A 54,828-nucleotide genomic window follows, 5' to 3' on the forward strand; every position below is an offset into this window, starting at 1 on the left:
CGTGACGGTGGCGTCCTCGACGGTGGAGCGGCCCAGATCGGTCAGCCGGACCAGGGTGGTCCGCCCGTCGGTCGGATGCGGGATCCGCTCGACCAGCCCGTCGGACTCCAGTCGCCGGATCGCGTGGGTGACGCTGGTGACGTGCACCTGCAGCCGGTCGGAGGCCTTCGTGATCGGCAGCGCGCCGGTGCGGCTGAACGCCAGCAGCCGCAGCAGTTCGAACCGCGAGAAGCTGAGGTCGTAGGGCCGCAACGCATTCTCGACGCGGGCCAGCAGGATCTGGTGCGCGCGCATCACCGATGTCACCGCGACCATGCCGTCGGCCACGTCGCCCCAACCGGACTTCTCCCAGTTGGCGCGCGCCGCCGCGATCGGATCCCGTCGCTCCGACTCGCTGGCCACGCCTCTTCTTACCGCATCGCCGCTGCGACGGTGCGGATCACCGCCCGCGTCGAGGCCCGCGAGCCGACGGTGATGCGAACGCCGCCGTCGTCGTACCGGCGTACCAGCAGCCCCGAGCCGTCGAAGGCGTCGCTCCAGCGCACCCGGTCACCGGGCAGGTACACGAAGTTCGCCTGCGCGTCGGTGGTGTACACGCCCATCGCCCGCAGCCGCATCTGCAGCCGCCTGCGTTCGGCCGTGATCGTCCTGATCCGATGCAGCAGTTGGCTTTCCGCCTCATAGGAAGCGACGACGGCTACCAACGCGGGCAGCGACACCCCGAAGGGCAGCTGCATCGCCCACAGCGCGCGGCCCAGCGCAGGTGCGCAGAAGCCGTACCCGACCCGCAGCCCCGCCAGCCCATAAGCTTTCGAGAAGGTGCGCACCACCACGACGTTGCCGAAGCGGCGCACCAGCTCGACCGCGTCGACGCGGTGTTCAGGGGCGAGGAATTCCACGTAGGCCTCGTCGAGCAGCACCACGGTGTCGGCGGGCACCCGCTGCAGAAACCGCTCGAGGGCGCTCACCTGCTCCACCGTGCCCGTCGGATTGTGCGGCCGGCACACCGCCACCACGCGCGCGCCGACCGCGGCGTCGGCCATCGCGTCGAGGTCGTGGTGGCCGTGCCTGTCGAGCGGAACCGTCACCGGCCGCAGCCGCGCCATCCGCGCGAGAATCGGGTAGCCGTCGAACGTCGGCGTCGACGTCACCAGTGTGTCGCCGGGACTGGTCAGCGCATGCAGCACCTGCATCAGCACGCCCGTCGCCCCCTCCCCGATCACCACCTGGTCCGCAGCCACTCCGAGGCGTCCCGCGATGACCGACCGCAGCCGGTGCGGCAGGAAATCGGGATAGCGGTTCAGCGAGTCCACTGACGCGCGTACGGCGGCGCGCACCGCAGGCAGCGGCGGGAACGGATTCTCGTTGAGCGACAACGCACACGGATTCACCGCGTCGGGCAGCACGGTCACGGCCGCGGCGTCGCGCGCGGCCATCAGGGTCGTCCGCCCCACCGCACGGCGGCCGCACCCGCGAAATCACCGGCGTGGGCGAAGGCCCCCATCAGCACGGTGTCCCCGGGCCGCACCTTGCCGTCGGCGACGGCACGGTCGAGGTTCACCGGGATTCCCGCGGCGAACAGGTTGCCGCACTCATCAAAAGTATCGACGTGTCTCGACTCGGGCACCTCGAGCGCCTCCCGCCAGTTGCGCAGGAACACCCGGTTGGGCTGGTTGCTGACGAACAGGTCGATGTCGGAGGGCGCCAGGCCGAGGCGGTCGCAGACGGCGTAGCTCACCTCGGGCACCTGGCGGTTGCCGCGGGCCAGCACCTTGGTGATCTTGGCCTCGGTGAAGCCGATGCACCCCTCACCCGGGCCGGCCTGCCACCACAGCCGCGGCGGGTCGACCGCGATGGTCATGTCGCCGGCGTACTCGCCGTAGGTGCGGCATTCGACGGCGAGGATCGGCGCGGCGTCCGACCGGGCGACCAGGCCGACGGCAGCGCCGTCACCGGGCACGGCGGCCTGCGCCTTGGTCCGGATGGTGGGCTGGTCGAAGATCTGCCCGGCCGCGTTCTGCACGACGGCGATCAGCGCGGTGCGACCCTCCCCGGCGGCCAGCAGTGTGCGGGCCAGACTCATCCCGAGCACGAACGCCGCGCACCCGCCGTTGTGCAGGTCGATCACGTGCCGCGGTTTCATGCCGAGCCGGTGTGCGATCGCACCGCCCGCACCGTAGAACGGCATGTCCGGTAGCTGGGTGTGGGTGATCAGCACGTCCGCGCCGCGGACCATGTCCTCGCCGTGGCGCTCGAGCAGGCCGGCGGCGGCCCGCTCGACCATGTCGGCCGCGGTGGTGCCGGGCGTGACGTGATGGCGGTGCCGCGGCGCGCGGAACATCCGGTTCTCCCGCAGTTCGTCGCTTTCTGCGAACTGCGCGTAGTACTCGGCCCCGATCGGGGCACCCGGCAGATGCACCGACACGTCGAGCAGGCTCACGGGTTCGGTTGTGCTCACGGCGTTCTCATCTCATCCATGCCGGCGTGACCGGCAGCCCGTTGCGGTGCCGGTGCTCGGCGATCGCCTTGAGGTTCGCGAGCTCGAGTTGGTGGCCGGGCCCGAACATGTCCCAGAAGTCACCCACCCACACCGGCCGGCCCGCCGGCGCGGTCTCCGGATAGGGGTTGTGGTCGTAGAACGGGTGGTGACAATTCGTCCACAGCACAACCGAACCGGGCTTGTCGAAGACGACCTGTGCGTCGACGACGCGCATCAGGTAGATCATCCACAGGTGCTTGCCCTGGTCCCATGCGCAGTGGTAGTCGACGGTCATCGCCTCGGGGTGCGCGACGGTGCGGGTGTAGATCGCGCTACCCGGACCGTCGGGGCCCGCGCCCAGCCGGTCGTGGGCGAGCCACAGGCCCGGCTCGTCGGTCGGGGTGAAGCCGCGCAGGCTGTACGTCCACTCCTCCAGACAGCGGGTGTCGGTGAGGTATTCGAACAGTTCGTCGGGCGGACAGTCGATGTAGTCGTTGACCGTGCAGTAGGTGCCGAACACCTGGTCGTGCGGATACACCGACCGCATCCGCTCCATGATCATCGGCGTGGCCTGTTCCTTCGGGGACGTCTCGATGCGGATCAGACCGTCGATCTCGTCAAGCGTGCGCAGCGACATGCGGGGACTCCTTCTGGGTGAGAAACGCCGCGAACGGCGGGATTTCGTCGGGTGAGCATTCGACGGCGACCACCGACGGGCCGTCGCAGGCCAGGGCGGTGCGCAGTGCGGCGGGCAGGTGCTGCGCCGCGTCGACGTCGACGGCGGGCAGCCCGGGGAACATCGCGGCCAGACCGGCGCCCAGCCGGCTCGGCCCGAAGCGGTTCCGGCCGTCGCCGCCCCCGTAGAACAGCTGCTCGCGGGTCACGCACATCGCGTGCGCGTGATTGTCGAAGAGCAGGAAGGTGATCGGCAGCCGGTAGCGCAGCGCGGTGTGGATCTCCATGCCGTGCATGTAGAAGGAACCGTCGCCGGCGATCACGACGGTGCGGCGGCCGCGGTGCGCCACGCTGCCGACGGCCGCACCGAAGCTGTACCCCATGCCGCCCATGCCGAGCGCGACGAGGAACCTGCCGTCGGCCCGCGCGGGCAGGTGGTGGATGGCCGCCGCGCCGATGTTGCCGGCGTCGACGACGATGTCGGCACCGGCAGGCAGGGCGGCGTCGATCGCGTGCAGCGCGGTGCGGTACCGCACTCCGGGACCGCAGGCCGCAGGGGTCGACAACTCGCTGGGCGACAACACCTTTCGCGCATAGTCCGACCTCCGGCCGACGGCGGCGGTGAGCGCAGGCAGTGCGGCGCGCAGGTCGTCGGCGCGGCAGTGCATGGCCGCCACGTACGGCACGGCCGATCCGATCGACAGGGTGGGCACGGCGGCCAGTGCGCCGTCGAGGCCGGCCCGGGCGGTGACGTCCATGCGGGTGCCGATCAGCAGGCAGGCCGTGCTGCGTTCGAGCGCGGCGACCACAGCGGGGTGCCCCATCACCCCTGTGACGGGGGCGCCGGGGGCGACGTCCTTGGCGTCGGGCACCGTGGCCGGCTGCGCACCGAGCGCGTCGCAGAGCAGCCGCAGTTCGGCGCGGGCGTCGTCGCGGGCGACCTGCTCACCGGCGATGACGGCAACCGGCCCCGTGGCGGCCCGCAATGCCCCGACGATGTCGTCCAGGTCGGGGAGCGGTGCGCGCGGGGGGCGGTGCGCGGACAGCCCGACGGTCGGCGACATGACTGCCTGCTGAATGTCCTTGGGCAGCAGGAGCACTGCGGGTCCGCCGGCCGACGCCGCGGTGAACGCGTCGGCCAGCGCGCGCGCGATGTCCTCGGGCCGGGTCACGCGGCGGCAGTACAGCGACACCGCGGAGAACAGCGCCTCGGCGTCGAGGGTGTCGTCGGCGCCGCTGGTGTCCTGGAAGGCGCCGCGGCCGTCGAGCCGGGTCGGGGCCTGCCCGACGAGCGCCAGCACCGGCACCCGGCGGGCCAACGATTCGCCGAGCCCGGGGACGAGGTTCAGGCAGCCGCCGCCCGACGTGGCGGCGACCACGCCGAGCCGGGCTCCGCTGCGGCTGTAGCCGTCCGCCATTGCGGCAGCGCCGAATTCGTGTTTGGCCAGGACGGTGGCGACGTCCTCGCGGCCGGCCGCGGCATCGAAGAGGTCTTCGATGTTGGCGCCGTCGACGCCGAAGAGGTGCCGAACGCCGCGGGCGGCCAGCCGGTCGACGATGTGATCGACCACCCGATACTCCTCGGCCATGCCGCACCACCTTCCTTCACCGGTGACACGACGGCAGAGGAGGTTTGGTTCAGAGCTGCTTTTCCAGCAGCACCTTTCCGTCGGAGACGGACACCATCTGCACCGCGGTGATGTCGTCGCGCTGGATCGGGGTGGTGCCGCTGGGCAGTGCGGTCGCGCCCGGCACGCCGAGCCAGGTCGCGATCTGCGACCGGCTGCCGTCGCGGGTGAGCACCACCATGCCCAGATCCTTCGGCGGGGCGTCGTTGTTGCCCCACTGGCCGTAGGTGCAGACCATGTCGACGCGGGTGCCCCAGCCGAAGTCGGTCAGCGCGATGCTGGCGTTGATGGGCGTGGGCGCCACCTTCGTCATCTCGATCATCTGGGCGGTGTTCTGGGTGTCGGGCCGGTTCTGCAGCCCCATGATCTGCGGTCGCGCCACCAGGAGTACGCCGACGGCCAGCACCGCGGCGGCCAGCCCTATCACCGCCGAGTTCACCCATCGGCTGCGACGCCTGCGCCAGCGCACCTTGGCCAGCACGGCGTCGCGCACCTCGAGCCGCAGCGGCGGGTCCGTTTGCTCGTCGTCGAGCGCGATCACGTCGTCGAGGTCGAGCAGGCCCAGCAGGCCCGGCATGCCGCCGAGTTCGGCGACGGCGGTGCGGCACCGCGTGCAGCCTTCGAGATGGCGCTCGTACTCGAGGCGTTCGTCGTTGCTCAACGCTCCCAGCACGTACGCGCCGTCCCAGGTCAGGTAGCGGTCGTCGACGTTCATCGGGTCACCCCCATCTCCTGAAGGCCCAGTCTCAGGGCGCGCATGGCGTAGTGCAGTCGCGATTTCACGGTTCCCTCCGGGATGCCGAGGTCCGCGGAGATCTGTGCGGTCGACCACCCCTGGTAGTACGCCCGCCGGACGACCGCGCGGTGCTCCTCGGACAACTGCGCGAGCGCGGTGCCCACCAGGATGCGGTTCAGCGCGGCGTCCACCTCGTCCGAGGAGGCGCGGTCGGCGACGTCGTCGGGTACCGGGTCCGACGCCTCGTTGCGGAAGCGGGCGCTGCGGCGCTCGTCGATGATCATGTTGCGGGCCACGGTGAACAGCCAGGCCCGCGCCGAGCGGTCCGGGTCGGCGGTGACCTCGGGGTGGCGCCACGCGCGCAGCAGGGTCTCCTGGACGACGTCCTCGGCGCGGGCGCGGTCGCCGGTCAGCCGCAGCGCGTAGCGCCACAGCGCGGCGGCGTGTTCGTCGTAGAGCACGCGCATCATGGCGGCCTCCGGATCGTCCATTCCCCAACCTCCGTCTACTACACGGCGTCGGCGGCGGTCCGGTTCACTCAGAGGGTCAGAATTCTCGGTCCGTCATCGGTGACCGCAACAGTGTGTTCCCAGTGTGCGGCCCGCGAGCCGTCCGTGGTGACCACAGTCCAATCGTCGTCCAGAACACGCGTCCTGGTGGTGCCCAGCGTGAGCATCGGTTCGATCGCGAGCACCGAACCGGGCGCCAGGTGCGGGCCGCGCCCCGGCGCGCCCTCGTTGGGCAGGAACGGGTCCATGTGCATCTCACGGCCGATGCCGTGCCCGCCGTAGCCGGCGACGATGCCGAACGCGCGGTCGTGACGCTTCTCGGCGGCGCGGGTGCCGGTCTCGATGGCGTGGGAGACGTCGGTGAGCCGGTTGCCCGGCACCATCGCGGCGATGCCCGCCTCCATGGATTCCCGGGTCGCGGCCGACAGCTTTTCGTCGGCCGGGATCATCGCGCCGACACCGAACGTGAACGCCGAGTCGCCGTGCCAGCCGTCCAGGATGGCGCCGCAGTCGATCGACACCAGGTCGCCGGAGGCCAGGACTTCCTCGGCCGACGGGATGCCGTGCACGACGCGGTCGTTGACCGACGAGCAGATGGTGGCAGGGAAGCCGTGATAGCCCAGGAACGACGGGATGCCGCCACCGTCGCGGATCACCGCCTCGGCGACGGCGTCGAGTTCGAGCGTCGACACCCCCGGCGCGGCGGCCTCGCGCACCGCCCGCAGCGCCGCGGCGACCAACGCGCCCGCAGCGGCCATCGCGTCGAGCTCCCCGGCGGTGCGCTGGGGAACGACCTTGCGGCTCCGCAAGCCGGGCAGAGAGACCATCTAGCGGCCGAGCGCCTTGACGGCCCGGGTGAAGACCTCGTCGAGGTCGCCGACGGCGTCGACGGTCATGAGCGTCTCGCGGTAGTAGTCGAGCAGCGGCGCGGTCTCGTCGCGGTAGACCTTGAACCGGTTGCGGATGACGTCTTCGGTGTCGTCGGCGCGACCGCGGCCCTTGAGCCGGGACACCAGCTCCTCCTCGGGCACCCGGAACTCGAGCACTGCGTCGAGCGACAAGTTGCGCTTGGCGAGCATCTGGTCCAGCGCCTCGGCCTGCTCGACCGAGCGCGGGAACCCGTCGAGGATGAACCCGGCCTTGGCGTCCTCGTCGTCGAGCCGGTCGTCCACCAGGGCGTTGGTCAGCGAGGCCGGGACCAGATCCCCGGCGTCGAGGTACTTCTTGGCTTCCACACCCAGCTCGGTGTTGTTGCTGATGTTGTAGCGGAAGAGGTCACCGGTCGAGACGTGCGGCACCCCGAGCTTGTCGGCCAGCTTCTGCGCCTGCGTCCCCTTGCCCGCACCGGGCGGTCCCAACAACACGATTCTCAACTTAAGAACCCTCTCTCACTTCAAAAAACCCTCGTAGTTGCGCTGCATGAGCTGGCTTTCGATCTGCTTGATGGTGTCGAGCGCGACGCCGATCGCGATCAGCACGGCGGTACCGCCGAACGGCAGGTTCTGCACCGAACCGGTGTTGCCGATCTCCAGGAACAGGTTCGGCAGGACCGCGATGATGCCCAGGTAGATCGAGCCCGGCAGCGTGATGCGGGACAGCACGAAGCGCAGATAGTCCGCGGTGGGTTTGCCCGGCCGGATGCCCGGGATGAACCCGCCGTACTTCTTCATCTCGTCGGCGCGTTCGTCGGGGTTGAACGTGACCGAGACGTAGAAGTACGTGAAGAACACGATCAGGCCGAAGTACAGCGCGATGTAGACCGGGTCGGCCGGGTTGGTCAGGTAGTCGGCGACGAACGTCTGCCACCACCCGGTGCCGGGGTTGTCGCTGGCGCTCTGGATCAGCTGGGTGATCAGGTGCGGGATGTAGATCAGCGACGACGCGAAGATCACCGGGATGACGCCGGCCTGGTTGACCTTCAACGGCAGGTACGTGGACGTGCCGCCGTACATGCGCCGGCCGACCATCCGCTTGGCGTACTGCACCGGGATACGGCGCTGCCCCTGCTCGACGAACACGACGCCGACGATGATGATCAGCGCCGCGATGCAGACCAGCGTGAACACCATGCCGCCGCGGCCGTCGAGGATGGTCTTGCCCTCACTGGGGATGCGGGCCGCGATGCCTGCGAAGATCAGCAGCGACATGCCGTTGCCGACACCGCGCTCGGTGACCAGCTCGCCCATCCACATCACCAGCGCCGAGCCCGCGGTCATCACCAGCACGATGATGATCAGGCGGAAGAGGTTCATGCCCTCGCTCTGGCCCTCGATGATGTCGAGCGTGCAGCCCTGCAGCAGCCCGCCGTTGGCGGCGAGCGCCACGATCGAGGTGGACTGCAGGATCGCCAGCGCGATCGCCAGGTAGCGGGTGTACTGCGTCAACTTGGCCTGGCCGGCTTGTCCTTCTTTGCGCAGCTGCTCGAAGCGCGGAATCACCACGCCGAGCAACTGCACGATGATGCTGGCCGTGATGTAGGGCATCACGCCGACGGCGAAGACGGACAGCTGCAACAGCGCGCCGCCGGAGAACAGGTTGATCAGCGAGTAGATCTGCGCGGAGTCGCCGCCACTGACCTGGGCGATGCACTGTTGCACGTTGGGGTAGTTGACCCCGGGCGACGGGACCGTGGCACCGACCCGGTAGAGGATCACGATGCCCAGCGTGAACAGGATCTTTCGCCTCAGGTCGACTGTCCGCAGTGATGAGATGAAAGCCGAGAGCACTCTTTCCTCCTGCACGGCCGGGCTGTCGTTCACGGCGTGCTCTTTGGCTGGCGTGACCAGCGTCGGTTAAGTCTTGTGCGCGACAGCCCCGGCAGGCAACAGGCCTGCGCAGGTCACGCGTTTGGAACAGTCTACGAGACTAACAGTTGCATGGTGGTTGCCCTGCATCCGCGGGAGCGCAGCAGCGGGAAACCTCGCGGTCAGGTTCGAGGAGTACAGTCGCCACCGAGCTTGGTTAACCCAGCTAATTAATTTGTCGTATCGATTGAGGAGTTGACGATGGCACGCAGCGACAACGACACCTGGGACCTCGCGTCGAGCGTCGGCGCGACGGCGACGATGGTCGCCGCGGCGCGCGCAGTGGCGTCGCGGGCCGACGAGCCCGTGATCAGCGACCCCTTCGCCGAGCCCCTGGTCCGCGCGGTGGGCGTCGACTTCTTCACCAAGCTGGCCTCCGGCGAGCTCACCCCCGCGGACCTCGACGCGGGCGACAGGAATTCCGGGGGCCAGTCCCCCGTCGGCATCAGCCGCTTCGCCGACGGGATGGCCGCACGCACCCGCTTCTTCGACGACTTCTTCGCCGAGGCGATGGCCGCCGGTGTGCGCCAGGCCGTCATCCTGGCCTCCGGCCTCGACGCCCGCGCCTACCGACTGGATTGGCCGGCCGACATGGTGCTCTACGAGATCGACCAGCCCGAGGTGATCGCGTTCAAGAAGCAGACCCTGGCCGGGCTCGGCGCCCAGCCGACCACGGAGCTGCGCACGGTCCCCATCGACCTGCGCCAGGACTGGCCGACCGCACTGGCCGACGCCGGCTTCGACGTGAGCCGCCCGAGCGCGTGGATCGCCGAAGGCCTGTTCGGTTACCTGCCTCCCGACGCGCAGGACCGGCTGCTGGACCAGATCGACGAGCTGAGCGCCCCGGGCAGCCGGCTGGCCGCCGAGGGGGTGCCCTCCCACCAGGAAGGGGACTCCGAGGAACTGCGGGAGAAGATGAAGGAGTCGACGGATCTGTGGCGCAGCCACGGTTTCGACCTCGACTTCTCCGAGCTGGTGTTCCTCGGTGAGCGCGCGGAGGTCACCGAGTACCTGCGCGGCCACGGCTGGACCGTCGACGGCGTGCCCACCAACGACCTACTGGTCCGCTGTGGCCTGCCGCCGATGAATCCGGACGAGGGCTTCGCCGACGTCGTCTACGTCAGCGCGGCGAAGTAGACCCCGCCGTGGCGCGCGCCGAGGGAGACCGGTGGGATCTGGCGTCGAGTGTCGGGTCGACGGCGACGATGGTCGCCGCGGCGCGGGCCGTCGCCAGCCGGGAACCCGACCCCCTGATCGACGATCCGTACGCCGCCCCACTGGTGCGCGCGGTCGGCATCGATTTCTTCACCAAGGTGGTCGACGGGACGCTCTCGTTCGCCGACTCCGACGAATCCGGGGTCGCTCGGCTGATGACGGACGTGTTGGCCGTGCGGACCCGGTTCTTCGACGACTTCTTCCTCGACGCAGGGGCGGCCGGTATCCGGCAGGCGGTGATCCTGGCCTCGGGCCTGGACTCGCGGCCCTACCGGCTGCCCTGGCCCGACGGCACCACGGTGTTCGAGATCGACCAGCCGCAGGTCCTGGAGTTCAAGGCCGCCGCACTGGCCGAGATCGGCGCCACGCCTTCGGCACACCATCGGGCTGTGGCCGTCGACCTGCGCGACGACTGGCCGGCCGCCCTGCGCGCCCACGGATTCGACGAGACCGTCCCGACCGCGTGGAGCGCAGAGGGTCTGCTTGTCTACCTGCCGCCCGACGCGCAGGACCGCCTCTTCGACCACATCACCGCGCTGTCGGCACCCGGCAGCCGGCTGGCCACCGAATTCCATCCCGATGCCGGCGCCTCCATCGGTGAGCGGACCCGGGCGCTGAGGGCGCAGTGGTCCGATCACGGATTCGATGTCGACGTCGCGGACCTGTTCTACCCGGGCGAGCGCACTCCCCCGGCCGACTACCTGTCCGGCCAGAGCTGGCATGTGAGCACGCGGACCCGCCCCGAGGTCTTCGCCGGTTACGGTCGCACGTTCGGCGCCGGTGAGGCGCTGGCGTCGCTGCGGGACTCGCTGGCGCTCACGGCGGTGAAGTCATGAGCCGCAGCGGCGATGATTCGTGGGACCTGGCGTCGAGCGTCGGCACGACGGCGACGATGGTCGCCGCGGGCCGGGCGATGGCGAGCGCGGTTCCCGGGGCCCTGATCGACGATCCGGTCGCCGCGCCGCTGGTGCGGGCGGTCGGCATCGACTTCTTCACGAAGATGATCGACGGCGAACTCGACATGTCGGCGTTCGGCGACGCCTCCCCCGAGCGGGCCGAGGCGATGATCAACGGAATGGCGTTGCGCACCAAGTTCTTCGACGACTGCGCATTGGCGTCGACGGCCGCCGGCGCACGGCAGGTGGTGATCCTGGCCTCGGGGCTGGACGCCCGCGCCTATCGCCTGCCGTGGCCCGACGGCACATGCGTGTTCGAACTCGACCAACCCGAGGTGATCGCGTTCAAGACCTCGACGCTGGCCACACTCGGTGCGCAACCCACCGCGACGCACCGCGCCATCCCGATCGAACTGCGGTACGACTGGCCGGCAGCGTTGCGCGACAACGGCTTCGACCCGGAGGTCCGCACCGCGTGGCTGGCCGAGGGCCTGCTGATCTATCTGCCGCCCGAGGCGCAGGACCAGTTGTTCGACCGGATCACCGCGCTCTCGGCACCGGGGTCCACGATCGCCACCGAGTACGTGCCCGGCATCGTCGACCTGGATGCCGAGAAGGCGCGGACGGCGTCGGCGCCGCTGCGCGACCACGGCCTCGACATCGACATGCCGTCGCTCGTCTACACCGGACCCCGTACCCCGGTGCCCGACTACCTGCGCGACGTGGGCTGGCAGGTCACCGGCGCGCCGCGCGACGAATTGTTCGCCCGCTACCGGCTGCCGGGCGTCGAGCGGGCCGGAGACGTCGACCCCCTCGGCGAGATCGTCTACGTGAGCGCCGAACTCAGTACCGGGAAGTCCCCAGCCACAGCACGTTGACGCCGGTCAGCGACCGCTGAGACTGATCGACCACCTCGGTCAGTGAGCGAACGGCCAACGCGCTCACCATCTCCGAGACCGACGCGGCGGCCGGCTGGGAAGAAGCCTTGGGCCGCAGCATGTCCCGCAGCGACGACCCGGGCAGGTGGGCGATGTTCACCTTGGTGTCCTCGTCGATCCCGGCGAGCGCCTTGGCCCGGGTGATCGCGGTGCGCAGCCCACCGAGCTCGTCGACCAGGCCACGCTCGAGCGCGTCGGCACCCGTCCACACCCGGCCGCGGGCCACTTGGTCGACCGCCTCTGCGCTCATCCGGCGGCCGTCGGCGACCCGGTTGACGAAATCGGTGTAGAACAGGTCGGCCTCGGCCTCCACGTGCGCCTGCTGCTCCTCGGTGAACGGTGCGTTGACCGACCACGCATCGGCATTGGCGTTGGTGCGCACGGCGCCCGAACCGACCCCGAGCCGGTCCTTGAGGTCGCGGGCGACGAGCTTGCCCGTCACGACGCCGATCGACCCGGTGATGGTGGCCGCGTTGGCCACGATGGCGTCGGCCGCCATCGACACGTAGTAGCCGCCCGAGGCCGCGACCGCGCCCATCGACGCCACCACCGGCGTGCCTTGCTCACGCAGCCGCACCACCTCCCGCCAGATCGTCTCCGATCCGGTGACCGAGCCGCCGGGACTGTCGACGCGCAGTACGACCGCGGCCACGTCGTCGTCGGCGCCGGCCTGCCGCAACGCCGCGGCGATCGTGTCACCGCCGGCGCTGGCGCCGCCGAACGGGGACACCGGCCTGCCACGGCCGCTGACGATGGGCCCGGCCAGCGTGACGACGGCGATCGTCTGGCGGCCCTTGCGTCCCGGCAGCGCGGGGGTCGGCATCGAGGGCCTGCTGGTGCGCGCGTACCGGGACAGGAAGAGCCGCGGCGGCGCATCGTCGCCGTCGGCGTCCCCGTCCCCCGCGGCGCCCGTCATGTCCGCGATGCGCGCATAGGCCTCGTCGCGGAACCCGATGCGGTCCACCAGCCCCGCGGTCACCGCGTCCTCGCGCAGAAGGGGGGCGCGGTCGGCCAGTCCGTCCAGCGCGGCGGGGTCGACGTTCCGCGACGCCGCCACCGCCTGCCACACCTGGGCACGCAGGCTGTTCACCAGCGCCGTGTCGGCCTCACGGTGCGCCTCGGTGTAGCCGCCCTGGGTGAAGAGGTTCGCCGCGGACTTGTACTCGCCGCGGGCGGTGAACTGCGCCTCGACGCCGAGCTTGTCGAGGGCGTCGCGCAGGAACAGGGCGCTGGTGGCGAACCCGACCAGCCCGACCGTGCCCGACGGCTGCATCCATACCTCACCGAACGCCGAGGCAAGGTAGTACGACAGCGTGCCGGGGTAGGTCTCGGCCCAGGCCAGAGACGGCTTGCGTTCGGTGAACGCCGCGATGGCCGCGCGCAGTTCCTGCACCGGTCCCGGTGGCGCCGCGTCGAGCTGGACCCGCGCGATCAACCCCGCGACCCGCGGATCCTCGGCGGCCCGGTGGATGGCGGCGACGGTTTCGCGCAGCAGCAGCGGGCGGCTGGCCCCGAGGATCCCCGACACCATGGCGACCGGGTCGAAGCCGGCGGTCTCCGAGGGCGTCTGCTGCAGATCGATCTCCAGGATGCAGCCGGCGGGCACCCCCTGGTGACGGGCGGTGTCGACCTTTCGGGCCAGCTCGCGGAAGTCATCCGGGCCGGGCAAGAATCCGGGCACGCCGGAGAGCACAGAGATCATGGCACCGAGCGTACCGACGCCCGGGTCGAGGTCAGCGCCCGACGAAGCGGGCGTGCTGCGGGCAGTAGGCCTGCACCGATGCCTTGAGCAGCCCACCGGCCTGGGCGCGATCAAGCCCCCGGCTCGTCAGAGTGGTGACCACTCCGCGCACGGCGGGCACCGGGTTGACGGAGTTGGCCGCCAGCGATGTGGTCAGCATCTCGCAGACCTGCTTGCCGACGTCGGGAAGATCGGTGTTCGGCGCGAACGGGATATTCATCTTGCCCACCGCGTCGGTGAACCACTGATCGGCCGTCTGGGCCTGCGCCGGTGCTGCCATTCCGAGGGCGATCCCGGCGGCGAGGATCGCCGTGACAACTGTGCGCCGGTGGCTCATCAAGACTGCTCCTTCTTCTCCCCCGTCGGTGGCTCATCGCCCAGGACGGCTCCGACGTTACCGGCCGCCAACCAAAAACCCCCGCCGGAGCGGGGGTCTTCAGCTGTGGAACGACTTACAGTTCGGTGGCGCTACCGCCGGCGGCGGTGATCGCCTCCCGGGCGCTGCCGCTGAACTTGTGCGCGGTGATGTCGACCTTGGCCGACAGCTTGCCGTCGCCGAGAACCTTCACCAGAACGTTCTTGCGCACCAGGCCCTTGGCCACCAGTTCGTCGACGCCGATGGTGCCGCCCTCGGGGAACGCCTTGCCGATGTCGCCGATGTTGACGACGCCGTACTCGGTGCGGAACCGGTTGCGGAAGCCCTTGAGCTTGGGCAGCCGCATGTGGATCGGCATCTGGCCGCCCTCGAAGCCCACCGGGACGTTCTTGCGGGCGCCGGTGCCCTTGGTGCCGCGGCCCGCGGTCTTGCCCTTGGAGCCCTCACCGCGACCCACGCGGGTCTTCTTCGTCTTCTCGCCGGGAGCCGGTTTGAGGTCGTGCAGTTTGATCGTCATGTCGCTATACCTCCTCGACCGTGACGAGGTGGTGCACGGTCTTGATCAATCCGCGGGTCTGCGGGTTGTCCTCGCGCACCACGGACTGGCGGATCTTGCGCAAGCCGAGCGTGCGCAGGGTCTCGCGCTGCTTCCACCGGGAGCCGATGGTGCTGCGCACCTGGGTGATCTTGAGCTCTGCCATGTTCCTAAGCCGTTCCCTCACGCGCGGCGCCGGCGGCCAGGGCGTCAGCCTCACGACGGGCCCTGAGCATGCCGGCGGGCGCTACATCTTCGATCGGCAGACCGCGGCGGGCCGCGACCTCCTCGGGGCGCTGCAACAGCTTCAGCGCGGCGACGGTTGCGTGCACCACGTTGATCGCGTTGTCACTGCCCAGCGACTTGGCCAGCACGTCGTGCACGCCGGCGCACTCCAGCACCGCGCGGCACGCGCCACCGGCGATGACGCCGGTACCGGGGCTGGCCGGGCGCAGCATGACCACACCGGCCGCGGCCTCACCCTGGACCGGGTGGGTCACGGTGCCGCCGATCAGCGGAACCCGGAAGAAGTTCTTGCGCGCTTCCTCGACACCCTTGGCGATCGCGGCAGGCACCTCTTTGGCCTTGCCGTAGCCGACGCCGACCATGCCCTTACCGTCGCCGACGATCACCAGCGCGGTGAAGCTGAACCGGCGACCACCCTTGACGACCTTGGAGACGCGGTTGATCGCGACGACGCGCTCGAGGTAGTTGCTCTTCTCGCGGTCGTCACGTCCGCCCCGGCCGCCGCGATCGTCACGGCGGCCACGGCCGCCGCGGTCGTCGCGGCCACCGCGATTGTCCTGCGCCGAACCGGCGCCAGCCTGGTCGGCCATCATGCAGTCCTCTCGTTGAAAGTCATCAGAACTTCAGCCCACTCTCGCGCGCCGCGTCGGCCAGGGCCGCGATCCTTCCGCCGTAGGTGTACCCACCGCGGTCGAACACGACCTCGTCGATGCCGGCGGCCTTCGCGCGCTCGGCGATCAGCTGGCCCACCCGCGAGCTGGCGGCCTTCTTGTCGCCCTCCACGGCCCGCACGTCGGCCTCGATCGAGGACGCCGCGGCCAGCGTGACGCCCTCGAGGTCGTCGACGAGCTGGACGTGGATGTGCCGCGAGGAGCGGTTGACCACCAGGCGCGGACGCTCGGCGGTGCCGGCGACCTTCTTGCGCAGGCGGGCATGCCTGCGCAGCCGCGACGTGCGCCGCGTCTCGGAGATGTTCTTGCCCACCGGGGTGTGCCCGGTGCTCACTGTGCTTTTGCTGTTGGTCGCCATCTGCTACTTACCCGTCTTTCCGACCTTGCGACGGATCTGCTCGCCTTCGTAGCGGATTCCCTTGCCCTTGTAGGGGTCGCTCTTCCGCAGGCGGCGGATGTTGGCCGCAATCTGGCCGACCTTCTGCTTGTCGATACCGGAGATCGAGAACTTGGTGGGCGTCTCGACCGCGAACGTGACGCCTTCCGGTGCGGTGATCAGCACCGGGTGGCTGTAGCCGAGCGCGAACTCGAGGTCGTTGCCCTTCGCCACCACGCGGTAGCCGACACCGAAGATCTCCATCTTGGTGGTGTAGCCCTGGGTCACACCGTCGACCAGGTTGGCGATCAGTGTGCGGGACAGCCCGTGCAGCGAACGGTTACGCCGCTCGTCGTTGGGACGGGTGACCACGATGGCGCCGTCGTCGTCGCGCGAGACCTCGATCGGCTCGGCGACATCGAGGGTCAGCGTCCCCTTGGGGCCTTTGACGGCGACATTGCGGCCGTCGATCGTGACATCGACCCCGGCGGGAACCGGGACCGGCTGCTTTCCAATGCGAGACATGTCTTATCTACCCCTCACCACACGTACGCGAGGACTTCGCCGCCGACACCCTCACGGGAAGCCTGCCGGTCGGTCCTCAAGCCGGACGACGTGGAAATGATGGCCACACCCAGCCCGCCGAGAACGCGGGGCAGGTTGGTGGACTTGGCGTACACCCGCAGACCGGGCTTGCTCACACGGCGCAGGCCGGCGATGCTTCGCTCCCGGCTCGGGCCGTACTTGAGCTGCACGACCAGGGACTTGCCCACCCGGGCGTCCTCGGTACGGTAGTCGCTGATGTAACCCTCCGACTTGAGGATCTCGGCGATGTTGGCCTTGATCTTGCTGTGCGGCAGGGTCACTTCGTCGTGGTACGCCGAATTGGCGTTGCGCAGACGTGTCAAGAAGTCTGCGATCGGATCCGTCATGGTCATGACAGCCGGTTCACCTTTCTCGCGGCGGTTCCCCCGGAAAGGGGCCTGCCGCAACTGTTTTAGTAGTGGTTGGCTGGCTTACCAGCTGGACTTCTGCACACCGGGCAGTTCGCCGGCGTGCGCCATTTCGCGAAGGCAGATGCGGCACAGGCCGAACTTGCGGAACACCGCGTGCGGGCGGCCGCAGCGGTTGCAGCGCGTGTAGCCCCGCACCTTGAACTTCGGCTTCTTGTTGGCCTTGTTGACCAGAGCCTTCTTTGCCATTGCTCAGTTCTCCTTGAACGGAAAGCCCAGCGCCCGCAGCAGCGCTCGTCCTTCGTCGTCGTTGGTCGCCGTGGTGACGACGGTGATGTCCATGCCGCGGGGGCGGTCGATGCTGTCAACGTCGATCTCGTGGAACACCGACTGCTCGGTCAGCCCGAAGGTGTAGTTGCCGGTGCCGTCGAACTGCTTGCCGTTCAGGCCGCGGAAGTCGCGGATACGGGGCAGGGAGATCGAGATCAGGCGATCGAGGAACTCCCACATCCGGTCGCCGCGCAGCGTCACGCGGGCGCCGATCGGCATGCCCTCGCGCAACTTGAACTGGGCGATCGACTTGCGGGCCCGGCGGATCTCGGGCTTCTGGCCGGTGATCAGCGCGAGGTCGTTGACCGCACCGTTGATCAGCTTGGCGTCACGGGCGGCGTCGCCGACACCCATGTTGACGACGACCTTGACCACACCCGGGATCTGCATCACGTTGGCGTAGCCGAATTCCTTCTGCAGGGCGTCGCGGATCTCTTCGCGGTAGCGCTGCTTCAGGCGGGGAAGAGTCTTCACGCTGCTTTCGGTGGTAGTCATCGTCAGACGTCCTTGCCGTTGGTCTTGGCGATACGGACCTTCTTGCCGGTCTCGTCATCGGTGCGGTATGCGACGCGGGTCGGCTTGCCGTCGGAATCGAGCAGCATCACGTTGGACACCGCGATCGGTGCCTCCTGCGTGACGATGCCGCCGGAGGACGCGCCGCGCTCGGTGCGGGACTCGGGGGTGTGCTTCTTGATCCGGTTCACGCCCTCGACGAGGACCTTGTTGCGCTCGGGGTAGGCCACCAGGACCTTGCCTTTGGCGCCCTTGTCCTTGCCGGAGATGACGAGCACCGTGTCGCCCTTGCGGACCTTCATCTACAACACCTCCGGGGCGAGCGAGACGATCTTCATGAAGCGCTTCTCGCGCAGTTCGCGACCGACCGGCCCGAAGATGCGCGTGCCGCGCGGGTCGTTGTCGGCCTTGATGATGACGGCGGCGTTCTCGTCGAACTTGATGTAGCTGCCGTCGGCGCGGCGGCGCTCTTTGACGGTGCGCACGACGACGGCCTTGACGACGTCGCCGCGCTTGACGTTGCCGCCGGGGATGGCGTCTTTGACGGTGGCCACGATGACATCACCGATGCCCGCGTAGCGCCGCGACGAGCCACCGAGAACGCGGATGCACAAGATCTCCTTGGCGCCCGTGTTGTCGGCGACCTTGAGCCGCGATTCCTGCTGAATCACTCGATCTCCTCGACCTGGGTTTTCGTATGCACGCAGGATTACCGACCCTGACGTGCGCGGTCTTTGTTCCCTAAGAGCACGCAGGGTTTTCTCTGACGTAGACGACCAGAGATAACCGAGGTCTGCCCTAGGCAACCCCTACATACTAGGTGAGCTCGGCGAATGGACCAAATCGCTGGTCAGAGCACGCTCAGAGCGCGCAGCGGAAACCGATGTGCGTCGTCGCGCTGTCCTGTGACTGGGGTGACCGGGCGGCCGGGCGGTAGCGGTGGCAGTACTCCGGTGCGCAAAGGTGCGATCCGCCTTTGAGCGCCTGACTCACCGCGGGGTCGGGCCCGGCAGGCCCGCAGCACGACTCGGTGTCGCCGGCCGGCGCATGGTGGCCGGTGAACCGGGTGGTCGTCCATTCCCACACGTTGCCGATCATGTCGACCAGGCCGTAGCCGTTGGGCGGGAACGTCCCGACCGGCGAGGTGCCGGCCCAGCCGGCGTTGCGGTACGGAAAGGCGCCCTGCCAGGTGTTGGCCATCACCTGCCCGCCCGGGGCGGCGTCGTCGCCCCACGGATAGACGGTGGCGGCGCCGCCGCGGGCGGCGAACTCCCACTCCGCCTCGGTGGGTAGCCGCCGGCCCGCCCACCGGGCGTAGGCCAGCGCGTCGGCGTAACAGACCTGCACCACGGGGTGATCGGCCTTGTCGTCGATCGAGCTGTCCGGCCCGCAGGGGTGCCGCCAGTCCGCGCCCGGCACCCATTCCCACCACTGCCGCCAGTCGCGTAGGTCGACGGGTCCGCGGGTGGGCCGGAACACCAGCGCGCCGGCGACCAGGTCGGCCGGCGCGGCCCCGGGATACAGCGCGGGATCCGGGGGGATCTCGGCGACGGTGCGGTACCCGGTGTCGGCGACGAACTCGGCGAACTGCGCGTTGGTGACAGGGTGGCGTTCGATCGCGAAGGGCGCGACGGTGACCGTGTGCACCGGCGCCTCCTCGGGATAGAACTGCGTCGATCCCATCCGGTACCGCCCGCCGTCGAGGTCGACGAGGTCGGTCAGCATGCTGCTCAGGGTAGGCCGATCTGCAGTCCCTGCGTCAGCACCGGCGCTTCGGCGTCGAAGTCCGTGGTGCCGGTCGGCGCCTCGACGTACACCGCGATCAGGTAGCCGGGCACGTGCACGATCCGGGCCTGGTACAGCACGGTGTCCGGGACCGTCCCGCCCAATTGACCCATCAGCTTCTGGCCGCTGAATCCGCAGGTCTCGGCGGGCAGCAGGCTCATCGTGCTCATCGTGGTGGAAGCGGTCAGGTCGTCGGCGTAGCCGCGGAACGCGGCGGCGGGATCGAGCGCTGTCTCGGCGATCGTGACGGTGCCCGACATGCCATCGGGCCCGGTCAGCGTCACGCCGTCCGGAGTCGGCGTCGTGGTCCATCCCTCGGGCGCACCCACCACCACGGTGGGCGCCTTCGGATCGTCGATGCGTACGTCCACCGGGACGGCAGGCGGAGCCGCCGGTGCGCAGTCCTCGTCGGCGGCCGACGTGCCGGGCGTGGGCACCACACCCGGCGTATCGTCGGTCGTGACGACCGGCGGTGCGACGGACGTCGCTGTGGCCGAACTCGTTGTCGGCGTTGCCGATTCGGCGCTCTGCGCGGTGGCCGCGCCGCCGCTGCTACGGGTGCAGGCCGGTGTGAGCAACACCGCGCACACCAGCAAGGCGGGCAGTACACCGCGCGTCACGTCAGTCCCTGGCGAAGGCGCGGGCGAAGTCGCGTTCGAGATCGGCGTACGGCGCACCGGAGACGTCGATCGTCACCTGTGAGATGGTGCCGCCGCTGAACGGGAACGGCGCCGCGAACGCCCGCGACACCGGTGAGCCGTTGTTGACCCCGACGCTCAGGCTCGCACTGGCCAGGCCGAAGGTGCCGGGATGCACGCGCATTCCGCCGTAGTCGGCGACCTGGGCGTCGTCGACGTAGAGCGCGGCGTCGCCGATCGGGGTGTGGCTGCCCTCGGCGGTGCCGGTGAGGGTGAACGCGAAGCCGAGCGTGTGCAGGCCGGCGGCGAGCGGCTCCGACGCCGACAGCGTCTGCTCCTCCTCGCCGAGGAAGTTGTAGCAGAAGTGCAGCCGGTGACCTTGCACGTACATCACGTAACCACCATGCGCACCACCGTGTTTGACGATCACGCCGTCGGCGCCGCCTCCGTCGACGGCGACCTCGGCCAGCACGGCGAACGACCGGCCGCGCAGTTCCACCACGGCGCCCATGCCCACGTCTGCGGTGCCGGGATAGTAGACGTAGGACTGTCGTTCCCCGGCGAGGTAGGGCCGCCACCGCGACATCGTCTCGATGATGTTCAGATCGCCCAGCGGAAGTCCGTTGTACCTGCCCGCTTCCGTGAACCACAGGTCGATCAGTTCGGCCAGCTTCTCGGGCTGCTCGCCGGCCAGGTCGTGACACTGACTGCGGTCGGATTCGATGTGGAACAGCTCCCAGCGGTCGGCGTCGAAATGCGACCAGCCCGCCGGGGACGCGGCGTGCACCGCACTGGCGAACCAGCCCTTGTGCCAGATGCCCCGGGTGCCCAGCATCGTGTAGAACTGCGTCTCCTTGCCGGTTGGCGCGTGCGGATTCTCCAGCGCCACCTTGAAACTCACGCCGTCCAACGGCTTCTGCGCCACCCCGCGCACGGTCGCGGGCGGGGTGATGTCCAGCAGGTCGTACACCGTCGGCGTGATGTCGGCGACGTTGACGTAGTTGTCGCGCAACTCGCCGTGCGCGCTGATCCCGTTGGGCCAGGAGATGATCGCGGTGTCGGCGATGCCGCCTTCGTGTGAGGCGTAGCGCTTGAACAGCTTGTAGGGGGTGTTGAACGCCATCGCCCAGCCGATCGGGTAATGGTTGTAGGTCTGCGGGCCACCGAGATCGTCGAAGTGCTTCAGGCTCTCCTCGACGGAATCGATGTAGCCGTTGAAGAACTTGACCTCGTTGACCGATCCGTTGGGTCCGCCCTCACCGCTGGCCCCGTTGTCGGAGATCACCACGATGATCGTGTTGTCGAGCTGACCGGATTCCTCGAGATAGTCGAGCACACGGCCGATCTGGTCGTCGGTGTAGGACAGGAACCCGGCGAACACCTCGGCCATCCGGCTGAACAGTCGCTTCTCGTCGTCGTCGAGCGAATCCCATGGGCGCACGGTGTCCTGCGGCGGCCACGGCTCCCCGTTGGGGCCGGAGACGTCGGAATACGGGTTCACCGGCGAGAGTTCGGTGTCGGGCGGCACGATACCGAGCCTCTTCTGGTTCTCCAGAACGATCTCGCGGTAACGCTCGTAGCCCATGTCGAAGACACCGGCGTAGCGGTCGGCCCATTCGGCGAACACGTGGTGCGGCGCATGTCCGGCACCCGGGCACAGGTAGGTGAACCACGGCTTGTCCGGCGCGATGACCTTCGTGTCCCTGATGAATTCGATCGTCTTGTCGGCCAGGTCCTTGGACAGGTGATAGCCCTGCTCGGGTGTCGCCGGCGGCGGGACCGGGTGGTTGTCGTAGACCAGTTCTGGATACCACTGGTCGGTCTCCCCGCCCATGAACCCGTAGAACCGCTCGAAGCCGCGGCCCAGCGGCCAGTGCCGTTTGGTGGCCGCGAGATTCGACTCCTCCAGCGGGGTCAGGTGCCACTTCCCGACGCAGTAGGTGTTGTAGCCGTTCTCGGTGAGCACCTCCGACAGCAGCGCCGTGTCGAACGGAATCCGTCCGTTCGCATTGGGGAAGCCGTCGGTGAACTCCTCGATGGTCGCCATCCCGACGGTCGTGGGGTTGCGTCCGGTCAGCAACGACGCACGCGTGGGCGAACACAGCGCGGTGGTGTGGAACTGGGTGAGCCGCACGCCCCGTTCGGCGATGCGGCTCATCGCCGGCATGTTCACCAGACCGCCGAAGCAGTCCCAGGTCGCGATACCGATGTCGTCCCACACCAGATACAGCACGTTGGGCGCATCCGGCTGGGCCACCGGCGCCGCGTACGGCCCCCAGTCCGGTTCGGAATCCCGGACGTCGAGCTCGATCTTGCCGTTGAACTCCGTGGTCATAGCGCCGGACAGTACACCCCGCGAACCCTCCGGACACGCAAAAACCCCCGCCGCCTGGTGGCGTGCGGGGGCAGTCGCGATCGTTGTCCGACCGAAGGTGCTACTTGGCCTTCTCGAGCACCTCGACCAGGCGCCAGCGCTTGGTGGCCGACAGCGGGCGGGTCTCCATCAGCGAAACCCGGTCGCCGACACCGGCCTCGGAGTTCTCGTCGTGCGCCTTGACCTTGGTCGTGGTCCGAATGATCTTGCCGTACAACGGATGCGACTTGCGGGACTCGAGCTCGACCACGATCGTCTTCTGCATCTTGTCCGACACGACGTAGCCGATGGCCGTCTTACGACGGCCGCGCGGCTTCTCCGTACGCGGCGTGTGCTTGTCGCCTGCCTGCGTTTCTGCCATTAGGAATCCTCACCTCCGGGTCCGGCGGCCAGACCCAACTCACGTTCGCGCAGCACGGTGTACACCCGTGCGATCTCCTGCCGGACCACGCGCAGCCGGCGGTTGTTGGCAAGCTGGCCGGTCGCCATCTGGAAGCGCAGGTTGAACAGCTCTTCCTTGGACTCGCGGAGCTTGTCGGTCAATTCGTCGTCGGTGAGCTCACGGAGCTCTCCCGTCGAAACTCCTACTGCCATCAGAAGGTCTCCTCTCTGGTGACGATGCGAGCCTTGATCGGCAGCTTGTGGATGGCTCGAGTGAGTGCAGCTCGCGCGACCTGTTCGTCGGGGTAGCTCAGCTCGAACAGCACCCGGCCGGGCTTGACGTTGGCCACCCACCACTCCGGCGAGCCCTTACCCGAACCCATCCGGGTCTCGGCGGGCTTCTTGGTCAGCGGACGGTCCGGGAAGATGTTGATCCACACCTTGCCGCCACGCTTGATGTGCCGGTTGATGGCGATACGAGCGGACTCGATCTGCCGGTTGGTGATGTAGGCGTGCTCCAGAGCCTGGATGCCGTAGTCACCGAAGCTCACCGTGGTGCCGCCGCTGGCGATGCCGCGCTGCCTCGGGTGGTGCTGCTTGCGGTGCTTGACCTTGCGGGGAATCAACATGACTAGCTCTCCGTGTTCTCCGGCGCGGATGCGCCGGCAGCGGCCTCGGTGCCAACGGTGGCCTCGGCGACAGCGGGTGCTTCTGCTGGGCTTTCCGTGGCAGCTCTACCGGCGTCGGTGCTCGTCGCCGTGGTGCCCGACGCGCCGCTGCGGCGCGGACGGGTGCCCGACGGACGCTCGCGGCGGGGCCGATCGGCACCGGCCGGAGCCGCGGCGGTCAGCTCACGCTTGCCACCCACGATGTCGCCCTTGTAGATCCACACCTTCACACCGATCCGGCCGAAGGTGGTCTTGGCCTCGTACAGCCCGTAATCGATGTCGGCGCGCAGCGTGTGCAGCGGCACCCGACCTTCGCGGTAGAACTCCGAGCGGCTCATCTCGGCACCGCCGAGGCGGCCCGAGCACTGCACCCGGATGCCCTTGACGTTGGGCTGGCGCATCGCCGACTGGATCGCCTTGCGCATCGCGCGGCGGAACGCCACGCGGTTGCTCAGCTGCTCGGCCACACCCTGGGCGACCAGCTGGGCCACCGACTCGGGGTTCTTGACCTCGAGGATGTTGAGCTGGACCTGCTTCCTGGTCAGCTTCTCCAGGTCGGCGCGGATGCGGTCGGCCTCGGTGCCGCGACGGCCGATCACGATGCCCGGCCGCGCGGTGTGGATGTCCACCCGGACGCGGTCGCGCGTGCGCTCGATCTCGACGTCGGCGATGCCGGCGCGCTCGAGGCCCGTGGCCAGCAGCTTGCGGATCGCCACATCTTCCTTGATGTAGTCGGCGTACTGCTTGTCGGCGAACCACCGCGACTTCCACTCGGTGGTGATGCCGAGCCGGAAGCCGTGCGGATTGATCTTCTGGCCCACTACTCCGAGCCTCCCTTCGATGTAGCGGCCTTGCTGGCCTGGGCGCGACGCGCGCGTGCAGCGCTGGCCGAGGCACCCTGCTTGCCCGTGTTCCTGGGCGGCCGGCTCTCGACGATCACAGTGATGTGGCTGGTGCGCTTACGGATCCGGTAGGCACGACCCTGCGCGCGGGGCCGGATCCGCTTGGCGGTCGGACCCTCGTCGGCGTAGATCGCGGCGACGACGAGCGTCGACGGGTCCAGGCCGTCGTTGTTCTGCGCGTTGGCTGCGGCGCTGGCGATCACCTTGGCGACCGGCTCGCTGGCGGCCTGCGGCGCCCAGCGCAGGATGTCGAGTGCTTCCTCGACGCCCTTGCCCCGGACCAGGTCGATGACGCGCCGGGCCTTGCTGGCCGAGACACGCACGAAGCGCGCCTTCGCGGTCGCGGACGGGTATTCAATCGCTGTAGTCATTACCGCCTCTTGGACTTCCGGTCGTCCTTGATGTGACCCTTGAAGGTGCGGGTGGGCGCGAACTCGCCCAGCTTGTGGCCGACCATCGACTCGGTGACGAACACCGGCACATGCTTGCGACCGTCGTGGACGGCGAACGTGTGGCCGATGAAGTCCGGGATGATGGTGGACCGGCGCGACCAGGTCTTGATGACCTGCTTGGTGTTCTTCTCGTTCTGCACGTCGACCTTCTTGAGCAGATGGTCGTCGACGAACGGGCCCTTCTTGAGGCTGCGTGGCATCGCTTTACTCCCTAGCGCTTCTTGCCGGTGCGCCGGCGACGGACGATGAGCTTGTCGCTCGCCTTGTTCGGCTTGCGAGTGCGGCCCTCGGGCTTGCCCCACGGGCTCACCGGATGGCGACCGCCGGAGGTCTTGCCCTCACCACCGCCGTGCGGGTGGTCGACCGGGTTCATCACGACACCACGGACGGTGGGGCGCTTGCCCTTCCACCGCATGCGGCCGGCCTTGCCCCAGTTGATGTTGGCCTGCTCGGCGTTGCCGACCTCGCCGACCGTGGCGCGGCAGCGCACGTCGACGCGGCGGATCTCACCGCTGGGCATACGCAGGGAGGCGTAGGTGCCCTCCTTGCCCAGCAGCTGGATGCTGACGCCGGCCGAGCGGGCCAGTTTGGCGCCGCCGCCGGGCCGCAGCTCCACGGCGTGGATCACGGTGCCTGCGGGGATGTTGCGCAGCGGCAGGTTGTTGCCCGGCTTGATGTCGGCGTTGGCGCCCGACTCGATCACCGCACCCTGCTTGAGACCCTGCGGCGCGATGATGTAGCGCTTCTCGCCGTCCAGGTAGTGCAGCAGCGCGATGTTCGCCGTGCGGTTCGGGTCGTACTCGATGTGCGCGACCTTGGCGTCGACGCCGTCCTTGTCGTGGCGACGGAAGTCGATCACCCGGTAGGCGCGCTTGTGGCCGCCGCCCTTGTGCCGAGTGGTGATGCGGCCGTGGGCGTTACGGCCACCCTTGCCGTGCAGCGGACGGACCAGCGACTTCTCCGGATGGTCGCGAGTGATCTCGGCGAAGTCGGAGACGCTGGCACCGCGGCGACCGGGGGTCGTCGGCTTGTACTTGCGAATTGCCATGATTGTCTAGTTCTCCCTGGTCTATCTGCTCTTCGCGCGAGCGCTCATCGCCCGGCTCACGCTGGCGCTCCGAACAGGTCGATGGGCTTGCTTCCCGCAGCCAGCGTCACGATGGCGCGCTTGGTGTCCTTGCGCTTGCCGTAGCCGGTGCGGGTGCGCTTGCGCTTGCCCTGCCGGTTGGCCGTGTTCACCGACGCGACCTTGACCTTGAAGATCTTCTCGACGGCGATCTTGATCTGCGTCTTGTTCGAGTCCGGGTGCACGACGAACGTGTACACGTTGTCCTCGATGAGCCCGTAGGACTTCTCCGAGATCACCGGGGACAAGATGATGTCGCGGGGATCGGTCACGGTAGCCATCAGGCCGACACCTCACTCTTCTCGGTCTTCTGCGCGCCGGCGATGTAGGCGTTGAGCGCCTCGACGCTGAACACCACGTCGTCGGCCTTGAGCACGTCGTAGGTGTTCAACTGGTCCGGCGAGATCACATGCACGCCAGGCAGATTGCGCACGCTCAGCGCGCTGGTCTGGTCGGCGCGGCCGATGACCACCAGCACCTGCTTGCGATCGGTCAGCGTGGCCAGGAACGACTTGGCGCTCTTGGTCGACGGCGTCTGGCCCTCGACCAGCTCGGTGACCGCGTGGATGCGCTCGTTGCGCGCCCGGTCCGACAGCGCACTGCGCAGCGCGGCGGCGATCATCTTCTTCGGCGTGCGCTGGCTGTAGTCGCGGGGCTGCGGGCCGTGCACGACGCCACCGCCGGTGAACTGCGGCGCACGCGTCGAGCCCTGACGGGCGCGGCCGGTGCCCTTCTGCCGGTACGGCTTCTTGCCGCCGCCGGAGACCTCGCCGCGGGTCTTGGTCGCGTGCGTGCCCTGGCGCTTGGCCGCGAGCTGCGCGGTAACCACCTGGTGCATCAGCGCGATGTTGGGCTCGACATCGAACAGCTCGGCGGGCAGCTCGACCGAGCCGTCCTTCTTGCCTGCCGGTGTCAGCACATCAATTTTCACAGTCATGCCTTCTCGCCTCGCTTGATTGCGCTGCGGACAACCACGAGTCCACCGTTGCGCCCGGGGACGGCGCCCTTGATCAACAGCACGCCGTTCTCGGCGTCGACCTTGTGCACCTTCAGGTTCTGCGTGGTGACGCGGTCGCTACCCATCCGGCCCGACATGCGCGTGCCCTTGAACACGCGGCCCGGGGTGGCGCAGCCACCGATCGAGCCCGGCCGACGGTGCACGGCCTGTGCACCGTGGCTGGCGCCCTGGCCCTTGAAGCCGTGGCGCTTCATGGTTCCCGCGAAACCCTTGCCCTTGCTGGTGCCGGTCACGTCGACGTAGGCGCCGTCGGCGAAGATCTCGGCGGTCAGTTCCTGACCCACCTCGTACTCCGCGGCAGCGGTCTCGTCGTCGAGCCGCAGCTCGGCGAGGTGCCGGCGCGGGTTGATGCCGGCGGCGGCGAACTGGCCCGTCACCGGCTTGGTGACCTTGCGGGGGCTGATCTCGCCGTAGGCGAGCTGCACGGCGCTGTAGCCGTCGCGCTCCTGGGTGCGGATGCGCGTCACGACGTTGGGCCCGGCCTTGACGACCGTCACCGGCACGACCTTGTTGTTCTCGTCGAACACCTGCGTCATGCCCAGCTTGGTGCCCAGAATGCCTTTTCTAGCCATGGTTTCTGGAATCTCCTACTGGATGTTGACGTCGACGCTGGCAGGCAGATCGATGCGCATCAGGGCGTCAACGGTCTTCGGCGTCGGGTCGAGAATGTCGATCAGCCGCTTGTGGGTACGCATCTCGAAGTGCTCCCGCGAGTCCTTGTACTTGTGCGGGGAGCGGATGACGCAGTACACGTTCTTCTCGGTCGGCAGCGGCACCGGGCCGACCACACTCGCGCCCGTCCGGGTGACCGTCTCGACGATCTTGCGCGCAGAGGCGTCGATCGCCTCATGGTCGTAGGCCTTGAGCCTGATGCGGATCTTTTGTCCCGCCACGCTTCTCCTACCTCACTACTAACGGGCCCTCGAAGGGCCTGGCTGTGCCGCCGCTGTTTACCTGTCTGTGGTTCACCGGCCCCCGCGGTCGGGTGTGTCGCCCGAAATCGAGGTGGGGACCGGATGCGCCCCGCGAGGGGCGCCAGTCGCATGCCCGACCAGGCGAACCCGGCTCAAGGCAACCCGAACAGTATGCCTCAGATCCCGGCGTGCTCCAAATCCCTGGTCGGAGGCGCTCGGGTGCGGCTTCCCGTCGGGTCGGACGGCATCACCCGTCCCACCTCTTCACCTTTTGGCGGGGTTCACTCGCACTCTTCCTGCACACCGTGCAGAGGTGAGGTCACCGGGATGGGTGGGGCTCCCGGCTAGCGTAGCCCGGCCCAGAACGCGCACTGATGTTCGTCACCGAAGGAGTCGATCATCCGGCTGCCGTCGGGCTGCAGGGACATCACCCGGTTGCCGTCGCCGAACGCGTCCCACTGCGGCCGGCCGTCGGTGTTCGGCGACGCCGACTTCACGAACGACGACCAGTAGTCGATCATCTCGTCAGACAGTTTCTGCTGCGCCGGGTCCAGGGGCGGCGTTCCCCCGACGTCGAACAGGTACCGCAGTTCCAGGGAGTGGCTGGCCCCGACCGGGAACGGCAGGGTCCGCAGCGACTCGGGCGCCGGCGCGGCCCGGTCGTTGAACTCGTAGAAGTAGACGGGACTGCTGGTGATCGCCCGCGCCATCCGGTCCCCGATGCACGAGAACACGCCGTCGGTGACGGCAGCGGAGTAGGCGAGCGGGACGCTCGGATAGTCGGTCAGCGGATAGCGCTGGGCCACCGCCGCCGCGTTGCGGCCGAAGGCATCGGCCAGCAGCCGCGGGTAGTCCTGCGGGCCGTACCGGACCCCCTCGCGCACGTACTGCATACCGACGAACAGCGTGAACTCGTCGCGGGTGGTGCCCATCAGTACGGGCACCCGCTGCGCGTCGGCGCCGCCGATCGTGCCCATCGGGTCGCGGGGCAGCGCGGCCGTGCCGGTCACCGGACCGGTGAGCTCGTCGTCGCCGATGTTGTAGAACCACGCCGGATCGCGCAGCTTGTCGGCGGGCAACGCTCGCAGACAAGCGGCGGCCTCGACCGGGTCCGCGCAGCCGCGGCCCGCCGCGTACTCCACGGAGCGGTCCTGGGCGACCGGCAGTGCGGCCTGCGCCTGACACGGCCCGCTCTGGATGATCGCGGCGGAGAACAGCCCGCGGGAGCCGGGCGCGACGAGGTGGTCGCACACCGACATGCCGCCCGCGGACTCCCCCGCCACCGTCACACGGTCGGGATCGCCCCCGAACGCGGCGATGTTGTCGCGGACCCAGCGCAGCGCCGCCTGCTGGTCGGCCAGGCCGTAGTTGCCGACCTCACCGGGGGGCCCGAGTGCCGGATGGGCCAGAAAGCCCAGCGCGCCGAGGCGGTAGTTGATGGTGACGACGACGATGTCGCCGCGCGCCGCCAGCCTCCCGGCGTCGTAGATCTTGCCGCTGCCATTGACGAAGGCTCCGCCGTGGATCCACACCATCACCGGGCGTGGCTGCGCCGAGGCCGCCGGAGGCGTCCACACGTTGAGACTCAGGCAGTCCTCGTCGGTCTGGCGGCCGAGTTCGAGGTCCCCGCCGAGGCTCTGCATGCATCGCGGTCCGAACTTCGTCGCGTCGCGCACGCCCGCCCACGGTTCGGCCGGCTCCGGATCGGCGAACCTGAGCGGACCGACAGGCGGTGCGGCATAAGGAATTCCGGCGAAAAGCCGATGGTCCTCGGCGACGACGCCGCGCAGCGTTCCCGCGGCGGTCTGCGCCAGCGCCGGGTCGGCCGGTGGCGGCGGGGGCGACTCGCCGCGGCCGCCAGCGCATCCGGCGATCAGCGCGACGGCCACCAGGACGCACAGCGCCCGCAGGAGAACCGTTGCGGGCGTCACGGGATCCGAGCTTAGCCGTGTCGCCGAAGTGCTTCCGCTACGTGGCGCCCGTCACATAAGATGCCTGCAGTTGACACGCGTCAAGTACCCCCCGAGGAGAGCTTCATGACCCCACGCACGATGGACGACGCCGCCAAAGCCCTGGCCGACCCCACGGCATACGCCGACGACGCCCGGTTGCACGCAGCGCTCACCCATCTGCGGGCCAACGAGCCCGTCGCGTGGGTGGACAACCCGCCCTACCGTCCGTTCTGGGCGATCACCAAGCACGCCGACATCATGGCCATCGAACGCGCCAACGACCTGTTCCTGTCCGAGCCGCGCCCGCTGCTGTCGACCGCTGCCGCCGACGACTACATGGCCGCCCAGATGGAGGCCGGCATGGGTATCCGCACGCTGATCCACATGGACGATCCACACCACCGCAAAGTGCGCGCGATCGGCGCCGACTGGTTCCGGCCCAAGGCCATGCGCGACCTCAAGGTGAGAGTCGACGAGCTGGCCAAGCGGTACGTGGACCGGATGCGCGACATCGGGCCCGAATGCGACTTCGTCACCGACATCGCGGTCAATTTTCCGCTCTACGTGATTCTTTCGCTGCTCGGCCTGCCGGAGGAGGACTTCGGCCGGATGCACTCGCTGACCCAGGAGATGTTCGGTGGCGACGACGACGAGTACCAGCGCGGCGTCAGCCCGGAGGACCAGATGGCGGTGCTGCTGGACTTTTTCGCCTACTTCTCCACGCTGACCGCGTCGCGCCGCGAGAACCCGACCGACGACCTGGCCTCGGCGATCGCCAACGGCAAGATCGACGGCGAGCCGATGTCGGACATCGACACCGCGTCGTACTACGTGATCGTCGCCAGCGCCGGCCACGACACCACCAAGGACGCGATCTCCGGCGGTCTGCTCGCCCTGATCGAGAACCAGGACGAGCTGGCCCGGCTGCGGGACAACCTCGACCTGATGCCGACCGCGGTCGAGGAGATGATCCGCTGGACGACCCCGGTCAAGGAGTTCATGCGCACCGCGGCCGAGGACACCACGGTGCGCGGGGTGCCCATCGCCAAGGGCGAGTCCGTGTACCTGGCGTATGTGTCGGGCAACCGCGACGAGGAGATCTTCGACGAACCATTCCGATTCGACATCGCCCGCGACCCCAACCGGCACGTGTCCTTCGGCTACGGCGTGCACTTCTGCCTCGGCGCGGCCCTGGCCCGGATGGAGATGAACAGCATCTTCACCGAGTTGGTTCCGCGGCTCGAGTCGATCGAACTGGCCGGCGAGCCCGAACTGGCCGCCACGACGTTCGTCGGCGGACTCAAGCACCTGCCGGTCCGCTATTCGCTGCGCTGACCGCGAGGAAGCCGTCGACCGCGGCGACCGCGACGGTGCGGTAGTCGAAGTCGATCAGCGTGCTGAGTCTGCCGAAGGCGAGCGGGCCGATCAGCAGAGCGAACGCGGTGGGCCGGTCCACCGGCCCGAGCTGCTCGGCGGCCTCCGGGCTGTCGAAGACCGCGTCGAAGGGTGCCGAATACTGTTCGGCGATCCGCTCCCTCAGTGACCGGACCTGCGCGCCGCCCTGACCCGCCGACGGCACCGCGGCGATGTCGGGGCCGAGCGACAGCCAGGCCATCGCGGTCAGCGTCGTCGGGGCCTCGGCGATCGATGCGGCCCACTCGCCCACGACCGCGATGAGCCGCTCGCGAAGGGTGCCCGAATCCGGCGGCATCGGCGGCGGCGGGATCAGGCTCATGAATGCCGCTGCCACAAGATCATTCGCGCTCGGGAAGTGGCGGTAGAGCGTGGCGCGCGCGACGTTGGCCTGCCGGGTGACCGCGTCGATGGTCACCGCGCCGGGACCGCCGGCACGCAGCAGCGCCGTCGCCGCGTCGAGCAGACGGGCGCGGGACCGGGCCGGCCTCGGGTCGCCACTGGCGGCCGTCATGGTTTCCACCACCTTCACAGCGGGAACAACAAGACTATCGGTCTCTCAGCGAGACTGTTAGTCTCGAAAGTCTCCGGCGAGAGAGAGCCCATGGCCGACACCCTCACGCAGTCAGATCAGGATATCGACGCCGGGATCGCCCGCCTGTCCCCGCGCGCACGGCGTTGGCTGCTGGCCGTCGCGAGCATCGACGTACTGATGGTCATCTCGTCGATGGTCGCGCTCAACGCCGCCCTGCCCGACATCGCGGTCCAGACGTCGGCGACCCAGAGCCAACTCACCTGGATCGTGGACGGCTACACCCTGGCGCTGGCGTGCCTGCTGTTGCCCGCCGGCGCCCTCGGCGACCGCTACGGACGGCGCGGGGCGCTGCTGCTGGGGCTGGTGATCTTCGCGCTGGCCTCGGCGGCCCCGATCCTGTTCGACAGTCCGACTCAGCTCATCGCCGCCCGCGCCGCGGCAGGCGCCGGCGCGGCGTTCATCATGCCTGCGACACTGTCGCTGCTCACCGCCGCGTTCCCGAAGGCCGAGCGCAACAAGGCCGTGGGCATCTGGGCCGGCGTCGCGGGGTCGGGTGCGATCTTCGGATTCCTCGGCACAGGTGTTCTGTTGCAGCATTTCTCGTGGCAGTCGATCTTCGTCGCGTTCGCCGCGGCGGCGCTGGCGATGTTCGCGCTCACCTGCACCATCGGCAGCTCGCGCGACCAGACCGCCACCCCGATCGATTGGCTGGGCGCCGCGCTGATCGGCACCGCGATCGCGGTGTTCGTGCTCGGCGTCGTCGAGGCGCCGGCCCGCGGCTGGACTGATCCGCTGGTAATCGACACCCTGGCCGGCGGCGTGGTGCTGGCCGGCTTGTTCACCGTGGTGCAGCAGCGGCGGCGCCATCCCCTGCTCGACGTACGGCTGTTCCGCAGGCCGGACTTCGCGACCGGCGCTGTCGGAATCACGGTCCTGTTCCTCGCGAACTTCGGGTTCTTCTTCATCGCGATGCAGTTCATGCAGCTCGTGTTGGGCTACACCGCGCTGCAGACCGCCTTCGCGCTCTCACCGCTGGCGGTCCCGGTGCTGATCCTCGGCGCCACCATGCACCTGTACCTGCCGAAGGTGGGTCTGCGGCTGTCGGTCACCGTCGGTCTGCTGCTGATCGCCGCCGGACTGTTCTGCATGCGCTTCGTCGAGGCGGACGCCACGTTCCTCGACCTGATGTGGCCGATGCTGATCATCGCCACTGGCATCGGATTGTCCACCGCACCAACGACTTCAGCGATCATGAACGCGGCGCCCGACGAGAAGCAGGGCGTCGCGTCGGCGGTCAACGACGCCACCCGAGAGGTGGGCGCCGCGCTCGGCATCGCGGTGGCCGGCTCGACCCTCGCCGCGTCCTACCGTGACTCCCTGACCCCGCAGCTGACCGGTTTCGGTGAGCAGATCCGCCACACCGCCACCGATTCGCTCGCCTCGGCGCTGGCGCTGGCCGAGCACCTGGGTCCACAGGGCGGGCCACTGGCCGACGTCGCCCGGTCGGCGTTCCTGCACGCCACCGATCAGGCGCTGCTGGTCCTGTCGATCCTGCTGGTCGTCGCAGCCGTCTTCGTCGCCGCGTGGGCGCCGGGCCGCGACGGCAGGCAGCTGTTCAGGCGATGAACTCCGCGGCACGGTGAGCGGCCATCACGATGGTCGCGTGCGGACCGCGACTGGGGATCGACGGCAGCACCGACCCGTCGACCACCCACAACCCCTCGACGCCCCGTACCCGGCACCGGGTGTCCACCACGGCGGCCGCGTCGGTGTCGCGACCCATCCGCGCGGTGCCGCACAGGTGCTGCGACGTCGCCCAGGACGGCTCCGCTTGCACTGTGTCGCCGGCGATTTCGAGGGCGACCGCGGTGCCGTCACGCAGCAGGCGGCCATCGGCGGGCGCGCTGTCGTACCGGTGCTCGATCACGGGGTCGCGGTCGGGATCGGCCGACGCGAGCGTGATCCGGCCCCGCGAGACCGGCCGCATCAGCGTCACGCCGAGGTGGGGCTGATCGGTCGGGTCGTCGCGACGGCCGGTGGTCATCGCGCCGAAGCCCGCCGTGTACGGCCGGATCTCCACCCCGTCGGCAGTGGTGAGCACCGCCTCCAGCGGCGGCACACCATGGGTGGCCGGCCAGCTGACGGGCAGCACCCACTCCGGGTGGTCGACCGTGTCGACCCCCACCGGCAGGTCGACCGCGACCGGCACCCCGGCGCCGCTCAGCACGGCGGCAGGCCCGATGCCCGACAGCATCAGCAGATGCGCCGAGCCGATGGCCCCGGCGCACAGCACCACCCGATCGGCACGCAGCGTGGCGGGTCCGCCCGGTCCGATGACGTCGGCCCCGACCGCGCGGCCGCCGTCGAACCGGATCCGGCCGACCCGGGTGTCGGTGAGCACCGTCAGGTTGCGCCGGTGCATCGCCGGTTCGAGGAACGCCCCGCCGGGGCCGACCCGCGTGCCGCGGTCGATGTTCAGCGGCACCGCTCCGACCCCCGGCGGCACCGGCCGCTGGAGGGTCGAACCGTTCAGGTCGTCGACCCACGCAAAGCCCGCATCCCGGGCCGAGCGGACGAAGGCCGCTGTGGAACCGTCGAATTCGGCGACGCGGCGCACCGTGATCGGTCCCGCCGTGCCGTGCGGCTCGCCGCCGAAGTCGAGGTCGCGCTCGATGGCCTTGAAGTGCGGCAGCACGTCGGCCCATGCCCACCCCGGCAGCCCCCATCCGTCGACGTCGGCGGGTAGCGCCCGGCAGAAGTACCCGCCGTTGATCGCGCCGGATCCGCCGACGACCGCGCCGCGCATGATCTGCACCGAGCGCCGCGGATGGTCGGTGAGGGTGGTGGTGTAGCGCCGCGCGACCGCGCTCGCCTCCCCCAGCGGCAGCCGCAGGCCGTCGGTGATCTGATCTCCGACCCGCGGATCGGTGGGGGCGGGCCCCGATTCGACGACGACGACGTGGCAGCGCTCGTCGGCGGAGAGCCGCTCCGCCAGGACGGATCCGGCGCTGCCCGCGCCGATGATCAGGACGTCAGCCAACGGGCCTCAGGTTCGGATCTGCGGCTTGAGCGCCCCGGCGTGGCGTTCCCGCACCACCCCGGTCCAGAGTCCGAGACCGTAGGCGATGTCGTCGAGTCGCTTGAGCAACAGGTAGGTGAACACCCCGACACGCTTCGTGTCGTCGTCGGCGCTGCCATGGCTGCGGGTGGCCCAGTCGAACACCCCGTCGAGCACCGCGGCCACCAACACCACCTGGCGACACCGCCGAGAGAGGACCGCCGCGACAAGGGCCACCGGCCAGTAGTGCCGGCAGATCGCCGACGCCAGTTGCAGCGCCGCCGACCACAGACCCTGTGCGGCGACCACGGCCACCTCCAGGGGTTCGGTCTGCACGCTCGACAGCGACTTGGCGATTCGCCGGCCGGTGATCGCGGCCACCGCCGCCGACGCCACGTATCCGAAACAAGAGCCGAGCGCAACCAGCATCCAGACCACCAGCGTCCAGCCCGAGATCACCAGCGGGGCGGTCTTGCCGGGATGGCGGATGGACAGCGGTGCTGCCGATCCGCCGTAGAAAGACTTGCGCGCGAACCACTTTCGTAGCTCGGTGCGGTGGTCATGGGCAACCATCGCGATCGGCTCGTAGCGCAGCCGCGCGCCTGCCTCGTTGAGCCGCCAGCACAGATCGACATCCTCGCCGGAGGTCAGGGTCTCGTCGAAGCCGCCCAACTCGATCAGCACCCTGCGCCGGCAGATGATCGCGGCACTGGGCACGTAGGAGACGGTGCCGAACGGCACCACCGGCGCCTCCCGCAGCCCGAGGTCCAGCGACGAGCGGACGGCCTCGTACCGGGCCACGACGCTGTCGGACGGATGCAGCGCGACGATTCGCGGCGCGACGAGCGCGACGGCCGGGTCGCAGAAATGTCCGAGCAGCGCCTCGAGCCAGCCTCGGCGCGGCACCACGTCGGAGTCGAGGAACGCCACGAAGTCGGTGTTGCAGGCCGCCAGCCCGGCGTTGCGGGCGGCGGCCGGGCCCTTGCTGCGGTCCAGGCGCAGAATCCGGAGGTCGCAGTGCACGCCGTCGAAGTCGGTGTCGCTGACCGGTGTCGCGGAGCCGTCGTCGACGATCACCACCTGCAGCCCGCGCAGCGCAGTGAGCAGCCGGGTCAGGCCAGTGGGGTTGTCCCGCACCGGGATCACGACCGTCACGTCACGATGCGACGGTCCGGTCAACGGCCGGGGATGGGCCACGGTGGCATCGAGAAGAGTGCGGGCCAATTGGGCGCTGACCGCGTCGTGCACTTCGAGCCTGCCGCCGGTGAGCATCGTTTGCGCGGCGGGCGCCAGCCGCAGCAGTCTGGTCGGCGAGCCGCCGAGCAGCGCGGCGCCCTCCCCGAGGACGCGCACGCGTCGATCCACCTGGACGGCGAAGCCGTCCGGCAGGCGAGGCCCGTTCACGTCAACAGCCCCTCGCGGTCGGGTGCCCACCGAGTGACGCGGCCCATGCACGCGTCGAGCATCTCAGCAAAGATCCTGCCCCCTTCTTCCGCCGTCGCCGTCGTGGGGTCCCCCAGGATCCCCAGCGAACTGACGGCGGCGACTCCCCCGCGGCGCAATTGTGGCATCAACTCCGTCAACGGCGAAAGGTTACCGGCCACCAAAAGGTCATCGCGCACGACGTGCGGCGAAATATGTAGCAATACAGATGTTTCAGTATGGCCGGCGTGCGCGTCGGCCTGCGCAGCTACGCAGGAGCACCAGCCCGCGTCGCGCCCCTCGTAGCGCAGCAGGGTGACCGCCCGGCGCAGCGCCTCCACGTTGCCGCCGTGGCCGTTGACGAACACCAGCCGCGATGCCCACCGGCACGCCGATCGCCCGAACTCGACGAGCAGTTCCGCCAGTGCCGGTGTGCCAATAGAAACGGTCCCGGCGAATCCCTCGTGCTCACCGCTGGCGCCGTAACCGATTGCCGGAGCAACCATCCACGGGTCGGGCGTCCGCTCTCGCAGGAGCGCCACGAGTGCGTCGGCGACGGCGGTCGCGATGCGAGTGTCGGTGTCCAGCGGCAGATGAGGTCCGTGCTGCTCGGTGGAACCGACCGGGACGACCAGCGCGGGCGACGAATTCTGCAGCTGCCTCGACGTTGAGTTCCCGAGCTCGCGGGGAAAAGCCACGCGAGCATGGTAGGCCGAATTCACCTGGTGTGCGCCAGTTGTTGGTGCATGCGTGGCCGTTGATTTCCCGCAGTTCGTCACATGGGCGGACAGCGGTTTCACGTCCGCCCCCTCCGCCCCGCGCGTACCAGGCCCGAGGAAGCGGCGCTCACGCCCCCAGGATGCGGGTGAAACCGTCGGGAATCAGGACATCGTCGCGGGTCAGATCGTGAATCGAGGACTTGCCCAGTGCCATCAGCGCCGAATCGACGCCACCGCGCATGATGTCCAGGACGTTCTCCACACCGGCCTGACCGTTGGCGGCCAGACCCCACAGATAGGCCCGGCCGATCATCACCGCACGGGCACCCAGAGCAACCGCCTTGACGACGTCGCTGCCCCGCCTGATGCCGCCGTCCAGCAAAACCTCGACCTGGTCGCCCACCGCATCGGCGATGGCCGGCAGGCACCGGATCGCCGCCGGCGTCCCGTCCAGGTTGTTGCCACCGTGGTTGGACACCGTGATCGCCGAAACACCCGCATCGACAGCACGTTTCGCGTCGTCGACGCGCACCATGCCCTTGAGCAGGAACGGGCCACCCCACTGTTCGCGCAGCCACGCGACGTCTTCCCACGTCGGCGGAGGGGTGCCCATCCACTGGCCGTAGGCCTCGAAGAACGTCGGGCCGGTCTCACCGCGCCGCCCCTGGTTGGGAACCCGCAGGTCGGGCGGGCGCAGGTGCTTGGCGAAGCTGAAGAACCACCGCGGCTTGGTGATGACCTCCGGAGACATCCGGATCATGGTCTTGAGGTCCATCTGCTCGGGGATCTTCGGGCTGCCCCAGTCGCGACCGTGCGAGAAGCTCCAGTCGGTGGTCAAGATCAGGCCCTTGGCCCCGGCCGCCCGGGCTCGTTCCATCCGCGCCAGGATGTCGTCGCGGCTGCCGAGCCAGTAGATCTGGAAGAAGATCTTGTCGTTGACCGCGGTGACCTCTTCGATGGGCTTGCTCGCGAACGAGGACAGCCCCATCGCGGTACCCCGGGCCGCGGCGGCGCGCGCGACGGCCACCTCGCCATCGGGGTCGACGGCCTGCACGCCGGTGGGCGAGATGATGACCGGCAGCGAAATGCCCTGACCCAGAACCGTTGTCCCCATGTCACGCTTCTCGGTGGCGCCGATGACGTGCGGCGCGAAGCCGAGTTCGGCGAACGACTCGACGTTGTCGGAAACCGTCACGCCCTTCTCGCTCGCCGAGATCAGGGAGGAGTAGGCCGATTTCGGCAGCCGCTTCTTCGCCCGCTGCTGGGCGATGGCGACGGTCTCGAACCAGGTATCACGTGCCATGGGACTACACAGGACTTTCGTTGCAGAATTTCTTGGGAGGGGCGCTCAGCAGGGTGAGCGGGATCGGGCCCTTGGGAGTGCGGCCGCCGCTACGCGAGTGGTCGACGCTGGGCTTGGGCTTGTCCCGGTCCAGGGCCAGCGCGGGTTCGCCGTACCCCTGGACGCACTCGGGATCAGGACCGTCCAGCGGCAGACCGGTGAAGAACTTCGCAGCCATGCACCCGCCGCGGCACGCGTCGTAGTGTCCGCAGCTACCGCACGCCCCGGCCGACTGCGGCTCGCGCAGCTCACGGAAGAGCTCGGAGTTCTGCCAGACGCTCTGAAAACCGTTGTCGGTGACGATGTTTCCAGCCAGGAACGTGTCGTGGATGGCGAACGGGCAGGCGTAGACGTCGCCGACGGGGTCGATCAGGCAGACCACCCGACCGGCTCCGCACAGGTTGAGCCCGGCCAGCGCGCCGGGTTCGCCCAGCCCCGACAGGTGGAAGAACGAGTCGCCGGTGAGCACCCGTTCGCCGTGGGCGACCAGCCAGTCGTAGAGCTGCACCTGCTGGGCCGGTGTGGGGTGCAGTTCGTCCCAGACGTCGGCGCCGCGGCCCGAGGGACGCAGCCGGGTGATGCGCAGCGTCGCGCCGTAGGCGTCGGCCAGCGCCTTGAAGTCGTCGAGTTGGTCGACGTTGTGGCGCGTCACGACCACCGAGATCTTGGCGTCGGTGAAGCCGGCCGCGCGCAGGTTGTCCAGCGCACGCGTCGCCATCGCGAACGAACCGGGACCACGCACCGCGTCGTTGACCTCCGCGGTGGCGCCGTCCAGCGAGATCTGCACGTCGACGTAGTCGCTGGCCGCCAGCTTGGCCGCGACCTCTTCGGTGATGCGCACGCCGTTGGTGGAGAACTTGACCCCGACATGGTGGGCCGTCGCATAGTCGACGAGCTCCCAGAAATCCGACCGCACGGTGGGCTCGCCGCCGCCGATGTTCACATAGAACACCTGCATGCGTTCCAGCTCGTCGATGATGTCCATGCACTGCCGCGTGGTCAGCTCGCGCGGATCGCGCTTGCCCGATGAGGACAGACAGTGCACGCAGGACAGGTTGCAGGCGTAGGTCAGCTCCCACGTCAGGCAGATCGGCGCGTCCAGGCCGCGTTCGAACTGGTCGACCAGGCGGGGCACGGGTGCGGTGACGGTCATCGGTCCTCTCCTGCGATCAACATGTTCGACGCGACCAGCACGCTCATCGCGTGCAGGTAGGGCGACAGCTGGGAGTCCTCGACTCCTGCTGCGCGACAAGCGGATCGAACGTCGGGGTGATCACCCAGCGAGTTGATCACCTCGACGATCGTCCGGTTCTTCAGGAACGACAGCTTGCGGGTCCCGAAGTGGTAGAGCAGCGCGCCGAACGGCTCGGGCCGGACGGCAACCTGCGGATGCAGCCGCCAGCGCTGGTCCGGATCGAAGGTCGGCGCGGTCATGCTCAGTAGACCCCGCACATCCCGTCGATGGAGACCTCTTCGACCAGGCTCTCGGTGACGAGCTCGTCGTTCTCGGTGTGCTGACTCGGCTCCATGGCACTCGCCTCTCTGTTGGGTGATCCCCGGCGGGGGTCTCGACATTTGTGACGCAGATCGCAACAATAAGGCACCGGGTGCCTAAATGGAAGGGGGATGCCGATGCAACCCGCCAGGGCACGGGTGGGCCGCCGCCGGTCCACGAGCTGGGAGCACATCAGCGCCGTCGCGATCGATCTGTTCTCCGAGCGCGGCTTCGACGATGTCAGCGTCGACGACGTCGCGGCGGCGGCGGGCATCGCCCGCCGCACCCTGTTCCGCTACTACCCCTCGAAGAACGCCCTGCCGTGGGGTGACTTCGACGCGCATCTCGGTCTGATGCAGGGACTGTTGGCCGCCACCGATCCGGACGCGCCGGTGCACGAGGCGCTGCGTTCCGCGCTGCTGGCCTTCAACGATTTCGACGACGCCGACCGGCACCGCCAGCGCATGCGGCTGATTCTGGAAACGGAAGCACTGCAGGCGTATTCGATGACGATGTACGCCGGGTGGCGGGCGGTGGTGGCCTCGTTCGTGGCGGCGCGACTGGGCATCTCCCCTGCCGATCTCCTCCCCCAGACCGCGGCCTGGACGATGCTCGCGGTGGCGCTGGCCGCCTACGAGCAGTGGCTGGCCGACGAGTCGGTGTCCCTGGCCGCCGCGCTGGGGGATGCGTTCGATCTGCTGGCCGGCGGGCTGGCCGGGCTGGAAACTCGGGTGTCGGAATCTGCCCGTCCACCGCGACGATGAAGGTGTGAGCGCCGAAACCGAGGCCGACCGGGCTCCACGGACGCTGCTCGCGCTGTACGACGAGGCTCTACCCGCCGTCTACGGGTACTTCGTCAGGCGCTGCGGTGACCGCGGAACGGCGGAAGACCCGCCCGACGAGTGGGACGCCGAACTGGACCGCATCGTCGCCGAACAGGTGCTGGCTCGGCTGAACGAGCAGCACCGCACCGTGCTGGCGCTGCGCTACATGGACGACTGCTCGGTCGGTGAGTGCGCCGAGTTGATCGGCCGCACGGTGCACGCCACCGAAGCGCTGCTGGTTCGCACGCGGCGCGCGTTCCGAGAGCAGTACCCCCACCGGGAAGGAGGAAGGCCGTGAGCGAATTCCACGATCCGTTGGACGTGCTGCGCGGCGGCGATCTTCCCGTCGCGCCCGATCCGGCGTTCGCCGCCCGACTGCGGTCGCGGCTGGAGGCTGCCGCGGACCTGTTCGAACGTCAACCGGAGCGAACCCGAGGAGTGAGCATGAGCGGCACCGACACCGTCCTGGCGGAACTGGCCGCCCCGTCGCCCCCCAGGGCCGCCGCGATCCCGTATCTCGCGGTCGCCGACGCCCGCCGGGCCCTCTCCTGGTACGCGGACGCCTTCGGCGCCGCCGCCGTCGGCGATCCGTTCGTGATGGACGACGGCCGCGTCGGCCACGCTGAACTGGCGATCGCCGGCGGGGTGTTCTACCTCGCCGACGAGTATCCCGAGCTGGGCCTGAAAGCGCCTGCGAGGCAGCATGTCTCGGTCAGCCTGATGCTCACGGTGCCCGACGTGGACGCCGCGTTGCGACGCGCCCGCGACCTCGGCGCCGATGTGCAGCGGGAGCCCTACGACGCCCACGAGGCGCGTAACGCCACGATCGTCGACCCGTTCGGGCACCGGTGGATGCTCACCGGGCCTGTGGCCGGCGCGGTGGCGCCGATCCGGCACGGTGATGCCGCATACGTGGCGCTGTGGACGCCCGATGCGCAGCGGGCGGCCGCGTTCTACGGATACGTGCTGGGGTGGCAATACGAGCCGGCCACGGGTCGGGTGCGCAAGCCCGGGCTGCGCATCGGATTGTCCTCCACCCCAGGTGATTCCACGCTGTTCTGCTGCTATGCGGTCGACGATCTGGCGGCGGCACGGGCGGCGATCACCGACGGCGGCGGCACGATCGGCGACGTCGAGCAGTTCGACTTCGGCACGGTACTCACGGCCGCGGATTCGCAGGGCCGCCGGTTCGGTGTCGTCGTCGCCGCGCCGGGCGAACCCCGTCCGGCGCTCAACGGTTCGGGTCCGGGCGACCTGTCGTACATCACCTACGAAACACCCGAGTCGGCCGGCTTGCGGTCGTTCTACGGCCGCGTGCTGTCCTGGACGTTCGACGCCGGCCGGATTTCTGACGGCTGGGCTGTCCGGGACTCCCATCCCATGGCGGGTGCCGCAGGAGGCTGCGACGCACCGGTCACCGTGCCGATGTGGACCGTCACCGATATCGATGCCGCCGTCGCGCGGGTCGGGGAGGCGGGGGGTTCGATCATCGACGCGCCGTCGCAACAGGCGTACGGGAAGTCCGCGCTGTGCACCGACGATCAAGGCACCCGGTTCTATCTCGGCGAGGTCTGAGCGTCAGAACGGTGGATCGTCACGGCCGGGGGTGTGATCCGATGGCCCGGGATCCCGAGCTGCCCGGTTGGCGTCGTCGGCTGCTGCGCGGACTTGTTTGTTGTGTGCGCGTTCGGCTTTGATGCGCGCGGCATCGTCCGCGCTGCGCAGGCGTCGTCGGATGGGCATCTTGGCGATACGTTGAGGGTTGGGTGGGGGTATCGGTGGTGGGAGCGGCAGATCGGCGGTGGCGGCGGGGAAGGTCGGAAAGAACAGCGCGCAGCCGGGCCGGGTGGTGTAGGTGCGGCCGTCGGGTGCTGTGAAGGTGATCGTGCCGTCGGGTGATTGCACTTCTCGCCAGCCCTCGGCGAAGGTCTTGCCGAGATGGTGGGTGCGGCATTTGCAGTTCATGTTCGACGGGTGGGTCGGTCCGTAGGGCCAGGGCTCGCTGTGGTCGATGTCGCAGCGCTCGGCGGGGACGTCACAGCCCGGGAAGCGGCAGAACATATCGCGCAGCCGCACGAACTGGGCCAGCCGCGCCGACGGGCGGTAGTGCGGCTCGGGGTCGGGCCCGGGCAGCCACAGCGGGGCGACCTTCGCCCCGCCGCGGATCGCGTCGGCCAACGCCGCAGTGGGCATCACCGTGAGCCCGGGCAGCAGCGCCAGCCCAATGTCTTTCAATGGCGCCGGCTCGCAGTCGGTCGCGAGGTCGGTGTCGGCGGCGGGCTCGTCGACGGCATCGCTCTCAGCGGCGGCGGGCTCTGCGGCGGCGGGCTCGACGGTGCTGGCTGCAGCATTGGTCACGGCGGCGGACTTCTTAGCGTCTGCTCCTTTGGCCTCTGCGGCGGCGTGGGCTGAGGCGGCGTCGAGGGCGGTCTTATCGACGATGACGTGAACAACGATGTTCGACTGCGGGGCTGGGGTGTCGGCTTTCGGGCAGTCGGGGGAACCGCAGCGGCAGGGCAGGTGTGTGCGGCCGTTGAGCAACGCGCCCGCGGCCTCGGAACGGCGTTGCCCGATGCTGCGCGGGTCATTGGCGCAGACGCCGTCGATCATGGCCAGGATGCGCCGCTCGGCGGCGATGCCGTCGGCGGCCATCAACCGGCCCCACACCGAGGTGGTCTCCGCGCCGTCCTCGTGGGCACCGATGCAGAAGTCGCGCTCACGCAGCGCGATGGCGGTCAGCCGGACCGTGTCGGGGTCGTAGCGTTCGATGACGGCGTTGACCGCGGCGATCAGCTTGTCTTTCGACAGTGCGCCCCAGGATGCGGCGTGGTCGGCCAGTTCGCTATCGATGATCGCCAGGACCTGCTCGTCGTCGATCAGGTGGGTGCGCCAGGTCAGCTGCGAGATCACCCGGGCATCGATGCGGCCGGCACAGAACAGCGCCGCGACGCGGGGCAGCCGGTCGCGCAGGGCCATCGCGATGCGCATCTGCGCTGAGGCGCGGCGCTGTCCGATGCTCAGCGCGGCGCCGATATCGACGGAGGTGGCGGCCCACAGATCGAAGCTCCAGCGGGAGCGTTCGTCGTCGTCATCGACGGTGCGGTGGGTCAGCTCGGCGATCGCGGCGAGTCGCCGCGCACCGGCCTGGGCCTCTTCCACAGCGGCCTGTTCGATCGCGCCCAACAACGCCTCATCGGCAATTTGGGCGAACATACGTTCGAACATGATTCGATTCTGCCCGCTCCCGCCGACATACCGCCGCACCAATTCTCGGGGCTGTGGATGAAACCAGGATTGGGGATAACGGCAGCGCGACAACGACACTCGATCGCCGCGAACGCGCGCGAATGCTCGCCATCGACGGCGTGGTGCTGTACAGACACGCGCGCTCGCGCCAGACGAAACTCAGCCCAGCAGGTCGGTGATCGGCGCGCCTGCGGCGATCTTGGCCCGGACCTTCATGACCTTGCCGGGGAATCCGCCGCCGACCACGCCGACCACGACACCGTCGCGTTCGTAGTAGGCCAGGAACTTGCGGCCGTCGTCCTCGACGATGTGCACGGTATCGGTGGCCTCCGGTTCGCCCAGGGCCTGGATCTTGACGTCGTACTGATCGCTCCAGAAGTACGGCACCGAAACGGCCGCCGGGGCGTCCTGGCCCAGCATCGCCGGCACCAGCACCCGGGCCTGGTCCGCGACGTTGCTCCAATGTTCGACGCGGACTTGGCCTTTCACCTCGTCACGCCAGGACGCGCAGTCGCCGATGGCCCAGACGTGCGGTGCGCTGGTGCGGCCGGCGTCATCGCACACCACGCCGTTGTCCAGGGCGATCCCGCTGCCCTCGAGCCAGTCGGTGGCCGGGTGCGAGCCGATGCCGACCACCACGATGTCGGCGTCGATCTGTTCGCCGTCCGACAGCGTCACCGCGCGCACCCGGTCGTCTCCGCTCACCTCGGCCACGCCGACGCCACACCGGACGTCGACCCCCTCGGCGCGGTGCAGCCGGGTCACCAACTCCCCGATCTGCTCCCCCAGCACCGACGCGAGCGGCGCCGGTTGCGGTTCGACGAGCACCACGTCCACCCCCAGCGTGCGCAGGCTCGCGGCCACCTCGCAGCCGATGAAGCCGGCGCCGACCACGACGGCGCGGCGCGCGTCGGCAGCTTCTCGGCGCAGCGCCAGGCTCTCGCCGACATTGCGCAGCACGTGGATGCCCGGCAGGTCGGGGAACGACCGGATCCGCTTGGGCACCAAGCCCGTTGCGATCACCAGCTCGTCGTAGCCGAGCGTGCTGCCGTCGGCCAGCGTCACCGCCTTGGCGTCGATCTCGACCGACCGGGCGCCGTTGCCTAGCAGCAGCGTGATGTCCTTCTCGGCGTAGAACTCCGCGGGCTTCAGGCTGACGTCGTCGGTTTCGGCGCGCAGCACCTCCTTCGACAGCGGCGGGCGGTCGTAGGGCAGATGGTCCTCGTCGCTGACGATGGTGATCGGCCCGGAGTACTCCGCACGACGCAGTTGTTCGGCGGTGCGGGCAGCGGCCAGCCCGCCCCCGACGATCACGACTCCTGAAGTGCTCATCTGGGCTTTTTACACGATCACGGGAAACCGTTGTGCGCCACCCCACGGGTGGGTGCTCAGCCCTGCGCCCGCTCGATGATATTGGACAGCACCACGATGCTCTCACTGCGTTCGATGTCGGCACTCGAGCGGATCCGCTCCAGCGCCTCCTCGAGGTGGCGCATGTCCCTGGCAAGCACATGCAGCATCGCGTCGGCCGTCCCGGTCACCGTCGCGGCGCCGACCACCTCCGGAATGTCCTGCCAGGCGGCGCGCAACTGGTCGGGGGCGATCGTCCCGTGGCAGAACACCTGAACGTAGGCCTCGGTGGTCCACCCGAGCGCGTTGCGGTCGATCACCGTGGTGAAGTTGCGGATGACGCCGGTGTCGAGCATCCGGTCGACGCGACGCTTGACCGCGGGCGCCGACAGGTTGACCCGCTGCCCGATCTCGGCGAACGTGGCGCGCGCGTTCTCGGCGAGTTCGGCGAGGATCAACTCGTCCGTCGCGTCCAATCGATCCATGTCGTTCCTTCCGCGCAACAAATGAATGCCCAAAGAATTTTTACACAACAAACAGCGCATAGGTACGCAACAGCCGTCGATTGATTGCGCGAGCGGCGCGAAATATCGTTGATCCATGACGATGGACCTCGCCACCGCCACCTCCCCGGCCCAGGACACCCCGACCGCCCGCAGCCCCCGGCTCCGCCGCTACGTGATGACGAGACCGGAGTTCTTCTCCGTCGAGTACGTCATCAACCCGTGGATGGACACCTCGACCCCGGTCGACACGGGCCGCGCCCTGGCGCAATGGGAGACGCTGCGCCAGACCTACCTCGACCTCGGCCACACCGTCGATGTCGTCGCACCCGTCGCCGGTCTGCCCGACATGGTCTACGCCGCCAACGGCGGCATGGTGGTCAACGGCAAGGCCGTCGTCGCGCGTTTCGCCTACCAGGAGCGGGCCGCCGAGGCGCTCGCGTACGCCGCATGGATGGCCGACAACGACTTCGCCGCCACCGAGACCCGGCACGTCAACGAAGGCCAGGGCGATCTGCTGCTGGTCGGATCGATGATCCTGGCCGGCCACGGATTCCGCACGGACCGCCGCGCCCACCACGAGATCGCCGAGCACCTCGACATGCCGCTGGTCGGCCTGGAACTGGTCGATCCGCGGTTCTACCACCTCGACACCGCGCTCGCCGTCCTGGACGACACCACCGTCGCCTACTACCCGCCGGCCTTCACCGAGCACTCCCAGACCACGCTGCGCGAACTGTTTCCCGACGCCATCGAGGTGGCCAGTGCCGACGCCTACGTGCTCGGCCTCAACGCCGTCTCCGACGGCCTCAACGTCGTGCTGCCCGCCGCCGCCACCGGCTTCGCCGATCGGTTGCGCGACAGCGGATTCCGGCCGATAGGCGTCGACCTGTCCGAGCTGCTCAAAGGTGGCGGCTCGGTGAAATGCTGCACCCTGGAGGTACATTCATGACCGCGATGCACGCCACCACGCACACCGCCGACGCGATCGCCCTCGACGGCCGCTGCGTCGCGCACAACTACTCGCCCCTGCCCGTCGTCGCCGCGAGCGCACAGGGTGCCTGGATCACCGACGTCGAGGGCAAGCGCTACCTCGACTGCCTGGCCGCGTATTCGGCGGTCAACTTCGGCCACCGCCACCCCGAGATCATCGCGACCGCACACGCCCAGCTGGATCTGGTGACGCTGGTGAGCCGCGCGTTCCACTCCGACCGGCTGGCCCCGTTCTGCGCGGCGCTCGCGGAGCTGTGCGGCAAGGACATGGTGCTGCCGATGAACAGCGGCGCCGAGGCCGTCGAGAGCGGCATCAAGGTGGCGCGCAAGTGGGGTGTCGACGTCAAGGGCGTGCCCGCGGAAACCTCGAACATCGTGGTGGCGCAGAACAACTTCCACGGCCGTACCACGACGATCATCAGCTTCTCCGACGACGAGACCGCCCGGCGCGGATTCGGCCCGTACACACCGGGTTTCCGCTCGGTGCCGTTCGGCGACGCCGACGCGCTGGCCCGGGCGATCGACGAGAACACGGTCGCGGTCCTGCTCGAACCGATCCAGGGCGAGGCCGGCATCATCGTGCCTCCCGACGACTATCTGCCGCGGGTGCGGGCGCTGTGCACCGAGCGCAACGTGCTGATGATCGCCGACGAGATCCAGTCCGGCCTGGCCCGCACCGGCAGCACGTTCGCGTGCGACCACTGGAACGTCGTCCCCGACATGTACCTGCTGGGCAAGGCGCTGGGCGGCGGGGTGGTCCCGCTCTCGGCGGTGGTCGCCGACCGGGACGTGCTCGGTGTCCTGCATCCGGGCGAACACGGGTCGACGTTCGGGGGCAACCCGTTGGCGGCGGCGGTCGGCGCCACCGTGGTCGACATCCTGGCACGGGGTGAATTCCAGCGACGCGCAGTCGAACTCGGCGCGCGCCTGCACGCCCGGCTGCACGAGTTGGTCGGGCATGGCGTGCTCGAGGTGCGCGGCAAGGGCATGTGGGCCGGGGTGGACATCGATCCGGCGCACGGCACCGGCAAGCAGATCAGCCTGCGCCTGGCCGAGCGCGGGGTGCTGGTAAAGGACACCCACGGTTCCACGCTGCGCTTCGCCCCGCCGCTCGTCATCACCGCCGACGAGATCGACTGGGCTGTCGACCAACTCGCCGAGGTGCTGGCCCGCTAATACTTGGCGGTTCCGCGGTCGACGGCGATCTGCGAGCCGGAGATCGTCGCCGACCCGTCCCCCGCCAGCCAGGCGACCACGTCGGACACCTCCTCGGGCGTCATGAACTCCTTGAGCCCCTTCTTGCCCTCATGATTCACCGGGTGGTACGGCATCGGTGAAAAGCTGTGCAGGAACGCCGGATACTTGCCGAAGATCTCCATCATCGCCTCGGGCTGAACCATGGGCGTGTCGATCGAGTACGGGTGAATCGAGTTGACCCGGATCCCGAACTCGCCCGCCTCGATCGCCAACGCGTTGGTCAATGCCACCAGGCCGTGCTTGGACGCCGAGTAGTGCGCGTTGCCGGGCGTCGCCTTCGTTCCCGCCGACGAGCTGACGATGATGATCGACCCGCCGTTACCGGCCTCGATCATCGCGGGCACGGCCGCCTTGATCGTGCGCCAGGTGCCGTTGAGGTTGACGTCGATGACGGTGTCCCACTGCTCTTCGGACATCTCCCAGATCCGGCCCCAACTCAGGATGCCGGCGTTGGCCACCACGATGTCGAGCCGGCCGAACTGCTCCATGGCGTCGGCCACCAGCTGCTGCTGCGCGCCGAGATCCCGGATGTCGACCTCGCGGGCGATCACCTTGCGGCCCGCCTCCTCGACCAGCCGCGCGGTCTCGGCGAGATCGTCGGCCGTCGGCATCGGGTAGGTGACGGTGTCCGACACCGGCTTGCAGACGTCGATCGCGACGATGTCGGCGCCGTCGCCGGCCAACCGGACAGCGTGCGCACGGCCCTGCCCGCGCGCCGCTCCGGTCACCAGTGCGACGCGTCCTTCCAGGGGTGCATCAAGGGTCACCGGGTCAGGCTAACAGCAGAACTAGAACGCGTTCTAGATGTCTACAGGTCGGCGATGATCTGCTGGCGTTTGGTGGCGTACTCGGCGTCGGTGATGGAGCCGGTGGCCCGCAGCGTCTCGAGTTCCTGCAGGCGTTGCGCCGTCGTCGGCTCGGGCGACGGCATCGGCATCGGCGAAGCCCCGGCCGGCACCGGGGGTGGCGGCGCGTGCTGCGCACCTGCACGCCGGACGATGGTCTGCACCTGCGCGCGGGCGGCCGGATTGGAACGCAGGTCGATCATGCTGTCCATGCCGATGCCGTTGGCCTTGAGCACCTGCAGGATCTCCATCAGCGGCTCGGTCTGGCCGGTCAGATCGTAGGTGCGGTTGTCTTCGGCGACCGTGAAGGTCGCGGGCATCATGCCGCTCACCAGGGCGCTGCGCTCCCAGTCGATCTGGTAGTCGTTGGTGGCGGGGTCGACGAGGGCGACCAGCTTGCGGCTGGTGATCATCGGCAGCCGGCTCACCGACGCGACCACGGTGTCCTGGGTCGAGAACGGGGTGATGCCGGGGCCCGAGACCTGCAGGTCGATCTTGACCAGCGGCTGGTCGTTGATGCGGGTGTTGGTCTCCTGGATACCGACGACCTGCGCGAGCGCCAGCACGCCGGTGGCCTCCAGGGCCTGGGTCTTGGCGGCCTTCCTAGTCCCGGCGCTGGTGATCGCCAGCGCGATGAGGACGTCGACGGCCGTGATCAGCAGGCCCGTCCAGAACATCCACTTCATCAGCGGACTGGCGCCCGCCGCGAAGTAGATGACCAGGAAGATCGGACCGACGATGCCGCACAGCAGGACGAACAGCTGAACCCGGACATACCGCCAGAAAGTCGACACGGGTCAGATTATGACCCCGTCGCTCGGGATGTCGCTCAGGATCCGGCGGCCACCTGCATCGGATTGGCGTCCGGAATCGCCATGGGCCGGTTCTGCACCAGACGGAACAGCGGCGCCGTCCAGGCGTCCATGGCAGAAGCGTTGCGCGCGTAGCTGGTGTGCACCGCGACGGCGGCCGGGTTCATGTCGTCCTCGGCATCGGGATCGTAGTCGCACACGGCGTCCCCGAGATCGCAGACGCTGATCGTACGGCCGCCCATCGCGGGGGTCAGCAGAGCGGGTGCATGGGCGAGGATCGGCCAGTCCTGGGCGACGCCCTTGCCGCGGCCGGGCACCGCGGTCACCGAGCCGAGGTTCAGCGTCGGGTCCTGCGGCTGGCGGTCGCCGTCGGCGACCAGCAGGGCCGCGGCCAGGTTCGGGCTGGTCTCGAGCGCAGCCAGGTTGCGGTGCACCACCATCGCGCCCTGCGAGTAGCCGGCCAGCACCACCTGGGTGGTCGGGCACTGCGCGACGAACGCCGCGTACTGCGCGGCCAGCGCCGCGGCACCGGTGTCGACGCTGCTCATGAACCCGAGCCAGCCCATCGCGCCGCCGTCGGCGGGCACCGGAACCGCGGGATAGTCGACGGCCTCGGCGGTGATCGTGCGGCCGCTGCCCTGCACCAGCCCGGCGAAGTCACGGTAGGACTTGTTGACCACCCGGCCCATGCCGTCATCGGTGGCGATGTCGGCCGGGGTGCGCTCACCCGATCCGGCGGCACCCATCCAGTGCACATCCGGGCAGGCCGGTTGTGCGGACGCGGTTCCGGCCGACAGGCCGAACATGGCGGCGCCGCCCAGGAGGGCGGCGGCTGCGAAAGTCGAAATACGTGTACTCAACGAATGATCCTCTGGCCCACACCGTGACAAAGTGAAGGCGGCGGACCCCTCGACCGCCGCCGTACAGTACATCGTCGGCCGGGAGATCGGCGTTACACCTGCTCCGGACACAAAAGTGGCGCCCACCCCGGAGGGTGAGCGCCACTTTCGTTGGCGTGAACCTAGATCACTTAGATGATCACGTCGGCGGAGCCGACTACTTGATGATCTTGGTGACGCGGCCGGCGCCGACGGTACGGCCACCCTCGCGGATCGCGAAGCGCAGGCCCTCGTCCATGGCGACGGGCTGGATCAGCTTGACGGAGATGTCGGTGTTGTCACCGGGCATCACCATCTCGGTGCCCTCGGGGAGGGTCACCACGCCGGTCACGTCCGTGGTACGGAAGTAGAACTGCGGACGGTAGTTGTTGAAGAACGGCGTGTGGCGGCCGCCCTCGTCCTTGGACAGGATGTAGACCTGGCCCTCGAACTCGGTGTGCGGAGTGGTGGTGCCCGGCTTGATGACGACCTGGCCGCGCTCCACGTCCTCGCGCTTGATGCCGCGCAGCAGCAGACCGACGTTGTCGCCGGCCTGGCCCTGATCGAGCAGCTTGCGGAACATCTCGACACCGGTGACGGTGGTCTTGGTGGTGGTCGGGCGGATGCCGACGATCTCGACTTCCTCGTTCACGTTGACCACGCCGCGCTCCACACGACCGGTGACCACGGTGCCGCGGCCGGTGATCGTGAAGACGTCCTCAACGGGCATCAGGAACGGCTTGTCGGTCTCGCGCACCGGGTCCGGGATGGACTCGTCGACGGCCTCCATGAGCTCCTCGACGGACTTGACCCACTTCTCGTCGCCCTCGAGCGCCTTGAGCGCCGAGACGCGGACCACGGGGGCGTCCTCGTCGAAGTCCTGGGCGGCCAGCAGCTCGCGGACCTCCATCTCGACGAGCTCGATGAGCTCCTCGTCGTCCACCGCGTCGGCCTTGTTCAGCGCGACCAGGATGTAGGGCACGCCCACCTGGCGGGCCAGCAGCACGTGCTCGCGGGTCTGCGGCATCGGGCCGTCAGTGGCGGCGACCACCAGGATCGCGCCGTCCATCTGGGCGGCACCGGTGATCATGTTCTTGATGTAGTCAGCGTGACCGGGGGCGTCGACGTGTGCGTAGTGACGCTTGTCGGTCTGGTACTCCACGTGGGAGATGTTGATCGTGATACCGCGCTGACGCTCCTCGGGCGCATTGTCGATCTGGTCGAATGCGCGCGACTCGTTCAAATCGGGGAACTTGTCGTGCAGAACCTTGGTGATCGCTGCGGTCAGCGTGGTCTTGCCGTGGTCAACGTGACCGATGGTCCCGATGTTGACGTGCGGCTTCGTCCGCTCGAACTTCGCCTTCGCCACTGTGTTGTCCTCCTGGACTGTGTTGGTGCTTTCTGTAAAGCAGTTTCGATGTGTTCAGTTGTGTGGTCTTACCAGACCCGAAAGAACGCGGGCTTACTGACCGACCCAAATGGGGCCGTTCACTTCGTTCACTGGCCCGTCGCCTTCGCGATGATCTCCTTCGACACGTTCGCTGGAACCTCGGCGTACGAGTCGAACACCATGGAGTAGTTCGCCCGGCCCTGGGTCTTCGACCGGAGGTCGCCGACGTAGCCGAACATCTCCGACAGGGGCACATGCGCCTTGACGACGCGGGCACCGCTGCGCTCCTCCATGGCCTGGATCTGACCACGGCGGGAGTTCAGGTCGCCGATCACTTCACCCATGTAGTCCTCGGGTGTCGTGACCTCGACGGCCATGACCGGTTCCAGGATGACCGGCTGCGCCTGGGCGGCAGCCTTCTTCAGCGCCTGCGAGCCGGCCACCTTGAAGGCCATCTCCGACGAGTCCACCTCGTGGAAGGCGCCGTCGAGCAGCGTGACCTTCACATTGACCAACGGGTATCCGGCCAGCACGCCGTACTGCATGGCGTCCTGGGCTCCGGCGTCGACCGACGGGATGTACTCGCGCGGGATGCGACCGCCGGTGACCTTGTTCTCGAACTCATAGGTGGCGCCGTCTTCACCGACGAAGGGCTCGAGGGCGATGAGCACCTTCGCGAACTGGCCCGAGCCGCCCGTCTGCTTCTTGTGGGTGAACTCGACCTTGTCGACGGCGCGCTTGATGGTCTCCTTGTAGGCCACCTGCGGCTTGCCGACGTTGGCCTCGACCTTGAACTCGCGCTTCATGCGGTCGACGAGGATGTCGAGGTGCAGCTCGCCCATACCGCCGATGACGGTCTGGCCGGTCTCTTGATCCAGGTGCACCTTGAAGGTCGGATCCTCTTCGGCGAGCTTCTGAATCGCGGTACCCAGCTTCTCCTGATCGCTCTTGGTCTTGGGCTCGATCGCCACCTCGATCACGGGATCGGGGAAGGTCATCGACTCCAGCACCACCTGCTGGTTCGGATCGCTCAGCGTGTCACCGGTCGTGGTGTCCTTCAGACCGATCACGGCGTAGATGTGGCCGGCCGCCGCACGCTCGACCGGGTTCTCCTTGTTGGAGTGCATCTGGAACAGCTTGCCCAGCCGCTCCTTCTTGCCCTTGGTCGCGTTGATGACCTGGCTGCCCGACTCGACGGTGCCCGAGTAGACGCGCACGTAGGTCAGCTTGCCGAAGAACGGGTGCGTGGCGACCTTGAATGCCAGCGCCGAGAACGGCTCGTCGGTGGACGGCTTGCGGGTGATCTCCTCGTCCTCCTTGCCGGGCGCATGGCCGACGGCAGGCGGGACGTCCAGCGGCGACGGCAGGTAGTCGATGACCGCGTCCAGCATGGGCTGCACGCCCTTGTTCTTGAACGCCGAGCCGCACAGCACGAGGTAGGCCTGCGAGCTGATCGTCAGCTTGCGCAGCGCGCCCTTGATCTCCTCGATCGTGAGCTCTTCGCCGCCGAAGTACTTCTCCAGCAGGGCCTCGTCGGTCTCGGCGACCGCCTCGAGCAGCTTGGTGCGGTACTCGTCGGCCTTCTCCTGCAGATCGGCGGGGATGTCGACGACGTCGTACTTCTCGCCGAGCTTGGCCTCGGCGCTCCACACCTTGGCCTTCATCTCGACCAGGTCGACGACGCCGGAGAAGTCACCCTCGGAGCCGATCGGCAGCTGGATCGGGATGACGTTGGCGCCGAGGCGCTCCTCCATCGTGCGCACGGAGAAGTAGAAGTCGGCGCCGATCTTGTCCATCTTGTTGACGAAGCAGATGCGCGGGACGTCGTACTTGTCGGCTTGGCGCCAGACCTGCTCGGACTGCGGCTCCACGCCTTCCTTGCCGTCGAAGACGGCCACGGCGCCGTCGAGCACGCGCAGCGAACGCTCCACCTCGACGGTGAAGTCGACGTGGCCGGGGGTGTCGATGATGTTGATCTGGTTGTCGTTCCAGAAGCAGGTGGTGGCAGCCGAGGTGATCGTGATCCCTCGCTCCTGCTCCTGCTCCATCCAGTCCATCGTGGCGGCACCGTCGTGCACCTCACCGATCTTGTAGCTGATACCGGTGTAGTAGAGGATGCGCTCGGTCGTCGTCGTCTTGCCGGCATCGATGTGCGCCATGATGCCGATGTTGCGGACCTTCGTGAGGTCGGTCAGCACGTCCTGTGCCACGGCTAGATTCCCACTCTTTCGCTTGCTTGTCGGGTGTTCCGTTGCGCCCTGCGGTCGTCAGTGACTGGATGTCGCCGCCGGGCGGCTCCGGTGACTGCAGGGTGTGCAATCACCAGCGGTAGTGCGCGAAGGCGCGGTTGGCCTCGGCCATCTTGTGGGTGTCCTCGCGGCGCTTGACCGCGGCACCCAGGCCGTTGCTGGCATCGAGGATCTCGTTGGCCAGACGCTCGACCATGGTCTTCTCGCGGCGTTGCTTGGAGAAGCTGACCAGCCAGCGCAGCGCCAGCGTCACCGAGCGGTCCGGACGAACCTCGACCGGAACCTGGTAGGTGGCGCCACCGACGCGGCGGCTGCGGACCTCGAGCGAGGGCTTGACGTTGTCCATGGCCCGCTTGAGCGTGACCACCGGATCAGTGCCGGTCTTGTCCCGGGCCTGTTCGAGCGCACCATAGACAATGCGCTCGGCCAGTGATTTCTTCCCGTCCAGCAGCACCTTGTTCACCAGCTGGGTGACCAGCTGCGAGCCGTAAACGGGGTCGTTGACCAACGGACGCTTGGGCGCCGGTCCCTTGCGCGGCATCAGCTCTTCTCCTTCTTCGCGCCGTAGCGGCTGCGGGCCTGCTTGCGGTTCTTCACGCCCTGAGTGTCCAGCGAGCCGCGGATGATCTTGTAGCGCACACCGGGAAGGTCCTTCACACGACCACC

General features: G+C 68.7%; 65 protein-coding genes (2 of these 65 running past the window's edge). 10 read left to right on the plus strand and 55 right to left on the minus strand.

All coding sequences use genetic code 11. The annotated features are described in order from the left end of the window. The 10 genes in view from G6N45_RS26520 to secY are tightly spaced (at most 49 nt apart) and all read right to left on the minus strand, a layout consistent with a single transcriptional unit that may run on beyond the window. Positions 1 to 402: the 5' portion of a MarR family transcriptional regulator gene (locus G6N45_RS26520; protein WP_057151113.1), read on the minus strand. It extends 102 nt beyond the left edge of the window; only the first 402 of its 504 coding nucleotides appear in the window; it begins with the start codon at positions 400 to 402; its stop codon lies off the left edge, out of view. A gap of 8 nt (positions 403 to 410) precedes the next feature. Continuing rightward, positions 411 to 1,436, minus strand: coding sequence for a pyridoxal phosphate-dependent aminotransferase (locus G6N45_RS26525; protein ID WP_163727009.1), 1,026 nt, complete (start codon positions 1,434 to 1,436; stop codon positions 411 to 413). Further along, entirely contained in the window at positions 1,436 to 2,458 is a 1,023-nt protein-coding gene (locus tag G6N45_RS26530) for a 3-oxoacyl-ACP synthase III family protein (RefSeq protein WP_163727011.1), read from the minus strand. Before G6N45_RS26530 ends, G6N45_RS26525 begins: the two co-directional genes overlap by 1 nt. Positions 2,459 to 2,465: 7 nt before the next feature. Further along, positions 2,466 to 3,116, minus strand: a complete 651-nt coding sequence (locus tag G6N45_RS26535) for an SRPBCC family protein (RefSeq protein WP_163727014.1) — start codon at positions 3,114 to 3,116, stop codon at positions 2,466 to 2,468. Beyond that, positions 3,097 to 4,743 (minus strand): thiamine pyrophosphate-binding protein, encoded by a 1,647-nt coding sequence (locus tag G6N45_RS26540; protein WP_163727017.1) that lies wholly within the window; start codon positions 4,741 to 4,743, stop codon positions 3,097 to 3,099. Before G6N45_RS26540 ends, G6N45_RS26535 begins: the two co-directional genes overlap by 20 nt. A gap of 49 nt (positions 4,744 to 4,792) precedes the next feature. Then, complete coding sequence (locus tag G6N45_RS26545) at positions 4,793 to 5,497, minus strand: zf-HC2 domain-containing protein (RefSeq protein ID WP_163727020.1); 705 nt, start codon at positions 5,495 to 5,497, stop codon at positions 4,793 to 4,795. Continuing rightward, positions 5,494 to 6,009, minus strand: coding sequence for a sigma-70 family RNA polymerase sigma factor (locus G6N45_RS26550; RefSeq protein WP_163727024.1), 516 nt, complete (start codon positions 6,007 to 6,009; stop codon positions 5,494 to 5,496). The genes G6N45_RS26545 and G6N45_RS26550 overlap by 4 nt, the downstream gene beginning before the upstream one ends. A 47-nt stretch (positions 6,010 to 6,056) precedes the next feature. Next, positions 6,057 to 6,854 carry a type I methionyl aminopeptidase gene (gene map / locus G6N45_RS26555; RefSeq protein ID WP_163727027.1) on the minus strand — a complete coding sequence of 266 codons (798 nt, stop codon included), beginning with the start codon at positions 6,852 to 6,854 and terminating at the stop codon, positions 6,057 to 6,059. Next, positions 6,855 to 7,400 (minus strand): adenylate kinase, encoded by a 546-nt coding sequence (locus tag G6N45_RS26560; protein ID WP_163727031.1) that lies wholly within the window; start codon positions 7,398 to 7,400, stop codon positions 6,855 to 6,857. Between the two features lie 15 nt (positions 7,401 to 7,415). Next, complete coding sequence (gene secY / locus G6N45_RS26565; protein ID WP_057151404.1) at positions 7,416 to 8,753, minus strand: preprotein translocase subunit SecY; 1,338 nt, start codon at positions 8,751 to 8,753, stop codon at positions 7,416 to 7,418. 279 nt (positions 8,754 to 9,032) lie between these two features. Here secY and G6N45_RS26570 point away from each other — a divergent pair, with 279 nt between their 5' ends. The 3 genes from G6N45_RS26570 to G6N45_RS26580 are packed head-to-tail and all read left to right on the plus strand — an operon-like array spanning position 9,033 to position 11,820. Next, positions 9,033 to 9,968 (plus strand): class I SAM-dependent methyltransferase, encoded by a 936-nt coding sequence (locus tag G6N45_RS26570; protein ID WP_163727034.1) that lies wholly within the window; start codon positions 9,033 to 9,035, stop codon positions 9,966 to 9,968. Positions 9,969 to 9,976: 8 nt separating this feature from the next. Then, on the plus strand, positions 9,977 to 10,882 hold the full coding sequence (locus tag G6N45_RS26575; RefSeq protein ID WP_163727037.1) for a class I SAM-dependent methyltransferase: 906 nt from the start codon (positions 9,977 to 9,979) through the stop codon (positions 10,880 to 10,882). Continuing rightward, positions 10,879 to 11,820 (plus strand): class I SAM-dependent methyltransferase, encoded by a 942-nt coding sequence (locus G6N45_RS26580; protein WP_163727040.1) that lies wholly within the window; start codon positions 10,879 to 10,881, stop codon positions 11,818 to 11,820. The genes G6N45_RS26575 and G6N45_RS26580 overlap by 4 nt, the downstream gene beginning before the upstream one ends. Here G6N45_RS26580 and sppA read toward each other — a convergent pair. The 27 genes from sppA to G6N45_RS26715 all read right to left on the minus strand — a co-directional run bounded on the left by sppA (position 11,786) and on the right by G6N45_RS26715 (position 29,810). Continuing rightward, the gene (gene sppA / locus G6N45_RS26585) at positions 11,786 to 13,582 is read right to left on the minus strand and encodes a signal peptide peptidase SppA (protein WP_163727044.1); all 1,797 of its coding nucleotides are present in this window, start codon (positions 13,580 to 13,582) and stop codon (positions 11,786 to 11,788) included. The genes G6N45_RS26580 and sppA overlap by 35 nt on opposite strands. A gap of 31 nt (positions 13,583 to 13,613) precedes the next feature. Beyond that, a complete protein-coding gene (locus G6N45_RS26590) occupies positions 13,614 to 13,958 on the minus strand; it encodes a DUF732 domain-containing protein (RefSeq protein ID WP_308207093.1) in 345 nt (114 codons plus the stop codon). Positions 13,959 to 14,073: 115 nt separating this feature from the next. Continuing rightward, positions 14,074 to 14,514 carry a 50S ribosomal protein L15 gene (rplO, locus tag G6N45_RS26595; RefSeq protein WP_163727051.1) on the minus strand — a complete coding sequence of 147 codons (441 nt, stop codon included), beginning with the start codon at positions 14,512 to 14,514 and terminating at the stop codon, positions 14,074 to 14,076. Positions 14,515 to 14,518: 4 nt separating this feature from the next. After that, complete coding sequence (rpmD, locus tag G6N45_RS26600; protein ID WP_057151127.1) at positions 14,519 to 14,698, minus strand: 50S ribosomal protein L30; 180 nt, start codon at positions 14,696 to 14,698, stop codon at positions 14,519 to 14,521. Positions 14,699 to 14,702: 4 nt separating this feature from the next. Beyond that, positions 14,703 to 15,368: a 30S ribosomal protein S5 gene (gene rpsE, locus G6N45_RS26605; protein ID WP_179965247.1), complete on the minus strand. Its 666-nt coding sequence runs from the start codon at positions 15,366 to 15,368 to the stop codon at positions 14,703 to 14,705. A gap of 25 nt (positions 15,369 to 15,393) precedes the next feature. Beyond that, positions 15,394 to 15,807, minus strand: a complete 414-nt coding sequence (gene rplR, locus G6N45_RS26610) for a 50S ribosomal protein L18 (protein WP_163727059.1) — start codon at positions 15,805 to 15,807, stop codon at positions 15,394 to 15,396. 3 nt (positions 15,808 to 15,810) lie between these two features. Further along, positions 15,811 to 16,350, minus strand: coding sequence for a 50S ribosomal protein L6 (gene rplF / locus G6N45_RS26615; protein WP_043405801.1), 540 nt, complete (start codon positions 16,348 to 16,350; stop codon positions 15,811 to 15,813). A 14-nt stretch (positions 16,351 to 16,364) separates the two neighbouring features. Continuing rightward, positions 16,365 to 16,763: a 30S ribosomal protein S8 gene (rpsH, locus tag G6N45_RS26620; protein WP_011895861.1), complete on the minus strand. Its 399-nt coding sequence runs from the start codon at positions 16,761 to 16,763 to the stop codon at positions 16,365 to 16,367. Between the two features lie 78 nt (positions 16,764 to 16,841). After that, the gene (locus G6N45_RS26625; RefSeq protein ID WP_011778599.1) at positions 16,842 to 17,027 is read right to left on the minus strand and encodes a type Z 30S ribosomal protein S14; all 186 of its coding nucleotides are present in this window, start codon (positions 17,025 to 17,027) and stop codon (positions 16,842 to 16,844) included. Between the two features lie 3 nt (positions 17,028 to 17,030). Next, entirely contained in the window at positions 17,031 to 17,603 is a 573-nt protein-coding gene (gene rplE / locus G6N45_RS26630) for a 50S ribosomal protein L5 (protein WP_048471636.1), read from the minus strand. Positions 17,604 to 17,605: 2 nt separating this feature from the next. Next, positions 17,606 to 17,923, minus strand: a complete 318-nt coding sequence (gene rplX, locus G6N45_RS26635) for a 50S ribosomal protein L24 (protein WP_163727063.1) — start codon at positions 17,921 to 17,923, stop codon at positions 17,606 to 17,608. After that, positions 17,924 to 18,292 (minus strand): 50S ribosomal protein L14, encoded by a 369-nt coding sequence (rplN, locus tag G6N45_RS26640; protein WP_003883432.1) that lies wholly within the window; start codon positions 18,290 to 18,292, stop codon positions 17,924 to 17,926. Positions 18,293 to 18,482: 190 nt separating this feature from the next. Continuing rightward, on the minus strand, positions 18,483 to 19,346 hold the full coding sequence (locus tag G6N45_RS26645; protein ID WP_163727067.1) for a formylglycine-generating enzyme family protein: 864 nt from the start codon (positions 19,344 to 19,346) through the stop codon (positions 18,483 to 18,485). A gap of 5 nt (positions 19,347 to 19,351) precedes the next feature. Next, complete coding sequence (locus G6N45_RS26650) at positions 19,352 to 20,026, minus strand: hypothetical protein (protein ID WP_163727070.1); 675 nt, start codon at positions 20,024 to 20,026, stop codon at positions 19,352 to 19,354. A 1-nt stretch (position 20,027) separates the two neighbouring features. Then, complete coding sequence (locus tag G6N45_RS26655; RefSeq protein ID WP_163727073.1) at positions 20,028 to 22,379, minus strand: arylsulfatase; 2,352 nt, start codon at positions 22,377 to 22,379, stop codon at positions 20,028 to 20,030. A 100-nt stretch (positions 22,380 to 22,479) separates the two neighbouring features. Then, the gene (rpsQ, locus tag G6N45_RS26660; RefSeq protein ID WP_057151134.1) at positions 22,480 to 22,779 is read right to left on the minus strand and encodes a 30S ribosomal protein S17; all 300 of its coding nucleotides are present in this window, start codon (positions 22,777 to 22,779) and stop codon (positions 22,480 to 22,482) included. Next, on the minus strand, positions 22,779 to 23,012 hold the full coding sequence (gene rpmC, locus G6N45_RS26665; RefSeq protein WP_046362683.1) for a 50S ribosomal protein L29: 234 nt from the start codon (positions 23,010 to 23,012) through the stop codon (positions 22,779 to 22,781). Before rpmC ends, rpsQ begins: the two co-directional genes overlap by 1 nt. Then, positions 23,012 to 23,428: a 50S ribosomal protein L16 gene (rplP, locus tag G6N45_RS26670; RefSeq protein WP_057151135.1), complete on the minus strand. Its 417-nt coding sequence runs from the start codon at positions 23,426 to 23,428 to the stop codon at positions 23,012 to 23,014. The genes rpmC and rplP overlap by 1 nt, the downstream gene beginning before the upstream one ends. 2 nt (positions 23,429 to 23,430) lie before the next feature. Continuing rightward, positions 23,431 to 24,288, minus strand: a complete 858-nt coding sequence (gene rpsC / locus G6N45_RS26675) for a 30S ribosomal protein S3 (RefSeq protein WP_163727075.1) — start codon at positions 24,286 to 24,288, stop codon at positions 23,431 to 23,433. Next, positions 24,288 to 24,740 carry a 50S ribosomal protein L22 gene (gene rplV, locus G6N45_RS26680; RefSeq protein ID WP_163727078.1) on the minus strand — a complete coding sequence of 151 codons (453 nt, stop codon included), beginning with the start codon at positions 24,738 to 24,740 and terminating at the stop codon, positions 24,288 to 24,290. The genes rpsC and rplV overlap by 1 nt, the downstream gene beginning before the upstream one ends. Beyond that, positions 24,740 to 25,021 (minus strand): 30S ribosomal protein S19, encoded by a 282-nt coding sequence (rpsS, locus tag G6N45_RS26685; RefSeq protein ID WP_011739061.1) that lies wholly within the window; start codon positions 25,019 to 25,021, stop codon positions 24,740 to 24,742. Before rpsS ends, rplV begins: the two co-directional genes overlap by 1 nt. 11 nt (positions 25,022 to 25,032) lie before the next feature. Then, positions 25,033 to 25,869, minus strand: a complete 837-nt coding sequence (rplB, locus tag G6N45_RS26690; RefSeq protein WP_163727081.1) for a 50S ribosomal protein L2 — start codon at positions 25,867 to 25,869, stop codon at positions 25,033 to 25,035. Positions 25,870 to 25,925: 56 nt separating this feature from the next. Then, positions 25,926 to 26,228, minus strand: a complete 303-nt coding sequence (gene rplW / locus G6N45_RS26695) for a 50S ribosomal protein L23 (RefSeq protein ID WP_163727083.1) — start codon at positions 26,226 to 26,228, stop codon at positions 25,926 to 25,928. Next, a complete protein-coding gene (rplD, locus tag G6N45_RS26700; protein WP_057151139.1) occupies positions 26,228 to 26,884 on the minus strand; it encodes a 50S ribosomal protein L4 in 657 nt (218 codons plus the stop codon). Before rplD ends, rplW begins: the two co-directional genes overlap by 1 nt. Next, on the minus strand, positions 26,881 to 27,537 hold the full coding sequence (gene rplC, locus G6N45_RS26705) for a 50S ribosomal protein L3 (RefSeq protein ID WP_057151140.1): 657 nt from the start codon (positions 27,535 to 27,537) through the stop codon (positions 26,881 to 26,883). Before rplC ends, rplD begins: the two co-directional genes overlap by 4 nt. A 15-nt stretch (positions 27,538 to 27,552) precedes the next feature. Next, positions 27,553 to 27,858, minus strand: coding sequence for a 30S ribosomal protein S10 (rpsJ, locus tag G6N45_RS26710; protein ID WP_003883485.1), 306 nt, complete (start codon positions 27,856 to 27,858; stop codon positions 27,553 to 27,555). Between the two features lie 365 nt (positions 27,859 to 28,223). Continuing rightward, the gene (locus G6N45_RS26715; protein WP_246228805.1) at positions 28,224 to 29,810 is read right to left on the minus strand and encodes a carboxylesterase/lipase family protein; all 1,587 of its coding nucleotides are present in this window, start codon (positions 29,808 to 29,810) and stop codon (positions 28,224 to 28,226) included. 105 nt (positions 29,811 to 29,915) lie between these two features. On the opposite strand from G6N45_RS26715, the gene G6N45_RS26720 reads away from it, so the two are divergent. After that, on the plus strand, positions 29,916 to 31,166 hold the full coding sequence (locus tag G6N45_RS26720) for a cytochrome P450 (protein ID WP_163727087.1): 1,251 nt from the start codon (positions 29,916 to 29,918) through the stop codon (positions 31,164 to 31,166). On the opposite strand, the gene G6N45_RS26725 is transcribed toward G6N45_RS26720, so the two are convergent. Beyond that, positions 31,132 to 31,758: a TetR/AcrR family transcriptional regulator gene (locus G6N45_RS26725; protein WP_163727091.1), complete on the minus strand. Its 627-nt coding sequence runs from the start codon at positions 31,756 to 31,758 to the stop codon at positions 31,132 to 31,134. The genes G6N45_RS26720 and G6N45_RS26725 overlap by 35 nt on opposite strands. 90 nt (positions 31,759 to 31,848) lie before the next feature. On the opposite strand from G6N45_RS26725, the gene G6N45_RS26730 reads away from it, so the two are divergent. Beyond that, positions 31,849 to 33,405, plus strand: a complete 1,557-nt coding sequence (locus G6N45_RS26730; protein WP_163727094.1) for an MFS transporter — start codon at positions 31,849 to 31,851, stop codon at positions 33,403 to 33,405. On the opposite strand, the gene mftG is transcribed toward G6N45_RS26730, so the two are convergent. The 7 genes from mftG to mftA all read right to left on the minus strand — a co-directional run bounded on the left by mftG (position 33,395) and on the right by mftA (position 39,849). After that, entirely contained in the window at positions 33,395 to 34,819 is a 1,425-nt protein-coding gene (mftG, locus tag G6N45_RS26735) for a mycofactocin dehydrogenase MftG (protein WP_163727100.1), read from the minus strand. The two genes, G6N45_RS26730 and mftG, sit on opposite strands and share 11 nt — an antisense overlap. A gap of 6 nt (positions 34,820 to 34,825) precedes the next feature. Continuing rightward, the gene (mftF, locus tag G6N45_RS26740) at positions 34,826 to 36,241 is read right to left on the minus strand and encodes a mycofactocin biosynthesis glycosyltransferase MftF (RefSeq protein ID WP_163727102.1); all 1,416 of its coding nucleotides are present in this window, start codon (positions 36,239 to 36,241) and stop codon (positions 34,826 to 34,828) included. Then, the gene (gene mftE, locus G6N45_RS26745) at positions 36,238 to 36,981 is read right to left on the minus strand and encodes a mycofactocin biosynthesis peptidyl-dipeptidase MftE (protein WP_163729129.1); all 744 of its coding nucleotides are present in this window, start codon (positions 36,979 to 36,981) and stop codon (positions 36,238 to 36,240) included. Before mftE ends, mftF begins: the two co-directional genes overlap by 4 nt. A 124-nt stretch (positions 36,982 to 37,105) precedes the next feature. After that, entirely contained in the window at positions 37,106 to 38,281 is a 1,176-nt protein-coding gene (gene mftD / locus G6N45_RS26750; RefSeq protein ID WP_163727106.1) for a pre-mycofactocin synthase MftD, read from the minus strand. A gap of 4 nt (positions 38,282 to 38,285) precedes the next feature. Then, positions 38,286 to 39,473 (minus strand): mycofactocin radical SAM maturase, encoded by a 1,188-nt coding sequence (gene mftC, locus G6N45_RS26755; RefSeq protein ID WP_163727122.1) that lies wholly within the window; start codon positions 39,471 to 39,473, stop codon positions 38,286 to 38,288. Beyond that, complete coding sequence (mftB, locus tag G6N45_RS26760) at positions 39,470 to 39,754, minus strand: mycofactocin biosynthesis chaperone MftB (RefSeq protein WP_048419644.1); 285 nt, start codon at positions 39,752 to 39,754, stop codon at positions 39,470 to 39,472. Before mftB ends, mftC begins: the two co-directional genes overlap by 4 nt. A gap of 2 nt (positions 39,755 to 39,756) precedes the next feature. Next, entirely contained in the window at positions 39,757 to 39,849 is a 93-nt protein-coding gene (mftA, locus tag G6N45_RS26765) for a mycofactocin precursor MftA (RefSeq protein ID WP_073682527.1), read from the minus strand. A 103-nt stretch (positions 39,850 to 39,952) separates the two neighbouring features. Here mftA and mftR point away from each other — a divergent pair, with 103 nt between their 5' ends. From mftR to G6N45_RS26780, 3 genes are read left to right on the plus strand one after another with little or no spacing between them, the layout of a single operon-like run. Then, positions 39,953 to 40,579, plus strand: coding sequence for a mycofactocin system transcriptional regulator MftR (gene mftR / locus G6N45_RS26770; RefSeq protein ID WP_163729133.1), 627 nt, complete (start codon positions 39,953 to 39,955; stop codon positions 40,577 to 40,579). A 4-nt stretch (positions 40,580 to 40,583) separates the two neighbouring features. Next, positions 40,584 to 40,937, plus strand: coding sequence for an RNA polymerase sigma factor (locus G6N45_RS26775; protein ID WP_179965248.1), 354 nt, complete (start codon positions 40,584 to 40,586; stop codon positions 40,935 to 40,937). Further along, complete coding sequence (locus G6N45_RS26780) at positions 40,934 to 42,214, plus strand: VOC family protein (protein WP_163727129.1); 1,281 nt, start codon at positions 40,934 to 40,936, stop codon at positions 42,212 to 42,214. Before G6N45_RS26775 ends, G6N45_RS26780 begins: the two co-directional genes overlap by 4 nt. 3 nt (positions 42,215 to 42,217) lie before the next feature. Here the strand turns inward: G6N45_RS26780 and G6N45_RS28275 are convergent, their stop codons facing one another. From G6N45_RS28275 to G6N45_RS26795, 3 genes are all read right to left on the minus strand, one after another. Further along, the gene (locus G6N45_RS28275) at positions 42,218 to 43,864 is read right to left on the minus strand and encodes an HNH endonuclease signature motif containing protein (protein ID WP_163727133.1); all 1,647 of its coding nucleotides are present in this window, start codon (positions 43,862 to 43,864) and stop codon (positions 42,218 to 42,220) included. Between the two features lie 180 nt (positions 43,865 to 44,044). Then, positions 44,045 to 45,217, minus strand: coding sequence for an NAD(P)/FAD-dependent oxidoreductase (locus G6N45_RS26790; RefSeq protein ID WP_163727136.1), 1,173 nt, complete (start codon positions 45,215 to 45,217; stop codon positions 44,045 to 44,047). A 56-nt stretch (positions 45,218 to 45,273) separates the two neighbouring features. Then, positions 45,274 to 45,720 (minus strand): Rv2324 family transcriptional regulator, encoded by a 447-nt coding sequence (locus G6N45_RS26795; protein ID WP_057151153.1) that lies wholly within the window; start codon positions 45,718 to 45,720, stop codon positions 45,274 to 45,276. Between the two features lie 121 nt (positions 45,721 to 45,841). Here G6N45_RS26795 and ddaH point away from each other — a divergent pair, with 121 nt between their 5' ends. Together ddaH and rocD are read left to right on the plus strand one after the other, a co-directional pair. Next, positions 45,842 to 46,690 carry a dimethylargininase gene (gene ddaH, locus G6N45_RS26800; protein WP_163729138.1) on the plus strand — a complete coding sequence of 283 codons (849 nt, stop codon included), beginning with the start codon at positions 45,842 to 45,844 and terminating at the stop codon, positions 46,688 to 46,690. Further along, positions 46,687 to 47,907 (plus strand): ornithine--oxo-acid transaminase, encoded by a 1,221-nt coding sequence (rocD, locus tag G6N45_RS26805; RefSeq protein ID WP_163727139.1) that lies wholly within the window; start codon positions 46,687 to 46,689, stop codon positions 47,905 to 47,907. The genes ddaH and rocD overlap by 4 nt, the downstream gene beginning before the upstream one ends. Here the strand turns inward: rocD and G6N45_RS26810 are convergent. From G6N45_RS26810 to rpsL, 7 genes are all read right to left on the minus strand, one after another. Then, positions 47,904 to 48,737 carry a mycofactocin-coupled SDR family oxidoreductase gene (locus tag G6N45_RS26810; RefSeq protein ID WP_163729141.1) on the minus strand — a complete coding sequence of 278 codons (834 nt, stop codon included), beginning with the start codon at positions 48,735 to 48,737 and terminating at the stop codon, positions 47,904 to 47,906. The genes rocD and G6N45_RS26810 overlap by 4 nt on opposite strands. A 59-nt stretch (positions 48,738 to 48,796) precedes the next feature. Beyond that, positions 48,797 to 49,627 carry an SHOCT domain-containing protein gene (locus tag G6N45_RS26815; RefSeq protein ID WP_163727142.1) on the minus strand — a complete coding sequence of 277 codons (831 nt, stop codon included), beginning with the start codon at positions 49,625 to 49,627 and terminating at the stop codon, positions 48,797 to 48,799. Between the two features lie 35 nt (positions 49,628 to 49,662). Then, on the minus strand, positions 49,663 to 50,451 hold the full coding sequence (locus G6N45_RS26820; protein WP_163729144.1) for a cutinase family protein: 789 nt from the start codon (positions 50,449 to 50,451) through the stop codon (positions 49,663 to 49,665). A gap of 250 nt (positions 50,452 to 50,701) precedes the next feature. After that, on the minus strand, positions 50,702 to 51,892 hold the full coding sequence (gene tuf, locus G6N45_RS26825) for an elongation factor Tu (RefSeq protein WP_057151156.1): 1,191 nt from the start codon (positions 51,890 to 51,892) through the stop codon (positions 50,702 to 50,704). A 128-nt stretch (positions 51,893 to 52,020) separates the two neighbouring features. Next, on the minus strand, positions 52,021 to 54,123 hold the full coding sequence (fusA, locus tag G6N45_RS26830) for an elongation factor G (RefSeq protein WP_057151157.1): 2,103 nt from the start codon (positions 54,121 to 54,123) through the stop codon (positions 52,021 to 52,023). A 109-nt stretch (positions 54,124 to 54,232) separates the two neighbouring features. Next, positions 54,233 to 54,703 carry a 30S ribosomal protein S7 gene (rpsG, locus tag G6N45_RS26835; protein WP_043405699.1) on the minus strand — a complete coding sequence of 157 codons (471 nt, stop codon included), beginning with the start codon at positions 54,701 to 54,703 and terminating at the stop codon, positions 54,233 to 54,235. After that, on the minus strand, positions 54,703 to 54,828 hold the 3' end of the coding sequence (gene rpsL / locus G6N45_RS26840; RefSeq protein ID WP_003929602.1) for a 30S ribosomal protein S12. The gene runs 249 nt beyond the window's last position; 126 of the gene's 375 nt are visible here — the last part of the coding sequence; the start codon falls outside the window, past its right edge; it ends in the stop codon at positions 54,703 to 54,705. The genes rpsG and rpsL overlap by 1 nt, the downstream gene beginning before the upstream one ends.

The organism is Mycolicibacterium psychrotolerans, assembly GCF_010729305.1.
GTDB lineage: Bacteria > Actinomycetota > Actinomycetes > Mycobacteriales > Mycobacteriaceae > Mycobacterium > Mycobacterium psychrotolerans.

Coding starts and splice junctions, on each gene's coding strand:
- G6N45_RS26730 (WP_163727094.1), top strand. CDS start 31,849: ATGGCCGACACCCTCACGCAGTCAGATCAGGATATCGACGCCGGGATC.
- rplO (WP_163727051.1), bottom strand. CDS start 14,514: ATGACGATCAAACTGCACGACCTCAAACCGGCTCCCGGCGAGAAGACG.
- G6N45_RS26790 (WP_163727136.1), bottom strand. CDS start 45,217: ATGAGCACTTCAGGAGTCGTGATCGTCGGGGGCGGGCTGGCCGCTGCC.
- G6N45_RS26525 (WP_163727009.1), bottom strand. CDS start 1,436: ATGGCCGCGCGCGACGCCGCGGCCGTGACCGTGCTGCCCGACGCGGTG.
- rocD (WP_163727139.1), top strand. CDS start 46,687: ATGACCGCGATGCACGCCACCACGCACACCGCCGACGCGATCGCCCTC.
- G6N45_RS26655 (WP_163727073.1), bottom strand. CDS start 22,379: ATGACCACGGAGTTCAACGGCAAGATCGAGCTCGACGTCCGGGATTCC.
- G6N45_RS26590 (WP_308207093.1), bottom strand. CDS start 13,958: ATGAGCCACCGGCGCACAGTTGTCACGGCGATCCTCGCCGCCGGGATC.
- G6N45_RS26545 (WP_163727020.1), bottom strand. CDS start 5,497: ATGAACGTCGACGACCGCTACCTGACCTGGGACGGCGCGTACGTGCTG.
- mftC (WP_163727122.1), bottom strand. CDS start 39,473: ATGACCGTCACCGCACCCGTGCCCCGCCTGGTCGACCAGTTCGAACGC.
- rplB (WP_163727081.1), bottom strand. CDS start 25,869: ATGGCAATTCGCAAGTACAAGCCGACGACCCCCGGTCGCCGCGGTGCC.
- rpsQ (WP_057151134.1), bottom strand. CDS start 22,779: ATGGCAGAAACGCAGGCAGGCGACAAGCACACGCCGCGTACGGAGAAG.
- rpmC (WP_046362683.1), bottom strand. CDS start 23,012: ATGGCAGTAGGAGTTTCGACGGGAGAGCTCCGTGAGCTCACCGACGAC.
- map (WP_163727027.1), bottom strand. CDS start 6,854: ATGGTCTCTCTGCCCGGCTTGCGGAGCCGCAAGGTCGTTCCCCAGCGC.
- mftR (WP_163729133.1), top strand. CDS start 39,953: ATGCAACCCGCCAGGGCACGGGTGGGCCGCCGCCGGTCCACGAGCTGG.
- G6N45_RS26795 (WP_057151153.1), bottom strand. CDS start 45,720: ATGGATCGATTGGACGCGACGGACGAGTTGATCCTCGCCGAACTCGCC.
- rplC (WP_057151140.1), bottom strand. CDS start 27,537: ATGGCTAGAAAAGGCATTCTGGGCACCAAGCTGGGCATGACGCAGGTG.
- rplX (WP_163727063.1), bottom strand. CDS start 17,923: ATGAAGGTCCGCAAGGGCGACACGGTGCTCGTCATCTCCGGCAAGGAC.
- rplF (WP_043405801.1), bottom strand. CDS start 16,350: ATGTCTCGCATTGGAAAGCAGCCGGTCCCGGTTCCCGCCGGGGTCGAT.
- G6N45_RS26725 (WP_163727091.1), bottom strand. CDS start 31,758: ATGACGGCCGCCAGTGGCGACCCGAGGCCGGCCCGGTCCCGCGCCCGT.
- rplW (WP_163727083.1), bottom strand. CDS start 26,228: ATGGCTACCGTGACCGATCCCCGCGACATCATCTTGTCCCCGGTGATC.
- rplR (WP_163727059.1), bottom strand. CDS start 15,807: ATGGCGACCAACAGCAAAAGCACAGTGAGCACCGGGCACACCCCGGTG.
- rpsG (WP_043405699.1), bottom strand. CDS start 54,703: ATGCCGCGCAAGGGACCGGCGCCCAAGCGTCCGTTGGTCAACGACCCC.
- rpsS (WP_011739061.1), bottom strand. CDS start 25,021: ATGCCACGCAGCCTCAAGAAGGGCCCGTTCGTCGACGACCATCTGCTC.
- G6N45_RS26535 (WP_163727014.1), bottom strand. CDS start 3,116: ATGTCGCTGCGCACGCTTGACGAGATCGACGGTCTGATCCGCATCGAG.
- G6N45_RS26550 (WP_163727024.1), bottom strand. CDS start 6,009: ATGGACGATCCGGAGGCCGCCATGATGCGCGTGCTCTACGACGAACAC.
- G6N45_RS26580 (WP_163727040.1), top strand. CDS start 10,879: ATGAGCCGCAGCGGCGATGATTCGTGGGACCTGGCGTCGAGCGTCGGC.
- mftD (WP_163727106.1), bottom strand. CDS start 38,281: ATGGCACGTGATACCTGGTTCGAGACCGTCGCCATCGCCCAGCAGCGG.
- G6N45_RS26540 (WP_163727017.1), bottom strand. CDS start 4,743: ATGGCCGAGGAGTATCGGGTGGTCGATCACATCGTCGACCGGCTGGCC.
- G6N45_RS28275 (WP_163727133.1), bottom strand. CDS start 43,864: ATGTTCGAACGTATGTTCGCCCAAATTGCCGATGAGGCGTTGTTGGGC.
- rpsE (WP_179965247.1), bottom strand. CDS start 15,368: ATGGCCGACCAGGCTGGCGCCGGTTCGGCGCAGGACAATCGCGGTGGC.
- G6N45_RS26720 (WP_163727087.1), top strand. CDS start 29,916: ATGACCCCACGCACGATGGACGACGCCGCCAAAGCCCTGGCCGACCCC.
- mftB (WP_048419644.1), bottom strand. CDS start 39,754: ATGACCGCGCCGACCTTCGATCCGGACCAGCGCTGGCGGCTGCATCCG.
- rpmD (WP_057151127.1), bottom strand. CDS start 14,698: ATGGCAGAGCTCAAGATCACCCAGGTGCGCAGCACCATCGGCTCCCGG.
- G6N45_RS26625 (WP_011778599.1), bottom strand. CDS start 17,027: ATGGCAAAGAAGGCTCTGGTCAACAAGGCCAACAAGAAGCCGAAGTTC.
- G6N45_RS26645 (WP_163727067.1), bottom strand. CDS start 19,346: ATGCTGACCGACCTCGTCGACCTCGACGGCGGGCGGTACCGGATGGGA.
- ddaH (WP_163729138.1), top strand. CDS start 45,842: ATGGACCTCGCCACCGCCACCTCCCCGGCCCAGGACACCCCGACCGCC.
- mftA (WP_073682527.1), bottom strand. CDS start 39,849: ATGGAGCCGAGTCAGCACACCGAGAACGACGAGCTCGTCACCGAGAGC.
- G6N45_RS26820 (WP_163729144.1), bottom strand. CDS start 50,451: ATGTTCGGCCTGTCGGCCGGAACCGCGTCCGCACAACCGGCCTGCCCG.
- rplE (WP_048471636.1), bottom strand. CDS start 17,603: ATGACTACCACCGAAAGCAGCGTGAAGACTCTTCCCCGCCTGAAGCAG.
- sppA (WP_163727044.1), bottom strand. CDS start 13,582: ATGATCTCTGTGCTCTCCGGCGTGCCCGGATTCTTGCCCGGCCCGGAT.
- rplP (WP_057151135.1), bottom strand. CDS start 23,428: ATGTTGATTCCCCGCAAGGTCAAGCACCGCAAGCAGCACCACCCGAGG.
- rplD (WP_057151139.1), bottom strand. CDS start 26,884: ATGACTGTGAAAATTGATGTGCTGACACCGGCAGGCAAGAAGGACGGC.
- G6N45_RS26570 (WP_163727034.1), top strand. CDS start 9,033: ATGGCACGCAGCGACAACGACACCTGGGACCTCGCGTCGAGCGTCGGC.
- rpsH (WP_011895861.1), bottom strand. CDS start 16,763: ATGACCATGACGGATCCGATCGCAGACTTCTTGACACGTCTGCGCAAC.
- rplV (WP_163727078.1), bottom strand. CDS start 24,740: ATGACTACAGCGATTGAATACCCGTCCGCGACCGCGAAGGCGCGCTTC.